Genomic DNA, 57,671 nt, shown 5'->3' with positions numbered 1-57,671 from the left:
GTTGACGTTGCTTATGTGGCAGGTTGTGGCGAATTTCAAAGAGCCTCTGCCATAAACGAGCCGGCAAGTGAGCCAGTTCAGGAGATGCTAATGCCGGATTATCCCCTTCAATGGGGCAAGCTCCCCAGAGTGTGAGTTGTGGATGTAAGGCTAAAGGAGCGACAATCACCGTATTAGGCAAACATAAGGGCGCAGTTGGATCAACTAAGGGTAAATCGAGAATAAAGGTACTACCTTCGCCCAAAGTGCTAAACATTGTGAGTTTGCCTTTCATTTTGCTGGCGAGTTTCGCTGAGATAGGTAAACCAAGCCCTGTGCCCGATTTATGATGGCAAGTTTGTGCAAAAGGTTCAAAAATACGCTGCTGATCTTGAATAGCAACCCCTCCCCCCGTGTCTTCCACACTAAAATACAGATGCTGCTTAACCACTTCGATACGTAATAAAATCTGGCCAGCTTCGGTAAATTTAGCCGAATTACCGAGCAAGTTAACCAGAATTTGCCTGACTCGCAGAGGATCCAGTAGTGCTTTCTCGGCGACATTAGCATTGACTAAGCATTTTAGGGTGATGGGTTTATTCACGATCCGAGATTGGATGGTGATCATTGCATCATCAGCCAACTTCAAAATGGGGTAAGACTGTAAGTTCATTTCAATTTGGTCGGCTTCTATACGGGAAAAATCCAACAAATTATTGATAATGGCGAGTAAAGAATTGGCACAATTATATGCGGTATCACGCAAATCCATTTGCTTAGGTGTCAGTTGGGTATTACGTAGTAATTCGAGCGACCCAGTAATACCATTCAATGGAGTTCGAATTTCGTGGCTGATAGTTGTTAGATGCTCGGTTTTACGTTCATTGGCCTTTTCTGCTTCTTGCTTAGCCAAGGCTAATTCATTGGTACGAAGGGTGACTTTTTGCTCTAACTCGTCATAGCTTTCTTTTACTGTATCGAGTAGATGATTATAGGCTTTCGCAATTTGTCCCAGCTCGTCATTACGATCCTGTGGTAGTCGGTGTTCGAAGGTCGACTGACTGGCATTATTGATGATATTTACGAAGTTTCTCATAGGTTTGCTAAGGTTAATCTTTAATATATTCAGTAGGATAGTTGCTGTCAAAACTAAGACCAACAGAGCGCATGGCAGTTCTTTAAAAAAAGGTATTAACGCCATATCTTTAAGATAGACATCTGAAATTAACGTGATGTGCTGCCAGCCTGGCCCATGAATATGCTCTTTTATGACATAGTAATCGCCTAATGGGTGTGCGGTGTTCTTAGCATGTGGGTGGTCATGACTAAATTCATCTTTGAGTTTAACGAGTATCGACGGAGTTAAGGTTAAGGTAGATTTAGAAAATAACTCCCCCTTTGGTGTCATGAAAAAGCTGATGTCCCCAGGTCCTAAGGCATTATTTAGTGACATTGCTGACGCTAAATTGATACTAAAACCGACTTGCGGGGCTAGTGGATCCTGTGGGTCACTCGAGTAACTGAAACTTAAGTGGTAGTCCTCAGAATTCTTGTCCTTGAGCGGTGTTCCCCAACGATAACCTGTAGTCGACGCTTGTACTGAGAGCTGTTTTATCTCGCGTAGACGAATTTGAAAATATTCATCATTGGCATCGGATGCTGCATAAATCGTAATACCTTCGTTAGGTTTCAAGATGAAAGTATCTAAATATCTGTGTTGTCCAGCACTGCCAAATGTTTGCGCGACCCACATGGTCAAAGTATCGTCATGGCTTTTCGCTTGGAATGGAAAATAATGAGACACAATTTCCTGGTCATTCACTTTGTCTATTGAAGCGAACTGTTTGAGCTGTTTATCGAGCTGGCGCACATCATAACTGGCATCGGTGAAAAGTGTATTACTCACCTCGGCCCGTAATCCGCTGAGCTCACTAAAGGCAACTAAGGAGCGTTCGAGTGTATGGCTGAACGTGTTGTTATAGGATAGATATTCCATCATCAGCCATAGAGCTACGAGCACTGACATAAAGGAGACAGTGAGCTTAGTAACTAAGGAAAACTTCCATTGGATCTTCATCTATGTTCTCTGCTCATCTTATTTCGGCCTTTGTCAGTTAAAAATACGCTATTCATCTTGTTCTTGCATGAACTTCGAAATCCATTCGAACCATTTTCTCATCTTAACCACATTAACGGCCAGTGCTATCAGGTGAATAACTGAGGCTTGGTATTTTTCATCTACCTACCTTAAGTAGTTAAGGTGTTCACCTGATGGGCGCTAGGCTTAGACACTTACATACTGATCCCATGAAAGTGAAACAGGGTGTGAAAATGCTGACGAGATTGATTGAAAGTGGCTTCTTGGCTAGCCAAAACGTCGAAGGAAACACGACTTGGACCTTAGCCGAAAGACAAGCCCTCGTTCTCGAAACTGACACCTCTGTATCTATTGCAATAGTGCTAGCGATTTCGACCGATATTGCTGTGGATTGGCTAACACAAGCAACGCTCGCATTAGCCGCTAGTGATCACGCCTTAGATTGTGGCCTTCAGCTTAGAGGTGAACTCTGGTTGTTATGGCGTTATTACGATGAAATTCAAGATGATGAAGCTTTATCTCAAGGGATTGTCATGCAACTTGCTATAGCGAGGTTTCTCGAAAAGAGCCTGCTTACACCTGTTGATAGCAATCGAGCTTCACTTATCGGGAGGACAGTATGAAAAAACTACTCAGTCTACTGTTACTTTGTCAGATTGGCCTAGTTCAGGCTGCACCACTGACAAACATTAAATGGCAAGGTGAACCCTTTGTAATGATCAGTCGAGGCACTGCGCTAGCCTCCGTCATCCAAGACTTTGCCAATAATTACGGCGTACCAGTCATTGTCAGTAACAAGGTCAACGACAACTATATCGGCCAAATCCAAGAACAAGATCCTAAATCCGTTATTCAAGATCTGACCCGTCGCTATGGCTTAGTTTGGTACTACAACAACGAAGTCTTATATGTTTACAAAGCCAGTGAAATTAATAGTGAAGTGCTACCGTTAACTAGCTTATCCGCGACTAAGGTCGACCATTACCTGCGCAGTGCAGGAGTGTTAGATAAGGGGGTCTGTAACATTAAATCTATGGCAGGGATCAGTGGCTTACAAGTCACTGGTGTACCCGAATGCATTAACAGTGTCACCAAACTTACGGCACAACTTGATGCCAATGCTAAACAAACCACAGAAAACCAAGAAACGGTTAAAGTCTATCCACTGAAATACGCATCTGCCACAGACTCTATTTATGAATATCGTAGCCAACCTGTGAGTATTCCAGGATTAGTCACGGTGCTAAAAGAAATGGATCAAGGTACACAAGTCGCCAATGCAGTGGCGGGTTCTGTGAGTAATATTAGCGGTCCAGTCTTTGCCGCTGATCCTCGTCAAAACGCCATCATAGTCCGTGGAAGTGCCCGTGATATGGCCACTTATGGCTCTTTGATAAGACAACTCGATACTAAGCCCACCATGATTGAAGTGTCTGTATCGATATTCGATGTGGATGCCTCTGACTTTAAACAGTTGGGCATAGATTGGTCGGCGTCAGCCAAATTAGGGGGTGGTTCAGTCAGTTTCAACAGTGGTGATAGCAGTGACAATTTTTCCACTGTCATAGGCAATACTGGCAACTTCATGATGCGCCTCAATGCACTAGAGAAGAACTCTAAGGCCAAAGTGCTCTCACGTCCCTCTGTGGTTACGTTAAACAATGTGCAAGCAGTACTCGATAAAAACGTGACATTTTACACTAAGTTGGAAGGGGATAAAGTCGCTAAATTAGAGTCAGTGACCACTGGTTCTCTATTACGAGTCACACCAAGATTGATTGATGAAGTAGGTCATCAGGCTGTGATGTTGGATCTCAATATTCAGGATGGTCAACAGAGCCAAGCAGTGAGCCGTAGTGAACCATTACCACAAGTGCAAAACTCCGAGATCTCGACTCAGGCGACGCTGAAATCGGGGGAGAGTCTGTTACTCGGCGGCTTCGTACAAGATAGAGATGAAACGACCCAGAACAAGATCCCGTTACTAGGCGATCTACCATTACTGGGCGGTTTGTTTAGAAGCACAGATCACCACACTCAAAGCGTGATGCGTCTGTTCCTGATCAAAGCGGAACCCGTTAACCAAGGAGATTGATATGTCTTCAGGATACAAGCTCTTATGGTTAAACGGTCCATTGCAAGGACGAGAGCTATCTTTGCCTCTTGGTAGCTTAAGCATCGGACCCGATGGTGATGTGTTAGCCACACTTGAACACGTAGAACAAGTGGATTTATTGATCGATGAAGCGGGGGTTCGGCTGCAGTCTTGGGTACCGACTTGGATAGCTGGACAGCCTATAAGCGAAGTCAATATGTTGCCATTGGGGCAAGTTATTGAACTCGCTGGTGTGGGTATCCTCTTAGGCCATTGCATCGATGAATTACAGCAACAGGCAATACCATCACATTTTCAAACAAAGGCAAAGAAGTCGTGGTGGTTACTGGCGATAGTTTCAATGCTCTCTATGGTGCTATTAGCGACAGTGTTATTAGCTCCTGCAAAGATGCCTATCGCCGAGTTGACACAAGCACAATGGTTATCGCAGCAGCTGCAGACCGACGGTTTAAACGGAGTTCAAGCCCATTGGTCAAAAGATGGCGTGGTGACACTGAGCGGCTTTTGCCAAGATTCACAACGTATGGCGCAGTTTCTCGGTGATATCAAAGGACAAGGTATTTTATTTATAGAGCAGACCACTTGTGGCGATCAGTTGATACGTAATGTCAAAGATGTCTTAGTCCAAAATGGATTTGCCAATGCCCTTGTGACCTTAGGTAGTGAGCCCAGCAATGTCATTATCTCAGGCGCCATTCAGTCAGGGGAGCGCTGGGATAAAGCGGTGTCTAGCTTGAATAACTTGCCCGGACTTGTTAATTGGCAAGTTAGCAATCAGGTTGACAGTCAGCTCAAACCGTTAATCTCCGCATTGCGAAACAAAAATTTACTGGTTGGTCTCATGATAGAGCGGATCAATGATGCCATCGTCATGACAGGTAAAGTCAGTGAACAACAACAGCAACAGATTATGACTGTTGCGCAAGGATTAGAACCAACGCATGCCAATGGATTGAAGTTAGTATTTCAAAATATTCCAGTACAAAACGAACTTAATCATTTATTAAATGCTTCTGTGGTGACCTATGGTGGTAATGCTCAGTCTCCATTCATAGAGTTATCGAGTGGTGTTCGGTTATCAACGGGTAGCAAATTAGATAATGGTTATGTCGTGGAGTATATGAACATTCATGGATTAGATCTCAGTAGAGCCGGTGAGTTAATTCATGTACCACTTATTTTTTAGGAGGCATTATGTCAAGAATTACACAGCTTGAGGATGATATTAAATCACATAATTACAAACAGGAGGCTTACCATAATAGACTAGCTAAAATGCGCAGTAATATCTTATCTGGTAATAGTGGAATAATTCCATTGTTAGATGAAGCTATCAATGCGGCAGAAATAGTTATAGACACACTTTTTTCACGTTATAAAAAATAGCTTTAAATTTTAATCTAGTGGTTTGACCAGTTTTGTTTTATTCCCATCGTTTTTAGGTATCTTCAATACATAATAGTATTAATATATAAGTCAAGGGGTTAGTTATGGATATGTTCAGTGATATAAAATCAGTTATGCAAGATCTTCAGCAACGTAAAGCAGCACTTGGAGAACATATTAAAGAATTTCAAGCGCTACAAGAAGAAATAAATCTTCTAGTTGAACGTTCTGATAGGGATCCTGAAGCATTAGCTAAGCTGATTAAGTTAAAGAATGCATTCCCTGGTGGATTTGAATCACAGCAAAATACTGTTATGAATAAAGTCAGTGAATTGGAACATCATTTCAAAAGTCTCGAAACACAATTTAATTTGTTAGGTAAAATAGAATCTGGTGAGGTTGATAATGATATTGACTCAACTTCTAAAGAAAAGGTGATTGACAAGGTTAAAAAAGTTAGAAGTTATATGTAAGTTCAATAAAAATCATGCTTAATTTAAATAATTAATGAGGTGTTATTATGGATATTTCAAATGTAGGTAATCAAGGCACTAGCATTATTAACTCTCAACAACCTGAAAGTGTCAAAAATCAAATTGCTTCACGCGGTGATTCAGTACTCTCAGGGGGAATTGCAGTCTTATATATGTTTATGAATCTGCTTTCTGAATTAGCCGATGCCAAATACAGTCAAATGCAGCAAAAAGCTGATGTTTCTCGTCAAGCGCAAGATATGGCAAATCAGGTTGATGAGGTCATTGCAAACGTCTCCAAAGATGGTGATAAAGCCGTAGGTAAACTTCCTGATGATGTCGTGAAATACATGCATGACAATGGTTTCACCATAGATGGTATGACCATCGATAAGTACCTAGCCAAGAATGACCCCGACGGTAAAGGGTTAGATAAAGGTAAGTTACAAGCGGTGAAAGCGGCGTTGGAATCTGTATCTAACCGTGCCTCTGACTTCGTTTCACAATCTCAGCTACAGCTGCAAAAAATTATGCAGACTTACAACGTTACCGTCAGTTTATTAAACAGTATGCAAACCATGCTAGCGGAGATGAACAAGTCGATTGCACAAAACATTCGTTAATTTAGTGCGATATCGTTTTTTGTTGGAGGTCATCATTGTGGAAATTACAAATGTAGCAACTCAAGGTACCAGTATTACCAACAGTCAAGCGTCGGATGAGGTGAAAGCTCAGATAGCGTCTCGCGGAGATTCAGTGCTCTCTGGAGGTATTGCAGTACTGTATATGTTTATGAATTTGTTGTCAGAACTGGCCGATGCTAAGTATGGCCAAATGCAGCAAAAGGCCGATGTGTCGCGCCAAGCTCAAGACATGGCGAATCGCGTCGATGAGGCGATAGCTCAAGTCGCGAAGCAAGGGGATAAAGCCACGGTAAATCTGCCTGCTGATGTCGTTAAGTATATGAGTGACAATGGCTTTGACGTTGATGGCATGAGTATCTCTGCTTATCTCAGTCACAATGATCCCTCCGCTGTTTATTTGAAAAAGTTACTAGACAAAATTGCCGCAGCTGGACCAGAAGGAATGCAATCGGCGAGTTGGCAAGATGTGATCAGTTATATGGATGAACACGGCATCAAGGTCGATGGTCAGCGTTGTTGTGATTATATCTGGGGTCTTCCCGAAGTCGGACAGCAATCATGGCAAAGCATCAGTAAGGTACATATGCAACAGATTGCCAATGCCCTTGGCGCTGCTGGAGGTCTAGATAAAGGTAAGTTGCAAGCGGTGAAATCGGCTTTGGAATCGGTCTCAAATCGTGCCTCTGACTTTGTCTCCCAGTCACAATTGCAACTGCAGAAAATTATGCAGACCTATAACGTGACCGTCAGTTTACTCAATAGCATGCAGACCATGTTGGCCGAGATGAATAAATCCATCGCCCAAAATGTCCGTTAGGGAGTCAGTTATGAAACAGGAAGAATTTGAAGTAATTGAACACTTTCTGCAACGGGGAGGCTCACTGCGTATGTTGGCTGACGTCGAGCAAAGTGACTTGAATGTGTTGTACCAATACGCGTTGCAGTTAATGGCTTGCCGTGATCAACAGGGGGCGAAGCGGATCTTTTACCTCTTAATGCGCATAGACCAATGGAATTACGACTACTGCTTTTCTCTAGGAATATGCTGCCAGCAGTTACACGAACATGAAGAGGCCATTTTCTGTTTGGGCCGGGCAGGGATGATCAAAGTCGATAATCCGTTACCCGCTTATCATGCTGGTTTGAGTTACTTGGCGTTAGGTAACCATGATTATGCCCAGAGAAGCTTTAACGCCAGTCTACGTTGGTGTGAAGGCCACCCCGAGAGCACAGGGATTGCCGCCAGTGCACAGCGCGGGCTAGCCACACTCGCGAAGGAGAATTCCCATGTCAATTAATAGTGTGACAGAAAGAGGCCCTGAGAATGTGTCGGCCAATTATGCTAGCGCCCAGGCGCATGCTATTAGCAAAGCAAGTTTGCCAGACTGGTCCATGCCTGTGACGCTCACTCAAACTGAGCATAAAGATCAGCATCAAGGTCCAGTCACAATGAAAGATGCACAAAGGGCATTGCAGCGTATTTTAACGCCCTTTTTTACCCCAGATCCTAAGACGGGCACTGTTGGTGGATTGGGATCATTGAATTCATTAGAAAAAGCGTCCATGGATTCCATGGTCATGATGGCTGCGAATCTCAGTATTTCGACCTTCGCAGACACAGCAAGCTCGGCCATGAAAGCTAGCAAGATAATGACCGATACTCAAGAGTTCCTGCGCGATAAAAAGGTGAAGGAATATCAAGAGCAACTGGCAAAAGCTATCGAGCAAGCTGATAAGGCCCATAAGGGTGGAATTTTCGGAGCCATTTTCGACTGGATTGTCGGAGCGGTTGAGGCCATTTACGGTGTAATTAAGTTGGTCGAAGGCGCCTTACGCTGTGCGGTTGGTGATGTTGCGGGGGGCGCATTAGAAATTGCCGGAGGTGCTGCCTATCTCGCTGCAGGGGTTGCTGGCATGGTTAAAGCCGCGGCAGAAACCGCCATCTTATGTGGGGCAGATAAAGATAAATGCCAGAGCGTAATTGATGTGGCAGGCAAAGTGCAATTAGGTTGCGAAATAGTGGGCATGGCACTGGATATCTTCCAAGCAGGGCGGGCAATTTCAGCGACACGTTCAATTGCCAAAGGTACAGAAACGGCGATGAAGGAAGCGGCTCCTAAACTCGTTGATGGTATTACTAAAGGTTCTACCGAAGCGGTCACTAATGTCGCGAAAGAAGTTGGTAAGCAAGTTGCCGAACAAGTTACTGACCAAGTTATGGCTAACTTAGGCAAGGGTTTAAAAGAAGCCGCTGAACAGGGGGGACGTAAACTTGCCAGCGGTCTGATGGATGCCTTCAGTAAAGAGGCGATTGAGCAACTCGTGACTCGATCTGTCGAAGAAGTCGGCAAACAGGCTATTAAGAAAGGCGTCCAGGTCACTGCCGAGGAAATCACTAAGCAAGTGGTGAAAGAGGTTAGCCATGAAGTGATTAAAACGGCAATCAAGGCATGTACTTTTACGACCTTAGATGTGATCCGTGCGACCGCTGGTGCAGGAAAAGCGATTACCGATGGCAGCATAGCCGTTGAGAAAGCCAAACTGCAAAAGCAAATTGAAGAACTGATTTTAAAACAGAATTTCTTAGAGTTTTGCTACGAGTGGTACGACAAAGCTAAAGAACAGCAAATGAAAACTGTAAAAGATCTGATTGAAAAACAAGGCGACAGCTTAGACGGTGCCAGTAAGGCGATCAGTCAGAGTGGCGCACTACAAGCTCGTATTGCAGGTTCAACAGTATAAGTGAGGTTTACCATGACAGATATCAACATTATTTCGGGCCAAGGCCACACTCCAGCGCCCGTTAACACAGACAAGACTGATCAACTGAATGACAACTGTGCCAGTGACGGTATGGATGCTATCTCGCAAATTAATGATCTTATGCTGAAATTGGCCGAGATGTTTAAAAAATTACGCAACGTATTACAGGACTACAACGTTAAGCAGCAACAACTCGGTTGGGACGTACAAATTGCCTCTATGGACGATAAACGTTCCGCCATTGATAAGGCCTGCGAAGCGAGTATCTGGACTGGTGTATTAGAGATCGCCGGAGGCGTGATAGGTATGGCAGGGGTTGGGTTATCAGGCAAGTTTGGCGATGCTGCGACTCACATGAGTGGGGCGTTTAGCAAAGGGATTGAAGGCACAGGCAAAGTGGTCGGTGCCAATATAAGCAAAGAGGCTGAGCTAGAGCGTACTATTGGTGATTTTAAGGCGAGTAACGCCCAGAGCTATATCAAGGGTGTTAATGATCTGAATGATAAAGCAAAGCAAATTTCAGAGCAGATGCGCTCCTTGATCAAAGAGCTCGTCGAATTGCATGGCCGCATTAGCTCGGCAGTACATAACTAGCAGTGCTTCTATTCAACATCATTAAGTGTTAGGTCGAACTGGCTTAACACTAAGGAGATCAATATGGATAGTGTAAGTCAATATCTTGCCCGTCAAGGGGTGACAGTCAGTCCTGCTTATTTTGAAAACAGCCAGTTTGAATGGGGAAAATGTTGGGATAGTCCCCATTGGTCGATGGTGTATCGCGTCGACGAAAACACACTGACCATTTGTGACTTTTGCAGTAAAGGCAATACCTCGGGGGTCAGCAGTGCGGTTTTACAGTTAGTGGAACAATTACGTGATTTAAGGCGAAGTCTGCCGGATATTCAGCAGATCCGCGGCATGGTAATCCATGATGCAGGTAGGCCTGCACAACGTCTCGCTCGTCAGGCACTGAGAGAGGTATTGCTCAAACAAGGCGCCAAGGAAGTTAATCAGAATGGCGAGACTTGGTTGGTGTACTAGGGCAAACAAAAGCCGTTCATGAGCATGGTCAATTAAGAGGTAAAGATTATGACTGTCGAAGTCGCATTAGGTAGGCAACATACCTATCACTTTAACGAGAGCCGCTTAGAGCGGGTTCTCACCGCCAACACTTTAGATGAAGCGGGGAAAATGGGCTTACTGGACAAAATTCTTGATTGGTTTCGTGGTGGCGTGAAACTCGAAGCGATACAAGCTCTATATCAGCAAGTAACCCAGCCTGGCGTGCTCACTCCTTCCCAAGTGGCACAAAGGTTTTGTGCATTACGTAATTTAGCGGTCGATCAACATCAAACCAAATTTAAATTAGCTCTAGGCGACAATGGTGAGCAATGGCGTATGTTGCTAAGTATTGGTGGCCGTACAATTTATCAAACGGATAACCGCGATATAGACACACATTTCTATCAAGTTGCCGCAGTGAAAACCACAATAACGGCCAGTGATGACTTACGAAAAATGGCCTCTTCACTCACGCTGGAAAAGTATATTGAAGGCAATATTCAATGTATGTCTGACAATCAAGTTGTACAACAAGCCTTGCGAAATAGCTTGACAGATCCTCGCTTTAGCAGTGAAAAGTTTACTGGAATTCTCCCTAATGATAGCGAAGCTGCGATCTTTGTCGCTCAATTTGGCGATCTTCAGTGGACCTTTTCTAATCGCGCTGAAACAAATGGTGAATTTCGCGGCGGTTTACTTAAAAATGCTTTATCTTCAAGTGATTATAAAAATATTGGCGACTTGGTGGCTAAAGGTTTTATGAGCTGTGAGGATAATTTTCTGCGTTATGCCGTCACACCATCTCGTTACGAATTACTTAATTACGTTACTGCTCATGGCATGGAGGATGAAGGGCTAATACGAGTGCTATATCAGGCCAAAGTCGGTAATACCAATTTAGGGGCTCTTTATGGTTTACCCGCCCCCAAAGATGCACCGCAACTAGACAATTTCGATGATTTTGTTTTATGCGATGAGGATATTAATCTTGGCGAATCCCAAGCGGATGTTTATGCAGATGAAGCTACATTCTACCAAGGTATAGGGCAGCACCAAACCACCACCACAGGTGATAACTGTTATAAATTACTTCAGTTGGATATCAATGAAGGCCTGCATTATCTCGCGACTAAAGCTAACCCGTATAAATTTCACGGAGGCATGCAGAACGCGTTCGACTACCTTGTTGGACGCAACTCAGGTGCGATTGCATTACGTAATTGTATAACATGCGCTAAGGCTATCGATGTCAATATGGGACTCATGTTGGCTCGACAAAATGATAGCGTCGTTCCGCTCAAGTTTTGGGAAGCGATAGACACGAGAGCAGGTGTTATCAGTCAAGTTACGGCTCAGAGCCAAACGATAGGGTTATCGCCTGAACAGTCTGTCTCATCATTACTATTTAGCGCCTTGCCTCAAGGAAAGCGGGCCATAGTCACTGTCCCTGTCAGTGGGGGGAAAGATTCCCATGCCATGAATTTTTTTCACTTCGATTCGGGTAAATGTTTTTTGGTCGATGGACAAAATGGTAAAAGCTATGATCTTCAGCACCCTGAGGATCGCACCGCGTTAGATAGCCAATATAATGCTCAGGGCCGAGACCTAGCACCTATCACACTCCATACCACAGGAGACTTGCCGAAATTTTAAGTAGATAAGGCATTCAATCGGATAGTTTACGATTTTCTCGTTATTCAGATACAGGATAGCAATCCGATTTAAGACACTTATTCGTGAACATTTACCTAGCCAAAAACGAATGAGCATCATCTTTTTTTCATACTAATGGATAGATTTTCGCATTGTCGAGTGGATCCCCGTAAATGCATTTAAATTGAACCGCTAAAGGCACCTCAAATGATAAATAAAGAGATTGAATTAGATTTTGAAAAGCTTGAAGCAGCCTGCAAGTTAGCCTTAGTCGAACAACAGACCTTAGCTGAGCAAGCTGGCTTAACGAGTCAAGATCTCGAGCTAATTTACCTATCAGGTACGAGTAAATATCAGGCAGGCTTACCTGCAGAAGCGATTGTCGATTTTACCTATTTGGTCATGCATCAGCCTTGGGATAGACGTTTTCATCTTGGACTGGGGTCTTGCCTACATTGGCTAGGTGAATACCAGCATGCCTTGACCTTCTATGGTTATGCACTCGTGATGGATGCTTGCTCTCCCGACGCGAGTTTCCGCATTGCGCAGTGCTTTCTGAGCTTAGATGATGACGCCTCGGCAATCGAAGCGTTACAGATGGCTATCTCACAGAGCTACAGTAAGCCAGAGCACCATTTTGTGGGAGAGCAAGCACAGCAATTGCTTAGTGCTCTCAATAATCAATAGACAATAGACAATAGGATTTGCAATCTTCATTTATATTATTGAAAGAGGTTTATTATGAATGAGTTAACACATGTTCCTTTATCATCCCCGACTTTAAGTAGTTTAGATTTAGTCAGTTCGGCCCGCGCCTTGTTAAAAACACAATTAGGCAGCTTTGATCCCAAACAAGTGCCCCTGAGCTCTGAAGTCGACGGTAAGGTCACTGATATTCAATCCAAGGCACAACTGACTCGGGATGAAGCTAAAGTGGCTGCCGATGAGGCTAAAAAAGTGGGGGTAGATCTGGCCAAGTCCGGCTTTTTTAGTAAGCTCGCTTCGGTGGCTTTTGCTGGTATTGCGCTTGGCGTGTCTATCGCTGCCACAATATTCACGGGGGGGGCAGGGGTTCCCTTATTGATAGCCTCTGGCGTTGCTTTTACCTTAGCGGTCGCCGACGCGGGTTGTGCTTTTGCTGACTGGCGTAGTAAAGCGGCTGGGGGAGAAGGACTCGCCATGGGCAGCGATTCCATTGCTAATGCGCTAAATATCTTGTTAAGCAAGATGGGGGTAAATGATGATAGAGCACAGTGGTGGGGCAAAGCCGTTTCCATTAGCTCAAGAGTTGCGCTAGCAGTAGGCACTTTATGGAGTGCGGTGGTATCTCCTCCCTCTCTTCCCGCGCATATTGCTGGCACCGTTAATATGGTGAATATGGCCCGTAGAAGCGCCGAACCTGTCGTAGAAGGGGTTATCGGTTTAGTGAACCATACCTCGACCAAGGTACTGGATAAGTTAAAAGGTACTTCTCAAAATAAATCATTCGAAGCAGAAGTGTCTAGCGTAAAAGCATACCAACTGCGTCAGTTACAAGCCTCTGCCCTTACACAGCAAGGTAATATGAAACTCAGTGAGGTGCAGTTAGCACTGAAAGAGAGCCAAGCCAATGAAAAAACGGCGCAATTTGATGCCGAAATCCGTATGAAACAGAGTGAGCGATTCAGAGGAACTAATCAAACATTACAGCAACAACTTGCAGAGAAAGAGGGATTGCTACTGCAGAGTCAAAATCAATTTGAGCAACTACAGTCACGCTTCGATAAATCCAACGTTCAACTATCAGGCGTGATGCAGCAGCTACAAATGCTACAGCAGCAATTGGCAGAATTACAGCCTGCGAGAGCTAGAAATAATAGCTTTAGCTAAATCAATAACAGTCCTTAAACAATATAGCGAGGAGACAATATGTTAAGCAGTAACGCCTTTAACGCTAGCATAGCGACTGGGTTAGGCCGTTTTTCTCCATCAGAGAACGCAAGGCAAGCAATTCGGTTATCGCCAGATCAAGCGATAACTCAAAGACAAGCGATTAAAGACCAACACATTACGCAATTATCTGATGCACTATGGCTTAGCAGAGACGGGGATACTGTGGTGGCAAAAGCATGTAAATCCGCGTTTAATGCCCTGGGAACGCAAGCTGATAAGCAAGATGCCGCTAAGCAGCACATCTTATGCTATGCAGCCCTAAAGTTAGACAAATTGATCCAGCATGGCAGTTATCTTGCGAGTCCTAAGGTGAACAAACAGGTACTGGCTGATATCGCTACTATGCTCGAAATCGATAGACACAGTGCAGGCAAGAGTGCCCTTGAGAGCGCTGCAAGGGTCCTAGTCGATAGAGTACATCTCGATCGAGTAGAACACGTAGATCCCGCAATAATGACCGCAGTTAGAGATAGATTAGTCTTAAAAACACTCCATTGTTTGACCGAGAAAATGAATCGGGTCGTCGATAAACATATTGAAAAAAAGGGGTTATACGGAAAAGAGGGCCATAGTTTCAGTTCTGCACAAATTGACCATAAAGTGTATGACCTCCTGCTAATTCATAAACAAGTTCAACGGGGTCAAGATCTTAATGCATTACGCAGTGGCTTAGTCTGAGTCATTACGGACCGTCAGCAAGGATGCTGGCTAGTGTATCAATCGTTTTCTTTTTCAGTCGTTCTTTCGATTCTTATCCCACGGGTTAGTTTCTCATAAGTCGTTGTTGACGCAGCTGCATTTAAGCGAATTCAGATCTCAGGTTAACACCTGATGTCAACCTATCCGCTCGCGTTTCACAATGAATCATAGTTTGCAGTAAGGGTTAATCCATATGAGTGCAATACAAATAATTTTGTTTCGACAGCCAGGGAAAATCCACTATCAGGGTGAAAACCTAGCGGTCGGCAGTAATCAGTTAGTTGTAACCACTGAGGAGGCAACAGCTTCTGCTTTGAGTCGTGATAATTGGATGAGCATCTTTTGTTATCCAGGTGAGCTACACGCATTATTTCACGAAATTGCCGATCTGATTGGCCCGAGTGCTGAGATGAATCGATTTCAACCTGAATCAACAAAAATACTCCCTGTATTTGATGAGTTAAGCAATGTCATTGAACAGTTGAAAGGTAATCATAATTTATTGATTAAGTTTATTTTTATGTACTGTCTTGGCATGGATAACCGTTACTTTTCCGGTTTAATGCGTTACTTCTTAGCCCATAACGACAAGATGCTGAGCTATCTTGAGGGCAATTTTATGCAACCTTGGCCAGTCACACGCTTTGCCGAAAATTTAGGCATTGAAGTACGCCGACTCAATTTCTTGTTTTATAAAAACTATGGTGTATCGGCAAAGCAATGGTTGTTAGAACGGCGCTTAAGTTATGCCCGTCAGCAACTGATAGTGACTGAGAAAAAAGTCGCCGATATTGCCTTAGATAGTGGTTTTAGTAATCACGCACATTTTACCGAATCGTTTAAGAAACGTTATTTATGCAGCCCAACCGTACTGCGTGCAACCTTTGTATAAGGAGGTCCCATGGACTTAAGTGCCATAGTTAATCAATTGTCTCAGCTATCGACGCGCTCAGCTCAAGAGGTACAGGCCAAGATGTCTGCAGGCGATTTGACCGATCCCGACAAGATGATCAAAGCCCAATTTGCCATGCAGCAATACTCTAACTTTGTCGGCTATGAAAGTGCCATGATAAAAGCGATTAAAGACATGATCCAAGGGATCATTTCTAAGATTTAACCCCCTTCGATTGCAAGGATAAATTATGTTAACCAGTGCCGATAAACAACTGTTAGTAGAGGCTGCCATTGCCGCCTCAAACCATGGTCTAACATCGCAAGCCTATGCTTTGCTAGCCATTTTTCCTCAACTTATTAGCGATGATGAAGACAGACATATTTGTGCCAGCCTTATTTACTTTGGTTTAAATGAAAATACTAAAGCATTAAGGGAATTAGCTTCTTGTCAGACTGAAGCAGCCCAAGGATTAAGATTTTTATTTTCAGGTTCAGGCCCAACAGCTGGGCGGAGTGAAATTATTTTACAGATGTTACGTGGAGGTTCCAATGGAAATTCATAGCCTAAGTCAGCTTGCTAAAGTCACCCAGCAAGCCAGCAAAACCACAGAAGCAGACCCTAACTTAGCAAGCCAGTTTTCACAATTAATGCAATTAGGGGGATCGGATATAAGTCAGGCGGTGAACATAGCAACTCAGCCACAGGCTTCGGGTTCATTACAAGGTGTGATACAGAGTGCAGAAAGTCACGGAGTCGGCCACTCCCCCTCTCCAGAGGCCATGTTAGGCGGACAGCTCTTGATGGGTAAAGCCATCGTTGAGGTCGATCTGGCGGCAAAAACTGCCGGCGCAGTATCCCAATCCATAAATAAATTGGTGAATATGCAATGAAACATTTTAAATGGTCAATATTGTTGCTCGTCTTCGCATTGACTGGATGCAAAGTCGATCTCTATCGAGATCTTCCACAAGATGAAGCGAATCAAATGGTCGCCCTGTTGATGCTTAATCACATAGATGCTAGTGCTGAAGCGGATCAAAAATCAGGTAATGTGTCCTTAAAAATAGATAAAGATCAATTTATCAATGCCGTTGAATTACTGAGACAAAATGGCTTTCCTAAACCTCATTATGCCAATATCGAGGATTTGTTCCCTTCGGGTCAGTTAGTGACTTCACCCGCCCAAGAGGAAGCGAAAATGGGTTATCTAAAAGAGCAACAACTTGAGCGTACCTTGTCGAGTATGGATGGGGTGATTAGCGCTAGGGTGTCTATTGCTGAACCTGCACCCGACTCAGGGCGTCAGATTGCACAGACTAAGTCGGCCTCCGTATACATTAAATATTCACCTCAGGCTAACTTAACAAATACGGAAAATCAGATTAAGAGCTTAGTGCAGAATGCCGTTCCAGGACTGAGTTACGACAATATCAGTGTCTTTTTGCAAGCTGCGAGTTATCGCTATCAAGCAATTACCCAGCCCACTAGCAGTAGTTCATCTCAATTTTTAGCCCAGGTCGAAGCGTACAAGTTACCATTAGTGATCAGCTTATCTGGAATAATGCTACTCAGCATAGGCGGTATGTGGTGGATGAGACGTAAGTAACCATAACAATTGTTGTTTCTGGAGGAACTATGGAGGACTTGACCCCTAATCTACCACTAATACGGGTCGAAGCTACTGGCCAAAACAAGTTAAATCGAGTTGTATCACCAGCATTATTGGCCTTCAATCGTCTCGTTTGGCAACCTGTTGCGACTATGCATCCGAGCTGGTGGCAAGAATTACAATTAACTCTTTGGCAGGCACAGTATCAAGCGGGTACCCGATTAGCGCAGCGAATCGAAGCAGTTGTGGTTTCCCGTTATGGTTTGGCAGGTCAAGATTTACCAAAGGAATTTAATGAGCTCGAGGCTAACCTGTTAGCCTGCCGGCATAAACTCAGTGCCATAGTGACGGCGTTGGGGCTCTTTCTCCTCAACCGCCCTGATTATGTGTCATTACGTGAATATCGTGATGCCTTGCATCAAGAGTTAAGCCAAGCACAAATTCAACAAATTTGGAATTTGTGGCCCCAGAGGCCCCAACTTACAACATATGTCTATCGAGACGAAGTGACTGCGACAGAGTTAGTTGGCGTAGCCCAGACCTGCGCTATTAACCTGATAGGACAATTATGGGGAAACAAACCGTTCTGGCGGGCATTAGCCTTGACCTTACCTGTGCAAGCAACATTGCCATGTAAAGCGGACTCCCTAGCACCTATTTCCTTAGATATTCCTCGCTGGTTAATGAGATTGGAGCGACTACTATGAACCCATTTTTAATTGAGGTACGCCCTTGCGAGCTCCGTCGTGAAGGCCATCATTTGATCAGCGCCACAGCGTTACATCGGGCGAGTGAGTTAGCGGATATGGAACACTTAGTTCGTACGCGAATTGCCAAAGCACTCAAAAAAGCCCGCCGTCAACGCGATGCCGCGCAAACTCGTAGTGAGCAGATACTAGAGCAAGCACAACAGGATGCCCAAGCGCTTAGCGCACAGTGGCAACAGCAAGCTAAAGCTGTGGCCATCGATGAGGCCATTAGCTGGCATTATAACGAAGCCCAGTTAATTCAATCGCTTACCGATAAATTACATGCCAATATTGCCGAGCAAATTAAAAAAGTGCTGACGACTTGGATGCAAGAACATGAGTTGTCTGCATTTCTAATCAAACGGTTATCCGATCAAGTCTGTGAACGAGTAGGGCAAGGTGCCTTAACACTGCTGGTTTCAAATGATGATTTTGCCGCGCTAGCCAAGGCATTCGATGGCCGTATGACAGTGCAAGTATCAGCGGAGTTAGTCTCTGGACAGGCCGAATTAAGTTCTTCGACTATGACAGCTAAAATTGATCTTAATGAACACTTACAGCAATTACTGGCGGCGTTTGTCCCCGAACCATTAAAGGGCGTTGGCTAAGGAGCTTATTATGGTGCGTATCGATGGTGCCAACGCAGTGGATTTTCATAACACAGCGAGTGTAAACGAAACCCATGGACAAGTGTTTCCGGCAAACAATGTAACAGACATGGCGGCCGCAGAATTAGCGGAAGTGCGTTCTGAAGCATTGGAAGAGACCATGGAAGGATTAAGTCTCGGATTAAGCAGCCATTTGAAAAAGTTAACCTCAGGTAAAGAGCCAACTGATCCCCGATTTACAGCACTCGAGCAGTTACTGCAACAACTGGGAGACACGCAAGCAAGCACAGTCAATAAACTGGCCGAACAGTTTGCGAGCTTAGGCGATGGTGATGAGATCCTCTCGCAACTTAAACAATTGGGTTTAGACAGCGGTAACATGATGCTATTAATGATGGCGCTAGTCATGTCAGGAAAATTAGGTCAATCCGCCCATAATAAGCTACGCAAATTACTGACAGAATTACTCTCGCAAGAAGGAGCTGAAATAGCATTATTTGCCGCCCTTGAAGGCGTTGCACTCGATCATGCTGGTCTGCAAGCCTTGCAACAACTTTATCAACAAGCGGTTCGAGGCGATGCCGGCCTAGCCAAATGGTTTGAATTACTTCAGCATCTTCCTGACCGCCGTAAGCGGATCCGTGTGTTGCTTAGAGCACTATCTGAACCTCTGAGCGATCAGCACAGCGGGAGAAACATGGTCAAGATAGCAGCAGCGGTAGATGACTTACGTCGATTGCTTATTTTTCTTACGATAGAGGAACATTGCTATATGCTCGCCCGTGCGACTCAGCTTGATGGTGAACAAGTGTTAAAAGTCACGTTACAACTGACAGAACAAGCTTGGGTGTATCCCCAATGGATAGATGAACAAATACGACTATTACCTTTAATGCCAGCAAGACGATTGGGATTTCTGCGGCGCTGGCGGGAACTGCTGAGTATTATTCCTCTGGCATGTTTTCGCGATCCAGAACAGAAAGAACATATTGAAGAGGCCATGTTGGGCTTACTTGATGACTGGTGTGATCAGGAATAATGAGCATCTGTTAATGTTAGCGTAACGCAGAACTCAGGCAACTATGATGATATTACAGGAAAGATCTACATTCAGACCATATGCAATACCTATACAGTCCAGTCGCTGACGCATGGTTGCTTGATTGACCTGCGAGATTTTTTTTGCCGCATAAGACTCGATATTGGCCCGTAATACAACAGGTATTTAAGTTAGAACTCGACTAGTCTCAGGTGTACACCTGATATTCATTCTTCCTGACTCAGGACAAACTTTCATCAAGGTCACACTTTCACCAATTGAGGGGGACGCTAGATGAATGTACATGACCAATTATTAGCTCAGCTCGGCCAAGCACTCGGCTTACCATTAGTGTTTGATGCTAATGGACAATGTCTGCTAATGCTAGATCAAAAATTAATGATCTCTATACGTTACGGCGATGCGCAATGGACCTTTTATTGCATGCTCGCTCAGAAGCCGCAGCTGACTGAAAACCACTATTGGCAAGCTTGTTTGCAATTGAATCTCAAACTTGCCGAACAAGGTAAGGGCTGCATCTGCTATGAGCCTCAGTCCGATGCTTTGTTATATTTAACATTTGTTCCTATGCCAGCCAGTTCCCCCCTGCTCAGCGAATTTCTCGGTGACTTAGTCGACACGTATCAAGCTCTGCAGAGCCATGTTGAAACCGAAATGACTGGGACAACCTCATCAATAAATACCATAAATCTTAGTGCGGGGGGACAATAATATGGCCTTAGATATCAGTGCATTTAGTCATGCGGCTAAGCTTGACGGCCGTCTTTCCTTAGTCGATACCCCGGAGGGTATACCGACGATTATAGTTGCCAAAGAAGGCTTTAAAGAAAAATTACTTAGCATGCTGAGCCATATTCCTTTACTCAAAAATACCCAAGCGGTCCAAGATTATGTCAATGGCTTGTCACTCGATAATAAGCAAGTGTTGGGTGTGTTCTTGCAGGCATTGGCGGTAAGATTTGGTCATGATATTGCACTGGATATGGTAGATGCTGTCGATTTGTCCGGTCATACTCCATTAACTCGGCGTACGATCGAGCAACTCACCGAACGGTGTGAAGCATTTATGCCGCTCCCTCCTTTAAACATATGCGAGACTAATGAAGATACGCTTAAAGTTCTTGCTTTGCCTTCCCAGAGCGGGATTGAGTCCAAATCGTCGGAGAAGCAAACGCTCAGCCCATCAGTGCTTAAACCTTCAGCAGAACCTATATCCGTTGAGAAAGACATTAGGGGAACGGCTTTCCATATTTTAAGCCAACAGCTTATTACGCCACAGGATATTTTACACACGCAGAATCAATGCCTTAAGCAGTTGTTAACTACACCAGTACCTCAAAAATTAACTATGCCGACCACTCAAACTTGGCTGGCGTCTTGGGTGTATTCAGAACCTGAACCCATTAAAACCTTACAACAAGCTATTAAAAATTATAATCAAGTACTTAGCGACACTCAGCTAGCGACATGTATACAGAACTTAAATCAGAGCCGAGATCCCTTGATTAGCAGCGATGAACTGACTGCAATGCGTGATCATGTCAAATTTGGGCTAGTGCAAATTAAGCAGGCTTTAACCCTAGTCGCTGAATTGAAAGCTAATTTGTCGGTGGAGCAGAGCAGTGTTCTGTCGCCGCTACTGGCCGAAGTCAATCTGGGATTATCGCAATATGATGTGTTAACGGCGGCGATGCAGACATTTGAGCAAGCCTTATTAGCATCGACCCCGATGCGCCTAGCCTTATCTGAGTTTCATGCCCAGCTTCCCCATTCACTACAAAACAAACTGACTGCGGATACTTTAGTGAGTAGTTATCAACTGTTTTCCCCTTTAATGCAAAATGAACTCAGTCAGACAGAGAGAGTTGAATATATAGCGGCAAGCTTAGTTTCTATGCTCAATGAGGAGAACATCAGCGAAGTCTCAGGGCAAAAAAAAATAATGCCAGAGATCAAAAGCTTAGTATTGCTTATTAACCAGTTTGTGCTAAACCCCATACAAGAACCTCTAGCCATGAGTTCGTCATTTAAGACTCCATTTGAAGCGCAACAGGCCGAAGCCGAGCAACATCTAATCCAGCTAGAACAAGCACAAACCTTACTGGCCGACTGCCTTACTCGGGCCAGTAATCTTAGCGAACAAGCGCTAATCGCTGTCGGCAAGCAAGTGAAAATCGAAGATCATTTAGCTGCAGTGAAACAGGCTGGAACCCAACTCAGTACTATATTGTATAAGGCTATCAACCCTTCTGGGGAAGAGGTTCATTTCGAAGATCTCACCGCAACATTACTGTATCTTGGCGGACAAGAATATGTCGAGAAAGGCAGTCGTTTACAGTTCGATGAGCCTGTTAACTTTGATGATCTCGACCTTGAGCAGACACTAAGAAATGAGCTCGATAGCTATACTTTAACACCTCAAGTGGCAAGTTTAGCGCAGCAAGTTCTACAAACTCAGCATCATCTTAATTGGTTCGAGGGAGTGAGCTCCATCAGCTTTAGCCCAAATAATTCGCAAGATATTTCGTTGTTTGATGATGTTAACAACCTGCAACTAGTCTCACAGATTGAGCAAGATCAAGCTCGTTATCACAGTTTTCTGACCGAACGTCTTGCCTTGTGTAATGATTATCACCGAGCCGTGACCGAGTTGCTGTCGGCTGTTCCCTCTGAGACGGTGCGCAATCAGCTAACCCAAGAGCTAGTGCAAATTAGTGCGGATCAAGATGCGACCCGAACTTTAGTTGAGCGACTCAATCGACTGCAGAGTGCACAAGATGTGCTAGTGATAGCGGGAAATAATGTCGCTAAATTGTCGGCGTTAACCCAGCAACTCGCGCAAGTTAGGAGGGAAACAAATGCTGAACGTGCCGAGGTCAATTTAAGTTATTTTCTTAGCCATCTCCCTGAATTACAAACTAATAATGAAAAAGTGCGCGCCTTAACTCAAGAGCAGCATCTTTTATCGGCTAAACTGGAAAAATTGACCGCACATTTACAGCAGTTATATGGTGAAGGGCTAGTACTAACTTTAGCCGAACCTGAGGCAAGTTCCCCTGAACTGCGAGCTTTTCACACTGTGACTCGCCAGTTAGCCGAAGTCAATCGCTCTATTGAAGATCTCGATGATGCCTACCAACATGGTTTGTTACAGCTGAAAAAGGCCACAATTGCAGCAAAAAATAATGGCGGCTATCCAGATCAAGGGGGGATGGCGAGTGGACATGCATGGCAAAGTTGGTTAGTGCAAAAGTTTGTCGGCAATTGGTCTTCCCAATATCGTCCAAGTTTAGAAGAACTTATTTTATCTAGACAGTTGGCCAAAAATAACATGAGCAGTGTCGCGGAGGCTTATCTCGCTTTAGCATCAAGTGTTAAAGCCTCGAAAGCTAGCGTAGCAAATGTGTCAGCTTTAACCTCGCCTCAAAACATGATGGCTGCACTGGGCGACCTGCATAATTGGTCGATGGCACATCCGATCGAGGCACGTGAGCTCGCAGGCAATTTAACTCAAGCCTACAATATTATTTTGGCCAACCCAGGGACCTTTGGAATGGAACTGGTTAACACTGTCACCACAGTGTGGCAAACCGGGACGGTACAAAACCAAGTGCACGATATTCTGCAAGGTAAGAGAGAAGAGCTGCCGGATAAAACGAATTTCGCTATGACACCGCAAATGATTGCGTTATTACACATGGCACAGTTAGCGCCGTATATTGCGGGTGGGGCGAAAGGGGCTGCTAATACAGGCATAGGTGGGCCTTTAGTAAGCGGTGTATTTGGGATGATGTTTCCTGGCGCAGGGATGGCTACACCTGTCGTCGGCTTAGTTGGCGGCGTCCTGCAAACTTGGTCAGAACGTCAGCTTGCCAATAACATGCGTGCGTATCGTAGCAGTGAAGTTATGGTGAATGCTTTAATTAAAGGCATGCAGGCAGAAGGCGGGCTTAGTGCTCGTGGTGAGGCCATCGCTGGCTATATGCTACAGCGGCAGGCCCTGCAAGATGTTGGTACAGTCTCCCGTGATTGTTTTGAAGTCGGTAAAGTCGGTGCAGTTAAGCGTGCACTCACAGATATCGTTAATTGGTGGAAACATGCTTCAACGGGAGCCAAAGTCTTTGCTGTGGTGACGACACTTGTGGTTGCCTCTGTGGTATCGGCGGGAGCGATCGCGGCGGCATTGTTTACCTTAGGGACTGGTGGCGTCGGAATAGTGGCAGCTGTGGGGCTTGGATTGGGAGGATTAATGGCAGGCGCCTATTTTTCCAAGGCTGTGGTGTCGACATTGCAAGGGGCTAATTTTTTAGGCATGGCCGATACTGCCCGCGCGGCCGAGGCTGAAATGACAGAAAAACGAATCGAGCAAGCGTTCGCGCAATTGGCTCATACTCCCGTATCTCAAACTTCAATAATTAAGACAATTGCCCACAGCGTATCAGGCACCCCAGAAATCCCCAAATCGATGGCGGATGTATTGGGGCTTGAACAACACCAAGCCGCGCTAAAAGCACATTTACTGCCGCAATTAGTCGGCCTCGATAGTGATGCGCAGCAGGCGATCTTTGTTCAGATCATGCAACAATATGCTAATGATAAAAGTCACGAAATAGAAATTAATCAAGCAATAGACAGGGAGACAACAGTCGAGCGGGCTATGAAATGGGTTGCTGAACTTGACATAGTACCAGCACAATTACAGCAATGTATGGAAGAAATCGATGCGGCCTTATTGATGGAGAACTCTTCTCGATAATCCATAGTGGTTGAATCGCTGTTGACTTAGTACTTGCGGGTATTCAGGTGTTCACCTGATACCCGCTTTTTATTGTCTGGGAGATGATAAGACCGAGAGTTAATGCTGGAGAAGCGATATGGATTTACTACTAATGCGCAACCTCGAACAATTTTTTCGGTTAGTGAATCGCTGGCCTGTGAAGCTTGAGGAACGCATTGAATGCCATTGGCCTCCACACGGAGTGTTACTCGAGTGCCATCAAGGACGATTATTGATGACGACTTGGTTGCTTAACACTCCCGCCGGTGATCTCAAATCTTATTTATCACGTTGGCATCCAGAAGCTTTTGCGGGCAGAGTTCAGCGATTGTTCATCGTCAAAAACCGTTTAATGATCAGTTGCCTCTGTCCATCGACACACCAGGGTCATGATTGGTACCACTTGTACCAACTGCAACAAAAATTCCTAAATCGTATGCTCATAGGAGGTCAATGATGAACCTCATCAGTCGTTGGTTAAGTAAAGCCGCAGGGCGTCACGATATCATCTTAAGTGCCATGTTAATGGTAGCTGTATTTATGATGATCTTGCCTCTACCGACACCTTTGATCGACGTATTAATTGCCTTAAACCTTGGCTTGTCCATAGTGTTATTGATGATCGCCATATACATCCGTGACCCTTTAGAGTTCTCAGTATTTCCATCCCTACTATTGATCACAACCTTATACCGTCTGGCACTTACTATCAGTACCAGTCGTTTAATTTTACTGCAGCATGATGCTGGAGATATTGTATACACCTTCGGTAACTTCGTGGTTGGCGGCAACTTAGCGGTCGGAATTATTATCTTTGCCATCATCACCATAGTGCAGTTTATCGTTATCACTAAGGGGTCTGAGCGGGTGGCGGAAGTGAGTGCACGTTTTTCCCTCGATGGTATGCCTGGTAAGCAAATGAGTATCGATGGCGACATGCGTGCTGGCATCATTGACGCTAAAGAGGCAAAGCGTCAACGGGCACAAGTTCAGAAAGAAAGTCAGCTTTATGGCGCGATGGACGGTGCAATGAAGTTTGTAAAAGGCGATGCCATAGCCAGTATTATTGTCATTTTAACTAACATCATTGGTGGTATCGCTGTCGGTGTCATGCAGCACAATATGTCGGCTGCCGAAGCATTAAATACCTATGCAGTCTTGTCTGTCGGGGATGGTTTGATAGCCCAAATACCTTCGTTACTGATTTCAGTCACTGCAGGCTTAATTGTGACCCGAGTTCCTGGAGAGCAGAGACAGAATTTAGCCAACGAATTAGTGATGCAAGTAGGACGTCAACCCGCATCATTGCAAATGGCCGGGATAGTCATGTTCATCTTTGCTTTAATCCCTGGCTTCCCAATTTTAGTCTTCGGCACACTCGGTTCGGTCGTTTTAGGGGCTTCATTGTGGTTGAAGCGTCAGCAAAAACGAGCAAGTGCTCAAGGAGAGGAGAGCCATTTCACTGAAGCTGGCAAAAGTGACACGGCCAATGTCGACAATATGGCACCAGGGGCTGTACCACTGATTTTATATCTTGGAGCCGATGTGCCTATCCATGGGGTTAAAGAGGCACTGCAAAAACTGCGTTGGCAATGGTTTGAACAATTAGGCGTGCCATTACCGGAAATCCAATTACAAATAGCGAAGAAAGGCAGCCTAGGTTGTTGTGATGTGCTCTTGTACCAAGAATCTGTATTGCAATTGCAGCTAGTACCACAGGAAGCCCTTTTGATTGACTCCATCGCAACGATTCCATGTCGTGTCGAGTCCATCCCTTTTAGTAATCAAAGATTGCATTGGATCAAAGGTAATGCGCTTGAACAGGCGGAAGCCCAAGGTTTAGCTGTTTGTCGTGATGAGCAAATTCCCGCTTATGTGATGGGTAAAGTGATCGACCGCTATGCAGGGGAGTTTATTGGTGTACAAGAAACCCGGTATTTAATGGATGCTATGGAGGCTCGCTACGGTGAGCTCGTCAAGGAACTTCAACGCCTCTTGTCAGTAGGAAAGGTCGCCGAGATCCTACAACGCTTAGTTGAAGAGGGGATTTCGGTGCGCGATTTACGAACTATTTTTGAAACCTTAGTCGAATGGGTGCCAAAGGAGAAAGACATCATCATGTTAACTGAGTATGTACGGATTGCGCTTCGCCGTCATATTCGCCGCAAGTTTGCTACCCCACAAGGTTGGATCGCTGTGCTCATGGTTGGAGAAGGAATTGAAAATGTGATCCGTGAATCGATACGACAATCGACTGCTGGCTCTTATTCGGCCTTGGACATGGCACAAACTCAGCAAATATTAACCTGCATTCAAGAACAGCTGCCACCGGAACAAACCTGTGTACTGTTGACCTCACTTGATGTGCGTCGTTACCTGCGAAAAATTGTAGAACGCGAGTTATTTAGCACACCCGTTTTGTCGTTTCAGGAATTAGGCGACGATGCAGAAATAAAAGTCATAGGCCAAGTGGACTTAGTGGGTGAGGTACTCGATGCCGCACTGGCGAGCTAATGGAGGCGATAGATGAAATTACCCAGTAAAGAAACACTTTATGCACAACTCGAACCTAGTTTATTCGCCACTCAGAGTCTGTTGCCTGTTCCATCGGTTCGCTATTTCGGCAAAGTTCAAGAAGTGGGGGCCACACTCGTGCGTGCAACTTTGCCCGGTGCGCATCAAGGAGAGCTTTGTCTCATTGGTAATCGCCTCAGCGCCGAAGTCGTTGCGGTAAAAGGCGATGAAGCCCTGTTATCGCCCTTCGACGTTACGGCGGGACTATGCAGTGGAGAATTAGTTGAAACCTTAGGCCATGGGCATCAAGTCCCCTTAGGTCAAGGCTTGCTTGGTCGAGTGGTCGATGGCCTTGGTGCTCCTATGGATGGCTATGGACTGACTGCAACGTCATTAAGGCCTAACCAAGGTTCTGCACCTAATCCATTATCACGACAACTTATTGATACTGTCATGCCCATGGGGATCCGCGCTATTGACAGCGCCCTCGCCTGTGGCATCGGCCAAAGGATTGGTATTTTTGCCGCAGCAGGAGGGGGAAAGAGTACCTTACTTGGCATGATCGCCGCGCACTGCCAAGCGGATGTGATTGTACTGACCTTAGTCGGCGAGCGTGGCCGTGAAGTCCGTGAGTTTATCGAATATAACCTCACGCCAGAGGCAAGAGCGCGCACTGTGATGGTGGTTGCTACATCGGATCGTCCTCCGCTTGAGCGAATGAAAGCCACACTAACGGCAACGACCATTGCTGAGTACTTTCGCGATCAAGGTAAAAATGTGCTGTTGATGGTGGATTCACTGACCCGATTTGCCCGCAGTGCGAGGGAAATTGCGTTGGCGGCTGGCGAGAGCCCAGTGTCTAGCGGTTATCCTCCAAGTGTCTTTGTCAATTTATCGGCCTTAGTCGAACGAGCTGGCCCTGCAGCCAAAGGTAGTATCACAGGCATATATACCGTACTGGTTGAAGGGGATGATATGAATGAACCTATCGCCGATGAAGTTCGTTCCTTACTTGATGGACACATAGTGCTATCCCGTCGACTCGCGGGAGCGGGCCATTACCCTGCAATTGATATCAATGCCAGTGTCAGCAGGGTAATGGATCAGATTGTTAGCCCTGAGCAGCGGTGTCATGCCGCCAAGATGCGCCAGTTACTGGCATTGTATCAAGAGGTTCAATTACTCATCCGAGTGGGTGAATACGTGCAAGGTGAAGATCAAGAAACTGATGAAGCAGTGGCTCGCCATCAGGATATTCAGCAGTTTTTGTGTCAATCAGTCAATGAATTCAGTCCCTATGAAGAGACACTACAAAAATTGAAATTATTGCTTTTAAGCCATTAATGGGAGGAACTCAATAATGAACCCATCCCAACTTACAGCGAAAGACGAGCAATTATTACAGCGATTACTCGCAATTCGTAGTGACAAAGAAGCTAAATTGCGCCGAGAGCTAGCCTTACATAGGCAAAAATTCAGGGAGCTACTTGACAGGCAAATCCTCATCAATCTCGAGCGGCAAGCGCAAACTAATCGGCTGCGTCTGCAGCAGATGCCAGAACAAATATTAACTCCAACTGAGCTAATCACTTTTAAATTGACCTTAATGAAGGAATACCAAAAAGAAAGGACATTAGCCGAAACTGCTGAGATGTTGGTAATAGAAAAAGAGCAGTTGGAGTCCACTATGGTGCATATGCAGCAGGCGATTCTTCAGTTAGTTAAATCCCAACAAAAACTGCAGGAGGTTGTCGATGAATAATCCTATGGCGATAGTGCGAACATTGAAAATATCTTTCCCCAGCGTCGAAACCAGACAAGAGTCGGATCCAGAAATGCGTCGCTTGTTTAACCGTTATTTCTGCGGTCAACAGGAAGATGACAACACTATATCTACCAAAGATCGGCTTACCGCTAAGGCACTACTCAGCCGCGATGGTGGTGTGTACCGACAAGGAGCGGCCGAAGTAATCCGGCAAGGTGAGCAACTATGCTATCGCTTGCTCAATGGCCCTATGATGGGATTAGTGATCCAAGCCTGTTACCAACCTCGAGGAATTCAATTGCAGTTGTTTCCTAAGACAGCGCGTCAATCGGAACTGCTCGCAAGACTCTTACCTCAACTCAGCGAGCAACTACAAGGGCGACGCTTTGCTATTCATTTAGATCTTATGCCAACCAACACAGCAGTGACGAGGTAGATGAATGAACATCAATAAACTGATCAATGCTAGCCAAGTCATAGGCCGTGGCCTAGCACAGCAAGCTTGTCAAATCGAACTGACGCGTATCGGGGGCGATGGAGTATTCTGGCAAAGACGCAATGCTCCATCAGGATCGGGTCTGTGGTGTTCTAAACAGGATTGGCAACTGTGGGTAACCGCAGTGACTGGCGTAACTTCCTCGGCTGAGATTGCTTGTGATTTATTGCCCTGTGTTAGTGCGGCGGCATTTGATGTAGCGGGTGAATGGTTGGTCGATTGCCTTGAAGAAGTCCCTAAGCCATTCGGATTGGTGCCAGATATTTATCCCGTGCTAACGCTTCAAACTACGCAATTGGAACAAGGCGACGAGGAGAGTGCCAGTCAATTGGCTTGTGTCTTAGTTGATTGGCCGCAAGAGGACTGGCAGAGCCAAGTTGAGTCATGGTCAGCATTCTCAGGTAAAACGGTGGATGTTAGTTTGAGTTTAGTGGCCGGTTTTGTGCCCCAAATAACGCCTACACCTGACTTACCCGAAATAGGCGGGGGTTTATGGCTCGATGGTGATGTGCAAATCGAGCAGGGGGAAGCGCTGTTATGGGCGGATGGACCGTTGGCTAAGATCAAGTTCATCACCCCTATTGATGGTCCTCAAGCACAACTCGAAATTGTGTCTTTATTGCCTAAGATAGACGCTATTCAGCCCCCTTTGATCGCCGATATTGGTCGAGTGAGTCTGCCTCTGGCTAAGCTCGGCGCTATGATGACGGGTGACAAGTTAACGCTGGAGGTTACGCTGAATAATCAAGTGCGTTTAGGACGGTTCAGTCATCAGTACGGTCAAGAGCTGTACCAAACTCTGGCAAGTATTAATCTCCTGCGTGGAGAGTCGGGATTACTCGCACAAATCGAGGCTCTAGTATAAGGGGAATGGTGTTGCTTTACGGATATGTCAGCGGTTTTTAGTTAGCTAAGGTCTTCACCTGATACAGGTCAATCACAAAGCGCGCCATGATGGAACCCTAGCCACAAAGGAGGTTTCCATGACCTTACTCGACCATCCAATCCAATTGATCATTATGTTGTTTTGCTTGTCACTGCTGCCGCTGTTCGCCGTGATGGGCACTTCATTCTTGAAATTGGCAATTGTGTTCTCTATGTTACGTAACGCCTTAGGGATCCAGCAGATCCCACCCAATATGGCAATTTACGGCCTCGCATTAATTCTTACTCTGTTCACCATGGCACCCGTGGGGATGGCAATCAATGACAATCTAAAAGCCACCCCTATAGTGTTCGATGCACCCAATGTATTTGAGCAAATCAACACTGGAGCCATAGCACCCTACCGCGCATTTCTCGAAAAAAATACCAGCAATACTCAGATTGAATTTTTCGCCAATATTGGCCATAAGGTCTGGCCCGAAAAGTATCAGCAAGTGCTGACCAAAGACTCACTGTTAGTGATGGTGCCAGCCTTTACTATGAGTCAGCTCATAGAGGCATTTAAGATAGGTTTACTCATTTATCTTCCCTTTGTCGCAATTGACCTTATCGTCTCCAATATTTTACTGGCAATGGGCATGATGATGGTGTCCCCCATGACGATAGCCCTACCGTTCAAATTGTTGATTTTTATCTTGATGGGTGGATGGGAAAAACTGATCAGTCAACTAATGATGTCATTCTCATGAGTGAAACTATCATAGTACATTTCACCTCTGAACTACTGTGGATGGTGTTACTGCTGTCGCTACCTGTTGTTATCGTGGCCTCAGTTGTCGGAGTTTTGGTTAGCCTTATTCAAGCCCTGACCCAAATCCAAGATCAAACATTGCAGTTTCTGATCAAACTCATCGCCGTGTGCGTGACACTTGTGGTCTGTTATCACTGGATGGGTAGTTCACTGTTGAATTACGCCAGCATGGCTTTCGATCAAATTAGCCAAATGGGGGGGTAGTGATGACAACTCTGCTACCCAACCTATTAACAGCACAGCTTCCGGTGTTGGCACTCTGTATGATGCGCCCTTTAGGCATGATGCTGCTATTACCCTTATTTAAAGGGGGGGCAATGGGGAGCGCATTAATCCGTAATAGTCTGATTTTAATGTTTGCTTTACCTACTGTGCTGGCAATGGATGAAATGCAGCCGATACTGCAGCAGGCCGACACTTGGATGCTCATCAGCCTATTTGGCAAAGAAATTATTGTAGGCATGTTACTCGGTTTCTGTGCCGCCATTCCCTTTTGGGCCATAGATATGGCGGGATTTGTAATTGACACAATGCGGGGGGCATCCATGTCGACTGTACTTAACCCATTGATGGGACTGCAATCATCTATTTATGGCATGCTGTTTACTCAAGTTCTTACCGTGCTGTTTTTAGTCTCGGGTGGTTTTAATTTCCTGCTAACTGCACTTTATCAGTCATATCAACAATTACCCCCAGGATTTAATTTAACGCTAAGCCAGCCCTTGATGGTGTTTATAGCCCATGAGTGGCAATTGATGTGCCAACTATGTCTCAGTTTTGCCATGCCCGCCATGGTTATTATGATCTTAGTCGACGTAGCCTTAGGGCTAGTAAACCGCTCGGCGCAGCAGTTAAACGTCTTCTTTTTGTCTATGCCCATTAAAAGCGCTTTGGTCTTACTGTTATTGATCTACAGCTTACAGTTTGCTTTGTCCCATTACCTGCAGACCATTTCTGGGGTAGAGCAGCACGTAGATATTTTGTTTGGACTCTTAGCAGGGCACTAGTGCCCTGGTGGATATGACCTATGGCCGAGAAAACAGAAAAACCCACAGAAAAACGTTTACGAGAAGCGAGAAATCGCGGTCAGGTCATTAAAAGTGCTGAAATTGTCACAGGGTTACAGATGGCGATCATTCTCGGGTACTTTCTCTACGAAGGGCCTGCACTCGTCCAAGCCATTATGGCGTTAATCGACTTAACCATTCACGCCATCAATCTTCCCCTTGAAACTGCGGCCGAGCAAATCGTTGGTACCTTCGCCATGCTGGCATTACGTTTTTTAGGTGGGCTGACATTAGTACTCGTGTTTACCATTGTGGTGGGGAACTTAGTCCAAACAGGTCCCGTTTGGGCGGCTGAGTCTATAATGCCGAGCATGGATAAACTCAATGTCATGAATAATGCTAAGCAACTTATTTCACTGAAAAGTTTGTTTGAGCTTGCTAAAAATCTCGTTAAAGTCACAGTGCTGAGTTTAGTGTTTTACTATCTGCTCCATCGTTACGTTAACGCCTTTCAATACTTGCCTTTATGCGGAGAAGCCTGCGGTATCAGTGTGATTTCGACCATGATCACTTGGCTCTGGGGCAGCTTTTTAGGATGTTACTTAATATTTGGGATCGCTGATTATGCATTTCAACGCTATAGCCTAATGAAAGAACTCAAAATGTCTAAAGATGACACCAAACAAGAATACAAAGATTCTGAAGGTAACCCCGAAATGAAACAAAAACGCCGCGAAACCCAGCGAGAAGTGGCGTCTGGTAGTCTTGCCAGTAACGTTCGCAAAGCCACAGTGGTTGTGCGTAATCCAACCCACATTGCCGTGTGTTTGTATTATAGTGAAGGTGAGACACCGTTGCCTAAAGTGCTTGAAAAAGCCGAAGATCACATGGCCTTACACATAGTGGCATTAGCTGAGAAAGCTGGGGTGCCAATTGTCGAGAACATTCCATTGGCCCGCGCCTTATTTAAACACGTTGAGGCAGGAGACGTGATTCCAGAGAGCCTATTTGAACCCGTAGCAGAGCTTTTACGTCTAGTGATGACAATATCCTATGATAATATGGAGTAACAGGTCTTACTGTAATCAAATAGAATCCTTGATGATAATTGTCTCTTACGAATCTCATAATGAATCTATGAAATTCAAATAAGTAGCCATGCATAATATTGTTTGAAGTAATCAATTTTACCAAAATATTACTCTGAATTTGCACTAAGTTAGGTTTACGCACGCCGCAGAGATATGGTATCTGCAAGTGTGGGGTGAAGCACCACGACGTTGATTTTTCTTGAAAAAGAATCAAATGAAGTCTGCATCTAGATTCGTTTGAATGGCTGAACTACCACAAGTGGCACAGTCATAGAATGTAGACCCCAACAATTTATCACCTGACGATTTGGTATCGCACTAAATTGGCATGGCAGTCTAAGCACCACTCAATCGTGCTTTCCTTGTCAATTTCTACACAGATATTTGCAAATCTTTACCTGTTAACGACACTTCCTTCGTCTACTGTCTTTGGCTAACTCTATATACTGTTGGAACAATTTCAGTTCCTTAGCAAGATGAATGCTTGCTGTCTTTAGCATTGATGGACACGACAATACCGATGAAAAAATCCTCAAAGCGTAAATTGCTGCTCGCGTTAAGCGGCTTAATCCTCCTGAGTGGCGGTGCTTATTTTATGTGGCATAAGCCTGAAATGGCACCAACCTATGTGACTGAAGCTGTGCGCCGTGGCGATATCGAAAACTCAGTACTTGCCAATGGCATGTTGCAGGCATCCAAACTGGTGAGTGTGGGCGCACAGGTATCGGGGCAAATCTTAAGTTTGCCGCTGGCACTGGGTGATGAAGTAAAGAAAGGCGATTTGATTGCTCAGATTGATAGCCTAGCGCAACAGAATAATTTGAAGGATGCCCTCGCATCACTCAAGAGTATCAATGCTCAGTTCCGTGCTAAACAGGCGCAGATCCGCCAAGCTAAATTGGAATTTAGCCGCCAGCAGCAAATGCTTGCCGATAAGGCCAGTTCTCGTGCCGATTATGAAGTGGCCGATGCTAATCTAACGGTTTATCAAGCCGAACTTGAGCAATTAGAAGCGCAAAAACAACAGGCTGAGATTAACGTCGACAGTGCCAGAATCGATTTAGGTTATACCAAAATTACCGCGCCGATGGATGGCACTGTGGTGTATTCCGCGGTGGAAGTGGGGCAAACCGTTAACGCTAATCAAACAACACCGACCATAGTTGAAATGGCGCAGCTGGATACCATGACAGTTAAAGCGCAGATTTCCGAAGCCGATGTTGTCAATGTCCATCCGGGTCAAGCCGTGTATTTCACCGTCCTTGGAAAACCGAATCATCCCTACCGTGGCGTTTTGAGGGCGATTGAGCCTGGGCCGATTTCGATGGATGGCGACGATAGCAATATGAGCTCTAGCGACTCAGACGCTATTTATTACCATGGTCTGTTTGATGTAGAAAACCCTGACCGCACCTTGCGTATCGGCATGACGGCGCAGGTGTCTATAGTGTTAGCTAAGGCCGATGATGCGCTATTAGTGCCTGCACAGATATTGCGTATAAAGCCGAGGGAGAAATCCGCGGTGCCAGAGGCTAAGTCTGTCGAGCGTAAAGCCCGCAGCGGCCCGCAATATCAAGTGCCTGTATTAGTTGATAACCAAGTGCAATATGTGGATGTCACTGTTGGGATTAACAATAAAATCAATGCTGAAATCACCGCGGGTTTGAAGGAAGGCGATCAGGTTGTGCTTGGCATGCCGTCTTCCGATGATGGCAGCAGTAAATTACGTCGTCCACCTAGCGTGAGGTTTTAACAGTGACAACGGCATTACTTGAAATTTCAGGTTGTTATCGCACTTTTCAGGCGGGTGAGCAGCAACTCACTGTGCTGAAAGATGTGAACTTGTCGATTGGCCGTGGCGAGATGGTGGCGATAGTAGGTGCTTCTGGCTCGGGTAAATCGACCCTAATGAACATTCTTGGTTGTTTAGATAAGCCGTCAAAGGGCGCGTATTTTATCAACGGCCAAGATACCTCGACTATGGACGTTGATGAGTTAGCGCAGCTGCGCCGCGAGCACTTTGGTTTTATCTTTCAGCGTTATCATTTACTGGGTGATTTGACCGCCATAGGCAACGTCGAAGTGCCTGCTGTGTATGCGGGTAAAGAACGCACGGTTCGTAAAGACAGGGCCGAGCATTTGTTAACGCGTTTAGGCCTTGGCGACAGGCTTGACCATAAACCCAATCAGCTCAGTGGCGGACAGCAGCAGCGGGTCAGTGTGGCGCGCGCTTTGATGAATGGCGGCGATGTGATCCTTGCCGATGAGCCGACGGGTGCATTGGATAGTCACAGCGGCGAAGAAATGATGCAGTTGTTGCAGGAGCTTCACAGCGACGGTCATACCATCATTATCGTGACCCATGATATGCATGTGGCCCAATATGCTGACCGCATTATTGAAATCAAAGACGGCGTGATCATCAGCGATGAGCGCAGTCAGGATAAACAGACGGCTAAGCCGCAAAGCTCGATGTCACAAACTTCGACGTCGCAAAGCTCAACGTTACAAAATATGGCGCCACAAAAGCCTAGCGGTGCAGTGGCAGCAAAAGATGGCTCGCGTGCGCGGGTGGCTTCGTGGGACAGATATGTCGAAGCGCTTAAAATGGCGCTGGTGGCAATGTCGACCCACAGGTTACGTACTTTCTTGACTATGCTCGGCATTATCATAGGTATCGCCTCTGTGGTTTCTGTGGTGGCCTTAGGTGAAGGTTCGCAGCAGGCCATTCTCAAAAGTATCAGTTCGATGGGGACTAACACGATTGATATTCGCCCCGGTTCTGGTTTTGGCGATAGACGCTCGGCGCGGGTGCGCACCTTAACCGCAACGGACGCCAATGCCCTTAAAAATCTACCCTATGTTGATAGCGTGACGCCAAGCATTGGCTCTACTGCAACGGTTCGTTTTGGTAATAAAGCGGTATCGGCATCGGTGAATGGTGTGGGGCCTGAGTTTTTCCGTGTAAGAGGGTACGAGTTAGCGCAGGGCCAATTTTGGGATGATGCAAGTGTCGCATCGCTCGCCCAAGATGCGGTGATTGATGACAACACCCGTAAGGAGCTTTTTCCTAACAGCGCTGCCGACAATAACTCGGCGATAGGGCAAGTGATTTTCCTTGGAGATTTACCCGTACGTATCATAGGTGTGACTCAACCTAAAGAAAGTGCTTTTGGTAACAGCGATGCGCTTAATGTGTGGGTGCCTTACACCACAGTTTCTGGCCGTATGGTGGGTAAAAATTATTTGGATGGTATTACCGTTCGACTCGATGAAACTGTGCCGAGTAACGCGGCGGAGCAGGGCATTATCGCGCTGCTTAAAATGCGCCACGGCACGCAAGATTTCTTCACCATTAATACCGATACCATTAGGCAGAACATTGAAAAAACCACGGCAACCATGACCTTACTGATCTCTGCTATCGCGGTGATTTCCCTTGTCGTTGGCGGAATTGGGGTGATGAATATTATGTTAGTGTCTGTGACTGAGCGAACCCGTGAAATCGGTGTTCGTATGGCCGTGGGTGCGCGCCAGAACGATATTTTGCGCCAGTTCCTTATCGAAGCCATTTTAGTGTGTTTGTGTGGTGGCACCTTAGGCATCGCTTTGTCCTACTTAATTGGCGTAGTGTTTGCTCAAACGGGGGGCAGTTTCCAAATGATTTATTCCACCACCTCCATCGTTGCCGCCTTTGCCTGTTCGACCTTAATTGGTGTGCTATTTGGTTTCTTACCCGCCCGCAATGCGGCGCAGTTAGATCCCGTTGACGCATTGGCCAGAGAGTAATAACACCATGAATAATAAACTATTTAATCGACCATTTTCGCCTCGTAGCTGTGCTATTGCTGTTTGCACGGCTTTGGGACCAGCTCTGTGCATAGCCCTGTTGAGTGGTTGTGGCAGTGTTATGCGTTCAGACTTTGAACCACCCGCACTGGCTATTCCCGAACAGTGGCAAAACACCACAGTGAATGAGCAAGTGAGAGTTGATCCTTGGTGGCAGCAGTTTCATCAGCCCGAGCTCGATAAGCTGGTCAGTCAAGTGTTGAGCACTAACAATGACTTAACCCTAGCGACCTTAACGCTGCGTAAGGCACGCTTGCAGGCAGGACTAACGCGGGATGATCTATACCCACAGTTATCGGCAAACCTTGACGCTTCCCGTAATCAGCCACTTGAGGGTGGCGATGCGACTAAGAGTTATCAAGCGAAATTGTCCGTGAGTTATGAAGTGGATTTGTGGGGCAAAGTGTCGGCCAATATCGACCAAGCTCAATGGGCTGCGCTGGCGAGCGCCGAAGATAGGGAAAGTACCACCCAAAGCCTAGTGGCGACCACCGCATCCTTGTATTGGCAGATAGGTTATTTAAATCAACGGATTGATTTAAGCCAAAAGAGTATCGAGTACAGTCAGCAAACGCTGGCATTAACCCAAAGGCAGTATGATTCTGGGGCCGTGACGCAAGTGAATGTGCTTGAAGCTCAGCGCAGTATGGCGGGACAAGAGGCTGCTCATAGCCAGCTTATCCAGCAATTAACTGTGGCTAAAAATGCCCTCGCGATATTACTGAATCAGGCACCTGCAGCTGTTCCTGCGCAGAGTTTAGCCTCAGGCGAAACTTGGGTTGAGATTAAGCAACTCCCCGACGTAGCAGTACCTGATGTTAGCGTGGGTGTACCTGCAGATTTGTTAGTGAGACGCCCAGATGTGAAGGCCTCCTTGTATCAACTGCGCTCCGCCTTGGCGAGTAAAGATGCGACCTATGCGAGTTATTTCCCAAGCCTGAGTTTAACCGGCGGTGTTGGGGAGTCGACCTCTGAGTTAAAAGAGTTGTTACGTAATCCCGTTAGCAGTTTAGGCGCTGGGCTAGTCTTACCCTTTTTGCAGTGGAATCAAATGCAAATCAATAATGACATTGCCGATATCGATTATCAAACCGCAGTGGTGAATTATCGCAAGACGCTTTATTCCGCCTTTGGAGATGTCGATAACGCGATTTCGGCTAAGCAGCAATATCGCTATCAAGGGGAGAAATTGGCGCAGCAATTCAGTGCCGCGGCAGCCGTTGAAGCCATTTATGAGAGCCAGTACCGCAATGGCGCTATCGGTATTCAGAATTGGATTGATGCCCAAGAGAATCGTCGCAGCGCCGAGGCGGCTTTACTCGAGAATCGCTATAACCAACTCACCGCCCAAGCGACGCTTTATCAAGCCCTTGGCGGCAGCGATATCGCTCCGCCTTTGGCAAAGGAATAGTGCATTTTTGTAAAAGCATCACAGCGCGACAGAAAAATAAAAAACCGCTATTAATAGCGGTTTTTTGTATTGCATCACTCTGGGCAAGTGCAAGTGCAAGCACTCGTGCTAGTGCCTTTGCGCTGCGGTTAGCCGTTAAGCCACATTAGCTGCGTAATATTTGCAGCGGCAAGCTGAGCATATCATCGCCCGTTCCCGCTAAGTGCCAGATGATGCCGACTAAGGCGCCAACCGTGAGCAAGTACCAAATAACCGAGAAGATTTGCCCATATCTGTCTAATGGCAGCAGGTGGCTTTGATGACGAGTTCGCCACTCGAAAATAATTTCTAAGCTGCCGATCAACAACAAGAAGCCCAATAGCGCTAAGCCTAAGGTGTAGCTGATATACACTCCGAAAGCGGCACCAGCGGCGCAGGCGACCAGCCCCATGATGCTGTTCATCGAAAAACTGATGCTCTTTAAAATATGCCCGCCATCGAGTGGCAAAATAGGCAATAAATTAAATAGGTTAAGCAGCGCATTAAAGGCAGCAAGGCCAGCAAAAAACACATTGCCTGTTGCGTGGTAAGCAATCAAGGAAGCGATGGACATCAAGAGCCCAAAGGTCGGTCCCATGATAGAAATCACCACATCTTGCCAACGTGTATTAATTTTCTCATCGGAAAGCGCGAGTCCGCCCATAAAGGGAATAAGGTAAATCCCTTTGGTTTTCATCCCAAAATATTTCATTGCGCGAATATGGCCATACTCGTGAAATACCAAACAGGCGATAAGTGCGAGGGCGAATTGGAAGGAGAATAGCCAAGAGTAAGCGGCAACACTGGCGCCCGCTAACACCACCTTTATGACTTTAGCGCTTTTTAACAGCTTAAAGCCGAGGGAGGCGAGTCCTATCATGCTGATTTTTTGCTGCTTAACGATGGGCGTTTCTGGTGTTTGGCGTTCGATATCTTTCTCTGTCCGTCGCCCTTGGTCGATAATCTTGTCATCCATCAGCAAGCAGTAATCGAGGCGGAAAGGCTGCCAAACGAGATCGGTTTCGAGGCGAACTTGGATTTTAGCTTCTGTTATGGCGATGGCTTGCTCACCATTTTCTGTCACCAATGGGCTGCTGTGGTGGGTGAGTTCAAAGACATGGACTTTGAGGCCGCCATTATCGACGGAAGCTTCTTTTTGTGAGACTAAGGTGTTGTCCCAGTAGAGTTGTTGCCAGCCCGCGAGCGAGCCTTCTAAGCGCAGTTGTTTGCCTAAGCAGTCAATCTTAAGTAGTTCCAATTTCGGTTCCATCTGTTTGTATATTTAGTGCCAACTTAAACGTCATCTCTTGAGTCGACGCAGAAAACGGTTATTTTGGAGTGGATCTTAAGCGCTTTACCGTCTGGCTTAGCGCTGTTACACCGCGGCAAATTATGCCTGTGAATTGATTATGAGGATATTAGCTTTTAAGGTCATATTGTTTTTTATTGATTAACTGAGTTATTCATAGCCATTTATTATGGCTTATCATGTGCTTGCTGTTTATTCATCGAGGGTACGAACAATTTCAATGCCTTGGGCAATTGTCGTGAAAGCCAGTTTAGCGACACAACATTGTCCTAGTGCTTGGGCATGATTTTGAACCCATTTGATAAATTCATTGAGTGGCAAATCCTGTTTTTGGCGCAGTAATCGAGGTAATTCGCCAACAGGATCTTCATGGATTTTTTGTGGACAGGCACTGATAAGGTATCGCTGCCCTTTGGAGTCTAATAATTGATCGGTTTCGATGAAGTGATGCTGATAGAGACAGGCCAGTTCGAGCCAATCTCTTTGATGTTCTAGGTAAAGTAATTCGTCATTTTGAGTCAGTTTTACAATCGCTGGCCATTCAATACTCGACATCTTAACGCTAGTCATTTCAGATCCTTAGGAAGTTTAAAATGGGCTCTGAGGTATTCTCTGAGATCAATCGGCGGCAGTAAACAAGGATTAGGATTTAGCAAGAAGGTGACTTGGCATACTGCTGCGTGCGTTTATCTGTGAGCAGTATGCCACGCTTGGAGAAGATAGATAGAGGCCAGAACGAGTTCAGAGGTTTGGCTACCGAGCGAAAGCCGCCTCAGCACTGGCTGAGCGGGCAATAAGTTAAGAACCCTAGTGAACCTTATGTGCTCGGTACAGCTTTTGCCTTGGCGTTATAGTCAAAGTTAATCTCTTGATTAACATTGGCAATACAACAAGTGCCGTGTTCACGTGCCGTACGGTGATTTGCTGGACCTATATGCAGCTCAACGTTAAGGAATACGTGTTTAAGCACTTCGATGCGGTATTTTTCGTAGTAGCCTTCGACTTCTTGTTTAAAGGTATCGAATTCAAGCTCTTCACGGGTACGTTCGTCCATGATGCGATTCTTCTCATCAAGCATCATCTTGATTTGCTCAATCATAACCGCGTCAGCTTGCCATTCTGACTTGGGGGGCAGTTTATTGAGGCGAGCCTCGATATCTAAACTGGCGACGACCATAGCTTTAACGCTCTCATCGAGTAGCTTGAGATCTTGCTTGAGTTCAGCCTGTCCCATTGCGCAGTAAACGTCAGTTTTAGTCCCTGCCGTTGCACCTATGACAACCGCCGTGATGCCTTTTTCAGCGTGTGCGACTCCGCCAACCAGATCACCACGACGACCACTAGGATCGCTGACCGTTAAACTGCCGGCGGTTTTGGTATTACTGTGCAGCAACTGTTTAGTGACTAAGATATTTCCTTTGGCAACTAATTGAGAATATTGCACAAATTGGGCGCTGATCTGCCCTTGAGAATAGATATTGGTAGAGTATTCATTGGCTTTAATCTGGCGGCCAATGATGCCTTTACTCACAGTGACATCGCCTTCCGCTTCAAGGGTGGCGGAGTCTACAAACCCCATCACGGTAATATCGCCTGAGCTTTTAACTATCATGCCCTCGTGGACATCACCTGTGATTAAAATACTGCCCTTGAAGGTAACATGGCCTGTGCTGATGTCGACGTCTTTAAGTTGCAGTACATCATCGACATTCATACCTGTACGGGTTTCGACGGGTTGCCCCGGCACTGTGGCGATCAGCTTATTGGGATCTTTGGGATGAAAAGCTGTGCCTGTACCCGCTTGAAGCACGGCATCCTTCCCTGGTTTTTGTTTAAGGACTTCGCCCTTGATGTTGTAGCCCGGAGTGCCTTCGGTGGCTAAATGTTTAACCATCAAGAGATCATTGGCTTTAACAACGATCATTGCGCCTAAATTACGCATATCGACACTGCCATCTTCGCGCTCTTGTGGCTGAAGCAAGCGCTCCCGCGCAAGGAATACTTTGCGTTCTAATACCGCATTGAGTCCATTAACAGGGGCTTTGCCTTGGGCTATTTCGCTTTGGCAGATTTCCCCTGGCTTGAGTGTGCTGAGTTGCTTTAGTAGAGCTTGAATTTTGAGTTTGCTTAGCCCCATGCAGACGTTGTTTTTTTTGAGATGAGTGAGGATCTCTGGCAAATCTATCTGTTTACCACCCCATGCTGCGGTAAGTTTAAGGCTGGCTTGCATTTTATCGGGACTAATCTCGATAGCTATGCTGCCATCGCGACGTTCGGCCAAAGTAGTATAGAGCTCAAATTTTCCATCGTCTTGATTACAAAGAGAGTTGATTTTAGCGACGGTTTTAGTAATGGCTGGCTCTAGCGGAAACAGGGCGGCGAATTCAGGTAAAGACAACAGGCGCATTATGTCTTCATGGGTGACTGGACCATGGACATTAGGGATCAGGCGCAATTCAGCTTTTGTCTTATCGCTGTTTAGCTCTATGAGTTCAGGGTCCAGCATAGGGGCATTCCTAGTAATTGCGTTTTATTCTTGTTAAGAAGCTGTTTTGAGTATAACAGTAGAAACTTAGGGTAAAGAAGCCTTTTTGGCTGCAAAATCAGCAAATGTTGTCATTTTGTTGTTAATGGTCTATGAGTGAATTTTAAAATAGTTTTTTATAAAAAATTGAGTCCTATAATCAGTGTTATCTCTGGTTTTATAGCAAAAATTACTGAATAAACCACAACTTATATTGATTTTAGGTTTAACCATTATTTTGATGTTTTAAATCGAATCCCTATGTTAGGAACGGCTGTTGAGTGACTATAAGTGAGGACTTGTCAGAATCGCTGGCATGCGGCAGACCACAATATTGAATTTTGTAACACGATGAAAGGGAGGTTTTATCTGAAAACAAACAGGGATTGGGATAAGAGTGAGTGGCTGAGTTGCCAATAACGCGCTTCAGCGAAAGCATCTGCGCGTTATTAATCAAACAGCTATTTGTGCTGGAAGTAATACAACTTGTACTTGTTGTTGTCGGCAACCACTTTCAATTGGCCAAATTCGGCAGCGATAATATCGGAATAGGGCAGGTGGCGATTGGCGACTATTTGCCAAATACCATTATGTTGTAATTGCTTAGCGCTATCGGTAACAAAGTTCTGCGCTATGCTGGTGGTGCTGGCGAGGCCATCATGAAACGGCGGATTAGAGATAATGCCGTTAAATTTTCCTGTGGTTTGCGTGAGCCCATCGGATGGATACACTTTGGCTGTCATGCCATTGGCCGCGAGGGTGAGTTCGCAAGAAGCTAACGCCATGGCATTAATATCAACGCATTCTAGGGATAGGCTCGGTTGTGCTTTTAGTAGAGCGGCGGTGATTACGCCAGCGCCGCAACCAAAATCGAGCACTCGGCCCGAGAGTGTTGGTAGGTGTGACAATAATAATTCAGTGCCGAGATCTAACCGTTTTTCGCTAAATACCCCGACTAAATTACAGATACTGATCTCGCCTTGCGGCGTTGTGAGTTGATACTGACTGACCCAGTCGCTAAGTTTCATTGCCGGGGCGCAGCCCTCTAAATTACTACCAAACAGCAGGCAGTGGCGTGCGTTATCGAGTTTCATCCCCGTCGCAAAATACTCAGGCAAGAGTTTAACTAAAGACTTAATCCCGCCTTTGTTTTCCCCAACCACTAACAGTTGGCCGTTAGGCACAAGATGGTTGGCGGCGAGGTTAAATAGATAAGGTGCGAGGGGTTTAGCCTTGGGGAAATAAACGATAACCGTATCGTACTTTTCTGGTTTAATTGGGTCTTGATGTGGCAGTTCGTGGCCGAAGTAGCAACGCAGTTTTGAATTCGCGTGCGGCGCTAAGTGTAAATAATGGTGATAATCCAAGGCGAGGGCATCGACCGAGGCCGCGACATCGAGCAGGGCTTTTGGCAGTAGATCGGCTTCATGATTGAGCACTAACACCTTATGTTGGCTTAGGCTGTCTTGATTACGAATAATGACTTGCGATGGATTAGTTAACACAGTTACAGGCACCTATAAACTTAAGTGTGGGCATTATACCCGTTATTCACGCCCGAGCCAGTTTGCATCGAATCACTGCGCTAAGACCTAATAAAATCCCTAATAAAAAGACCCAATAAAAAAGGCAACTGCATTATGCGGTTGCCTTATGTGATTGCCTTTAATGAAAGGAATCGATTAACGCTTAGCTCTTAGGTTTCTTCGGTTTTGGCAATAAGCTGAAAATCTTATTGGCGATATCAGTATTGTCTTGATGGCCGTTAAACAGCTCAGATGCGGGACCTGCGGCAAACACTTGTACGTCTGTGCCTGTATGGCCGTCGGTTGTCCAACCCGTATCAGTTCGCTTATCAATAACATTGCGAATTGCAACCGCGATGGTTTCTAACCCCTGCATTCTGGCGACCGTTAATGTTGCGATTTCTTCTTCGTTGAGCTCAAAACCTAAACCGCGGGCAAGATCGGCCTGCCATTGTTCACCGCTGATGGCGGCTAAGGCTAATGTGTCGGTACTGGCTGAAATGTTACGTAGGATTTCAGGGTTCCAGTTGTAGTTTCCATCGACGCCAATCGATAGGCCACCGGTGTTATGGTCGGCGGTGATCACCATCAGGGTATCAGGATGTTCACGCACGAATTGCTCAACCACTTCAATGGCATTGGAGAATTCATCCATTTCACCCATGGCTGTGGCAATGTCGTTATTGTGACCCGCCCAGTCGATGAGGCTTCCTTCGACTAACAGTACAAAACCTTGGTCATTCTGCGACAGTAAACTGAGCGCTTTTTGGGTTAAAGTGCTGAGTTTTTTCGCATCTTTTTCATCAATCGCCCAAGGTAATTGGACTTCGGCAAACAAGCCTAGCACTTTAGGTTGGGTGATGCTGGCGAGGTCTTCAAAACGAGTAATATGTTGATAACCCTTGGCTTTAAATTGCGCTAATAGTTCAGGGGTAAAGTATTTTTGACCACCGCCTAAGAATACATCGGCGTTGGTTTCTAGATAGCTGAGTGCTAAGGCGTCGTAGTTTTTACGGCTCTCATTGTGGGCTAAAAAGGCTGCAGGCGTGGCGTGGTTTATCTGGGATGTAACAGCCACACCTGTGCTGAGGCCAAGGGATTTGGCTTTTTCGAGTATCGTCGGCAGCGGTTGCTTTTGGGTATCGACCGAGATCGCCCCATTGTAAGATTTAACGCCAGTGGCGAGCGCTGTTGCTGCCGCGGCAGAGTCGGTAACATAACCACTGACACTGGCGGGATAAGTGCTCGCCATCCCTACAAGTAAACGGTCGAATACGGTTTGTTCGACTTCCTCTGTGTCAGGATTATCTTTGTAGTAACGGTAAGCGCTAGTGTAAGACGGTCCCATACCATCACCTATCATGATGACAATGTTTTTGGGACGCGACGGTGCTTTCGTTGGACCTGTTTCTATGTTGGCCCAAGTCGGAGTCGATAGTAATAAACCTATGCCGAGTAACAAGAATGGCGCTTTGGTGAAACTCATATCACATCCCTAGAAAGTGGCTAGGCGCTTGTGATGTCAAAGCGCCTTAAATCAACAAACTCGTTGGTAAATTTTTATGCTTTGGTGTTAATGCGTGCTTCAATAGCATCCATTAACATGCCGGTGATGTCGACATTAAATGCTGCTTGGATCTCACGGATACAAGTTGGACTAGTTACGTTGATCTCAGTCAGCTTGTCACCAATGACATCGAGGCCGACAAAAATCAGTCCACGCTTTTTAAGTTCTGGACCAATGGCGCGGGCAATTGCCCAATCGCTGTCGGATAAAGGTTGAGCCACACCGCTTCCGCCTGCCGCTAAGTTACCACGGGTTTCGCCTTTCATTGGGATACGCGCCAAGGCGTAGGGCACAGGCTCACCATCGACCACTAAAATGCGTTTATCGCCTTTGGTTATCTCAGGGATAAAGGCTTGCGCCATGGCATATTGTTGGCCATAGCTGGTCAAGGTTTCTATGATGACCCCAAGGTTTGGGTCGTCCTGCTTCACGCGGAAAATCGAGGTGCCGCCCATACCATCAAGTGGCTTAAGAATAATATCGCCCTTCGCTTGGTGGAAAGCGCGGATACGTTTGGCATCACGGGTTACGATCGTTTCTGGCGTGAATTCGCTAAACCATGCGGTAAACAGTTTCTCGTTAGCATCACGTAAGCTTTGCGGCTTGTTAACGATCAACACGCCTTGTTCTTCGGCGCGTTCAAGCATGTAAGTTGCGTAGATAAACTCAGTATCGAATGGCGGGTCCTTACGCATTAAGATCACGTCGAGTTCGCTCATCGGCGTGTCTGTAGCTTCGCCGAGTTCAAACCATTTGCTCGCATCATTGAAAACAGTTAACGGACGCATATTGGCCATAGCCACACCGTTGACCATAGCAAGATCGGCCATTTCCATATAAAACAGCTGATAACCTCTTTCCTGCGCGGCCATTAACATGGCAAAACTGGAGTCTTTCTTAATGTTGATCTCACTGATGGGGTCCATCACTATGCCGAGTTTTATCATTAATCTGTTCCTTATTTGTCGCCGTTTGCAGGCAAAAAAGCATTTATTGGATAATGGGGTGCCATACCACCGCTGTGTGCGGTTGTGGACGGTCTAGCCTAAATCACCAAATCTGAGTTGCAGTGCCGTAATGGCGGTGAGCGAGGCGGTTTCGGTGCGTAGCACTCTGGGGCCAAGCAACACATCGGTAAACTGATAGGTTTCTGTCATGGCGATTTCTTCCGCCGACAAACCGCCTTCTGGGCCAATTAATAGTCGCACGCGGGTATGGGCTAAATCTAAGCCATTGATACCGTGTGCGGCACGTGGATGCAAATTGAGTTTAAGCGCCGAGGTCGGCTCACTGCACCAATCGTGTAAGTCCATCGCTGGGCGAACCACGGGCACTTGGCTGCGTCCCGATTGCTCACAGGCGCTCACGACGATCTTCTGCCATTGCTGAATTTTCTTTTCTAGGCGTTCACCGTTAAGTTTCACACCGCAGCGATCTGAAAACAGCGGCGTAATCGTATTCACGCCAAGCTCGACTGATTTTTGAATGGTGAACTCCATTCTATCGCCACGGGAAATCACTTGGCCTAAGTGTAAGTTGAGTGGCGACTCAGATAAATTGGCCTCACAGGAGAGCAGCTTTACTGTGACATGCTTCTTACCTGCGTCAACAATTTCAGCAAGATAATCATTGCCATCGCCATTAAATAGACTGATATGTTCGCCGTTGCCCATGCGTAGCACCTTGCCGATATGGGCCGCGCCATCTTCGTCTAAGTTCAACTGTTGATTGATGGCTAATGGCTGAGGTTGATAAATTCTTGGGACTCTCATTGTCGACCTTATTCGGCTAATTGTTGACGCTGTGGTGGCGCATTACAGGCATTCTGCACAAAGGGGTTATGGTTACCTTGGGTTTGCGCTATGGCGTTATCACGTTTGCACTCAATAGTATCAACTGGATAGGTTTTATCCCATGCCTTAAATAATTTTAATTGGCTAGAGGCGATTTTAAGACCATAGGTCTGCTGCATATAGAGGTAGGTTCTGGCTATCTTACCGCGGGTATTCGCAGGAGGTTGTGCTTGACGATTCTTAAAGTCGACTACCATAGCACATTGGCCATATTGGTCGGCCTTACCGTTCCATTGGCTAAATCGGAAGTTGCTGCGATCGCCATTGACCTCACCAATTGCGGGCACCAAATTATGCATGTCCGATTCCATCTTATTAAATTCATTACTGTTATCGGCACAGTTTTTACGGCCACCCTTTTGCCAGCATTGGAGTTGATGGCCAAATTCCCAGGCGGGGACTATGTGTTCCCACTCGATACGGTTGGCGCGGGTTTCCTGTTTACGGACTTGATAACCACAGCTGGCGAGATCGGGTTTCCACGATTTGCCTTTGATCTGAATTTCACAGCCACAGTAAAAGCTGACTGCGGGCAGAGTACCTTGGCGACTGCCTGCGTAGAGCGCCTGTGACTTGGTTTTCGCTTGGCTGAAACTGCTGGGATGTGACACTGAGGCACTTGCGGGCACAGATAAGGTCGCCGCCCAAGTGATTAGGCACAACAAAAGTCGCCGTGAATTAACGGTTAAAGAAGCTATGTTCAAAATTTATCCCAAAATAACAAACACTACGCGAGCCTTTGGCTCGTCTTTTATGGCGTGATGGTAAGGGAAATATCGCTGTTTATGCAAATTGAGTCGTACTTAGGTGGGAGTTTTGTTTGCTGAAAGTCGCTAGATCGCAGTTAAATGGGTCTTACAGCGTTTACAGATATAACGACTTTCACCGCGCAGCACCTTGTTATGGCGGCGAATACTCAGTCGAATTGGTCCACAGGCGCAGCGATACTCAACATCGCGACTCGTAACTGAAGTGGTATTAAAGCTATGTGTGGTACTCGGATTGACCTTAAATACCGTTAACATCAAAGATTGCCATTCTTTACCGTGGGGCTTGGTTTTGCCAAAAAGCTGAAAACACAGTAAATGACAAATTTCGTGGGGGACGACCTCAGTCAGAAATGCCTCGCTGTTTTCGCGTAGCAATACAGGATTGAATCGCAAGCGATTCTGTTGCAGATGAGCCGTACCCGCACTCTTACCCCTTAGACTAAATTGAGTGACTGGGCGTGGAAAAGTGCGCTTAAGCGATATCTCGGCCTCTTGATAACAGGCTTCAATTCGCTCTAGTACTTGAATTTGTAGTGACGAGAGTGGGCGTGATGAACCGGTGAAAATATGTGCTTGAGCCGGATTTTGTAATGGTGGACTCGTTATCACCTGCGACTTATCTTGGCTTTGGCCCAAGGCTGCGTACGTCGATTTTGTCAGCGGGGCAAGTGCTTCACTGCTGCGACGGCGTAAGGCATTGAGTAAGTCAGCGGGTTTCAGCATAGGGTTAGCGTTGGATCTCGTCGGTTAAAGATAAAATTGAGTGCTTAAAACTTATCGGTGATTAAGCCTGCCTAAGCGTTCACATCAGAAGCGTTCGCATCATAGCGAACGCTATTTGACAATGCCAGTTTCGGCCAGTTTCAGCCAGTGTGACTTGGCTATAAACTCGCTGCCGCCTGCATCACCATAGTGCGTACTTGTTCGACTATGGCTTGCTCAGTATCGGCATCATAGCCTTTGACTCTTGGTGTGTGAATGTGGCCGACCTTGGCATGGCTATTAAACTTTTGCTGCAAGACTATGGCGCGATAGGAGATTTCATTAGAGAGATAACCGCCGCCAGAACCTTCGACTGAGGTTTCGTTTTGCAGTTCGCTTAATGACGTCGCGCTAAATTCACCGCGGGCAAGGGTAGTGACAGTATGGTTATCATTGACTTTCCATTGACCATCTTTGACTTGCATAGCCGAAACAGGCAGTGAAAACTCCACAAATTCGGGGCCGATAAAATCTTTACCATTAAGCTTTGGGGCAACGGGTGCGGTTTTCGTGCCGCCAGTGAGTACGTTTTGGTTATCGGGCGCCGCTGCGCTGCGATTTCGCCCTGGGAAACGTTCGATATCAAAATCAGTTCGGCCCATGCTAACGGTGAATACAAATTGGGTTTTGGGATCGCGATAAATCGGGCTCAATAGCGACTCGATAAGTCCTTGATCAAAATCTGCAAAACGTACTGGCACCATAGCGGCTTCTATTTGCGCCGTTTTACCATTAATATCAAAGCGAAAACCATCCAAGGCGAGGGCGACTAAACCTGAAGGATTACTCTGGGTGATATCTTTGTCGAGGAAGAAAGGATCGAAACCAGTGAGAAATATTTTGATTTGGACATCATCACCATATTGAATATCGCTAAAACCCCGTGAGGCCTTTTCAACCGCACTCATTAATATGTCTTGTTGCCAATCGGCCATTTTAAAGTTGGCGCTGGTGGTTTCTAGACTATTAAGCATGGCAAGGCGAGCCCAGTATAAAGGTCGGTCGTCAAAATGCCCTGACTGTACATCGCGGACAGCTTGTTGCCACAATCTGTGTCCTTGGCGCGCCGCTAATTGGGTGGCGTCAACTTCGTTTTTCTTTGAGCTCAGTTGAGCCAGACCATCGTCAAGTGCTTGATAGCGAGTGACTACGTCGCCTATGGTTTTTTCGGCTGTTGGTAGGCGGGAAACTTCAACATCACCCAATAGCTGCACAGCACTGGCTGTAGTCATTAAGCTGGTGGTGAGGATGAGTGTTAACACTGGCTTCAACATGTTTGGCTTCCCTGTAGTGATTAGACGTTATTCATTGGAAATAATGATTATTTTTTTCGTGCGGATAGTCTCTTATGCCAAAAAGTATGCACTACAAGCTGAGGGTAATAAAGTTAAGCTCAGTGATCTTTGTCATCTTATGCCAATATCTTCTATCACAAATCATATGGCGCTGGCATTAACCCATCTGTAACAGTGCAATAGGGTCTAGTTTGCCTCTTTTTTGCCACAATTGGTCAGCAGTTTGCTAGGGCATGCCAAAACCCTAAGTGATAGCCTTAATCACTTTTTTAGTTCATTGGATTGTGTGTTTTTCTACAAGGAGACTTTATGCGTTTGTTCACCATATCAGCTGTGCTGGTGATGTCCTCTATTTTAGTGTCGTCAAGCTTAGTGGCGCCGACTTTTGCATCTACTACAGCTAAGGAGTGGCAAGAAACCCGCAGTTGGGATGCTAGTTTTACTCAGCATCAAACTAAAGGCGTAGTGGTGTTATGGAATGAAAACAAGCAACAGGGATTCACTAATAATCTTAAACGTGCCAATCAAGGTTTTTTACCTGCATCGACGTTTAAAATTCCTAACAGTTTGATCGCGCTAGAGCTTGGCGTGGTAAAGGATGAGCATCAAGTCTTTAAGTGGGATGGTAAAAGTCGAGATATCGCAACTTGGAATCGTGATCATAACCTTATTACTGCAATGAAGTATTCGGTTGTGCCTGTCTACCAAGAGTTTGCTCGCCAAATTGGTGAGGCGCGTATGTCGAAGATGATCGCCTCGTTTGATTATGGTAATGAGGATATTTCGGGAAATTTGGATAGCTTTTGGTTAGATGGTGGCATACGAATTTCGGCTACGGAGCAAATCGATTTCCTACGTAAGCTTTATCACAACAAGATACACGCTTCTGAGCGCAGTTTACGTATTGTTAAGCAAGCCATGCTGACTGAAGCGAATTCTGACTATATTATCCGTGCGAAAACCGGTTATGCAGTCAGAGCGGAGCCAAGCATTGGCTGGTGGGTAGGTTGGGTTGAACTCGATGATAATGTATGGTTTTTTGCGATGAATATGGATATTCCCGACGCCGCAGGTTTACCATTGCGTCAAGCCATTACTAAGGAAATCTTAAAACGGGAACGCGTTATTCCTTAGCCCATGCTAGGTAGCGTAAGCATAGCGTATCCAAACCTTGCGAGAATTGCGTATGACGCTGCCTACTTAGCTGACATCAATCGTGATACTGAAAGCCTAGACTCAGATCTAGGCTTTTTTATTGGGCTTTCTTGAAACAGGTTTCTTTGATGCGACGGGAAACGTTAACCCATTAGGGATTGCAGGCTTTCTTGGCTGCTGAAGCGTTTTACAAAGAAGTCTAAGAAGACACTGATGTTGGTGGCCAGTTGGCGTCGGCTCGAATAAACCCCGTAAACCTTAAAAGGTTCAATCGGCCATTCCTGTAAAATCGGTACTAGCTGTCCATTAGCAAGTTCGGTCTTACAGGCTGAATTGGATAACATGGCGATGCCAAAATCATCTATGGCTAATTGCTTCACCATTATCGGGCTGTTGACCCTCACTTTACGCTGAAAGTTCGCCATGGTTTTACGTGAACCTTTACCCAGTGGCCAAATTGGTGCTGAGCGAGAAGTCCCCAATAAAATCCCACTGTGCAGGCTGAGTTCCTTTGGAGTCGCGGGTGTGCCTTTGAGTTTTAAGTATGCAGGGCTTGCCACTAAAATTGGCTGGCGTTCAAACAGTAATCTTGCGACTAAGTCCGACGATTGAAGTGGGCCATATTTGATGGCTATGTCATATCCTTCACCGACTAAACCAATATCGTTGTCGGTAAACTGGACATCCAATTCAACATTGGGATATAAACGCATGAATCCGCTACAGAGGTTAGCGATAAGTTCTTGGCTAAATGACACTGGGATTGCAATGCGTAATGATCCTGACACATCATCGTGAGTATTCTCGATAACTGCCTTGGCCGCTTCTACCTCATTGCGAATCGAATCACAGTGCTGATAAAAGAGTGCCCCGATTTGGGTCAAACTCAAATTACGGGTGTCGCGCTGTAGTAATCGCACGCCAAGTTGTTCTTCTAGCTGCGCGATTTTGCGACTTATGGTGGATTTTGGGTGGCCGGTTTCACGTGCAGCTTGGGAGAATCCCTTCGCTCTAACTACGGCTGCAAATAGCATCATACCGTTTAAATCTGGCATGTTATTCCCACTGTCTCATATTTGGAACAAAGCGTCCTATGCAGTTTAATGGCATTTGACGGGATAACAAAGTTATATTTATTGGCTAAAAATTTTCAGAGGCTAAGCAGAGGATCTTTTGATGACCAGCAATAATCAGCCCAAACACATGACTCAAGCCCAAACGCCCGATCCGCTTTTTTTACAGGCCGAGCATTTGGCAAAAGATTTTTCTCTGTTTCCTAAGCACAGTAAACAGAGTTTATCGGAAGAAATTAAAGGTCTTTTAAATGAGGATGCTATTCAAGCAAACTTAAAAGACTTGGCATCTTTAGATGTCGACGGTTACGTTGCTAAAGTGATCCAGCCGACCCAAGATAAAGGTCGTCCTGGTGCAAAACGTATTATTGCCGATCTTAAAGGTCGTTTGATTACGGAAACTCACTTGGGCTCTTTTTACAGTGCTGAGGTCGAGCTGAACTTTGGTTCACGCACTCGTCGTATTGGCTTTATTGCCCAAGAACGCACTACCGCTAACGGTGCTTGGATGCCTGAGCATCATTACGCCGCTTGTAAAGCAATTCGTCATTTCGCCGAATTGTCTATGCCGATTATCTATTTAATTGATACCCCAGGGGCGGATGCTGGCGAAATCGCTAACAGCCAAAACCAAGCGCATTCAATTTCTAAAGCTATCGCAGAAAGTGCCAACGTTGACGTACCGACAGTCGGTATCGTAATTGGTGCTGGTTATTCTGGTGGCGCAATTCCATTAGCGGCTGCGAACATTCTGTTGTCGTTGCGTGACGGTATTTTCAACACGATCCAGCCACAAGGTCTGCAAAGTATTGCCCGTAAGTACAACTTATCTTGGCAAGAATGTGCGAAATCTGTCGGTGTATCACCAGAAGAGCTTTATACCTCAGGTTGTATCGACGGTATTATCGACTTTTCACCGGGCGATCGCGACGAGCGTCAGCACAATCTGCGCCGCGCTATTATTAGCAGCGTAGAAGCGGTTGAGCGTGCAGCGATGAATTTTGTGCGTGAATCTAAAGATTTACGTGAGCATTATGATCGCAGTTTAACTCGTTTCCTTAATCCATCTAAAAACTTGATGGCTTTGGAACTGAACGCAGAATTGGCTGTGGCAACGAGCCCGACCAGTCACCATAACTTGTTCGGTAGCGCCTATCGCTATTTGCGTTATTTAACGTTACGTAGCCGTATCCATTCTATTTCTCAAGAGCAATATGGCCGTCTATCACGTGCTAGCGTGCCAGAAGGTGATCTGTTGGCACGTATTCAACAGGAACAAGACCGTGTGTTCCAAGCTTGGTTGTCTAACCCTGACAAGCTAGTTTATGACGAAGATTTGAATAAATTGTGGACTAACTTTGTCGCTAAACGTGACGAAGTCTCTACCGAGCGTAACATGCTGACACGTTTGATTTTGGGTGAGCCAAAAGAGAACTATAAAAAAGCACGTAAGGCGTTGTTATTCAACATCAGCTGGTCTTTATATCACCGCTGGAAGAGCAATGCGGCTAACAACTTTAAAGGGCTGATTCAGCACTTAGAAAGTTTGCCAAAGTCTGTGACTCAAGCTAAATGGCCTGAGCTGAATCAGCTGACTGTGCTTGATGTGGTGGTAAATGAAGAACTGCGTGAAGACTTTATTTGGCAATGCCATAACATTCTGATCTTCAATGCCTTGTATGACAACGTTGTGGGCAGCTTAGCGTCAATCGCGAAAGAAGCCATGATGTCGAAGAGTTTGTCACGTAACTCAGTGAACAACCTGTTGCACAAGTCAATTGACCATGCATTGTCGACGCAAGATACCTCGAACGACAAAGCTAAGTTCTATAAGTGGCTCAAATATTTTATGGGTCAATCGAACCGCGCCGATTTGCTGGTGCGAGTAGAGCAGTGGAAGAGTGTGGGTTTCCCACAACTTAACGACAGTCTATTCGTGGTACTGACTTACTTCTTCGAGCGTTTACTGCCTGAGTATTTCGATAGTGAAAGCGATACCAGCAAGTACACTGGCGCGATCAACCCTGTGCGTATCGGTCGTCGTAAGGACTTCTGGAACCGCTTGACCATGGGTTATCAGGATCTATTGATCCAAAAAGTGCTGCGTGACGAAAAACGTAAAGGCAACATGACTTGGGAAAATGTGGTGAAGCAGTTCTTTACCCATTTCGAAGAGATCAACGGCGACAAAATGTCGGCTAACTTGCTCAACTTCCCAGGCTTCCGTTTATCGATTGAAGACGCATTAGATAAAGGCATTCGCCCATGTGGTTTGATCACAGGTATTGCTGACTTTAAAGAAAAAGGTCAAAAAGTGCGTGTGGGTGTGGCAGTGTCTAACACCGCATTCCAAGCGGGTGCATTCGATATGGCCAGTGCTGAGAAATTCTCTGCACTATTAATCGAGTGTGCTAAGCGTAAATTACCCGTTGTGTGCTTTATCAGTTCAGGCGGTATGCAGACTAAAGAAGGCGCCGCGGCGCTATTCTCTATGGCTGTGGTGAACGATCGTATCACGCGCTTTATTCGTGATAACGAATTGCCAGTACTGATGTTTGGTTTTGGTGACTGTACTGGTGGTGCGCAGGCGAGTTTTGTGACTCACCCATTGGTGCAAACTTACTATCTGTCTGGTACTAACATGCCGTTCGCAGGTCAAATGGTGGTGCCAGCTTACTTACCATCAACGGCAACGCTGTCTAACTACTTGTCAAAAGTACCTGGCGCAATGGCGGGCTTAGTACATAACCCATTCAGCGACAATTTAGACTCTCAGTTAGCGGGTATCGATCCTCTGATGCCAATGCCTTCGGCAAAAATTAACGATGTGATCATCAATGCACTGTCGACCTTAGTGGTTGAAGCTACTGTTGAAGAAGAAGTGATCGTGCAGAACGATCCACGTAAGTTAATGAAGCCAATTAACAAAGTATTGGTTCACGCCCGTGGTTGTACTGCGGTGAAACTGATCCGTAAGGCGCATGACAATAATATCAATGTGGTATTAGTAGCGTCGGATCCTGATATGACGTCAGTCCCCGCGGACATGCTCAAAGAAACCGACAAGTTAGTTTGTCTCGGTGGTAATACATCGGACGAAAGTTACTTGAACGCATACTCAGTGCTGAAAGTGGCCGAATATGAACAGGTTGATGCATTGCATCCTGGTATTGGTTTCCTATCAGAAAGCCCGCAGTTTGCTGCATTGTGTGTGAATAACGGTGTTAACTTCGTCGGTCCTAGCGTGCATTCAATGACGACTATGGGTAACAAGTCGAACGCAATTAAGACATCGCAAGCGCAAAACGTACCTGTCGTGCCTGGTTCGCACGGTATTCTGACCAATGCTGAACAAGCCGTAAACGTGGCGAGCGAAATCGGCTATCCAGTATTGCTTAAAGCGGTACAAGGTGGTGGCGGTAAAGGTATTCAGGTTGTAAAACGTCCTGAAGACATGATTGGTTTATTCCAAAAAACCGCAACTGAAGCGGCCGCCGCCTTTGGTAACGGTGACTTGTACCTAGAGAAATATGTGACATCACTACGTCACATCGAAGTTCAGTTACTGCGTGATAAGTTTGGCAACGCGAAAGTATTAGGTTTGCGTGACTGTTCGGTTCAACGTAACAACCAAAAAGTGGTCGAAGAATCTGGCTCTACTATGCTGCCGGATGAGCTGAAGCGACAAGTGCTGGCCTATACCCGTGCCTTAGGCGACGCGACCGATTACATGGGCGCAGGTACCGTAGAGTTTATCTATAACTTAGATGCTAACGAAGTCTACTTCATGGAGATGAACACGCGTCTGCAGGTTGAGCATCCAGTCACGGAAGCGACTTCAGGTATTGATATCGTTAGTGCGCAGTTTGATATTGCCGCTGGCCGTTCAATTGCAGCGTTAGAGCCTAAAGAAATTGGTTATGCGATGGAAGTACGTGTGACGGCTGAGAAAGCGGCGCTCGATAGCCATGGCATACTGCAGCTGATCCCAAATCCGGGCAAGATCACTGAGTGTGTGTTCCCAGATCATCCAGATGTGGAAATCATTTCGATTGCTGCTCCAGGTAAAGAAGTATCGCCATACTACGATAGCTTGATTGCGCAAATCATCATGCGCGGTGAAAATCGTGAGGATGTAATTGCCAAACTGTATGAATACTTAGACAGTGTAGTGCTGAAAGGCATCGCGACTAACATTCCGTTACTCAAGCTGATCCTGAAAGATGGTACCTTTAACGAAGGTGTTTACGATACTAACTATCTGCCACGTTTAATGGCTGAGCTCGATATTCCTGCGTTGATCGCAGAAATGGAAGCTGCCGCTGAAACTGTGGAAGTGGACACTGAGTCACTGCGTGTTGGCGAAAGTAACGAACTGAAAGTGTTAGCCCAAGGCGCAGGTATCTTCTATACCTCTTCTGCACCGGGTGAAGCGGATTTTGTGAAAGAAGGTGACATAGTCACAGTCGATCAAACGCTAGCACTAACAGAAGCGATGAAGATGTTCTCGCAAGTGACCTTAGCCGGCTTTAACCGTCAGAGTGCGATTCTGTACCCTGAAGATAAGAAGTATCGTATAGAGCGCATCCTGAACAGCAATGGTCAGCAAGTGTCTCAAGGCGATTTACTGTTCGTGGTCTCGCCTGTTGAAGAATAAGCTCAGCGTTTAACGCCATAGCTGAATAAGAAAATACCCGTCATTGGCGGGTATTTTTTTGCTTCTAAATTATTGCTTCTAAATTATTGCCACTAAATTATCTGTCACTAAATATAGGTAAGCGAACATGCCACTCTTAATGTGCATGACGTCTTTGACAAATCAACTTAGCTTTAATAGATAAGCTCATAACTAACAAGTGGCCAATCTCAGCTTTGTGCAATACGACCTGTATTTCTGATTAAGTCGGCAAAGAGTTTCTTTAATCTGTCGTTCGCCCATTTATCAGAACAAGTAGCATCAAGAGCCCACCTCTGGCCTCGAGAATTAACGGAATCTCCATGCTTTATTCGTAGTAATAGAGGCTCATCAAATCTCATTTTAAGTTGAAACTGAGTCTAAAACGAGCAGGGTGTGGATAACTTTGGGGGTAAGTGGTGGGTATGGTGTGGCTAGATTAGATAATTAGAATTAACTGCAAATTTCCTGAAAATAGGGGTTGCACAAAAAGTTTCACTGCCTATAATGCGCATCCACTGACACGGCAGACAGCGTTAAGCAGCCTGATGTGACAGTTCATCGATGAGTTTACTAATTGATGAGTGTTGAGAAAGTTTGCAAAAACTCCTTGACGCGAAACGGGAAATGCGTAGAATACGCAGCCCTAGCCAACTGGAAGCGTTCGGCGCTCAGTGTGGTACTCACCTTCTCTTACGAGGTTGAGTTGCTCTTTAACAAGATAAAACAAGAAATCTGTGTGGACACTCACAGGTGTTGAGTTAATCGAAACTGCTTAACCTTCGGGTTGGCAGTCAAAAATTTAAATCAAT

At 45.8% G+C, this 57,671-nt stretch carries 52 protein-coding genes (1 of these 52 running past the window's edge); 40 read left to right on the top strand and 12 right to left on the bottom strand.

The genetic code is table 11. The features are described from left to right. Nucleotides 1–2,056: the 5' portion of a two component system sensor kinase gene (locus KO531_RS20870; RefSeq protein WP_131525040.1), read on the bottom strand. Its footprint begins 719 nt before the window's first position; the window shows 2,056 of its 2,775 coding nt (coding positions 1–2,056); it begins with the start codon at nt 2,054–2,056; its stop codon lies beyond the left edge, outside the window. 254 nt (nt 2,057–2,310) lie between these two features. On the opposite strand from KO531_RS20870, the gene KO531_RS20865 reads away from it, so the two are divergent. The 38 genes from KO531_RS20865 (at nt 2,311) to KO531_RS20680 (ending at nt 38,332) form a co-directional block, all read left to right on the top strand. Next, nucleotides 2,311–2,700, top strand: a complete 390-nt coding sequence (locus KO531_RS20865; RefSeq protein ID WP_251069031.1) for a hypothetical protein — start codon at nt 2,311–2,313, stop codon at nt 2,698–2,700. Further along, nucleotides 2,697–4,172 carry an EscC/YscC/HrcC family type III secretion system outer membrane ring protein gene (locus KO531_RS20860; protein WP_131525041.1) on the top strand — a complete coding sequence of 492 codons (1,476 nt, stop codon included), beginning with the start codon at nt 2,697–2,699 and terminating at the stop codon, nt 4,170–4,172. The genes KO531_RS20865 and KO531_RS20860 overlap by 4 nt, the downstream gene beginning before the upstream one ends. Before the next feature lies 1 nt (nt 4,173). Beyond that, complete coding sequence (sctD, locus tag KO531_RS20855; protein ID WP_219252143.1) at nt 4,174–5,379, top strand: type III secretion system inner membrane ring subunit SctD; 1,206 nt, start codon at nt 4,174–4,176, stop codon at nt 5,377–5,379. A gap of 8 nt (nt 5,380–5,387) precedes the next feature. Continuing rightward, complete coding sequence (locus KO531_RS20850) at nt 5,388–5,579, top strand: hypothetical protein (RefSeq protein WP_219252142.1); 192 nt, start codon at nt 5,388–5,390, stop codon at nt 5,577–5,579. Nucleotides 5,580–5,683: 104 nt separating this feature from the next. Then, the gene (locus tag KO531_RS20845; protein ID WP_131525044.1) at nt 5,684–6,052 is read left to right on the top strand and encodes a hypothetical protein; all 369 of its coding nucleotides are present in this window, start codon (nt 5,684–5,686) and stop codon (nt 6,050–6,052) included. Between the two features lie 47 nt (nt 6,053–6,099). Then, nucleotides 6,100–6,675 carry a secretion protein EspA gene (locus tag KO531_RS20840; RefSeq protein ID WP_006081435.1) on the top strand — a complete coding sequence of 192 codons (576 nt, stop codon included), beginning with the start codon at nt 6,100–6,102 and terminating at the stop codon, nt 6,673–6,675. A 37-nt stretch (nt 6,676–6,712) separates the two neighbouring features. Then, a complete protein-coding gene (locus tag KO531_RS20835; protein ID WP_219252141.1) occupies nt 6,713–7,513 on the top strand; it encodes a secretion protein EspA in 801 nt (266 codons plus the stop codon). A 10-nt stretch (nt 7,514–7,523) separates the two neighbouring features. Continuing rightward, a complete protein-coding gene (locus tag KO531_RS20830; protein ID WP_028759293.1) occupies nt 7,524–7,994 on the top strand; it encodes a SycD/LcrH family type III secretion system chaperone in 471 nt (156 codons plus the stop codon). After that, on the top strand, nt 7,984–9,438 hold the full coding sequence (locus KO531_RS20825) for a type III secretion system translocon protein (RefSeq protein WP_131525046.1): 1,455 nt from the start codon (nt 7,984–7,986) through the stop codon (nt 9,436–9,438). The genes KO531_RS20830 and KO531_RS20825 overlap by 11 nt, the downstream gene beginning before the upstream one ends. A 12-nt stretch (nt 9,439–9,450) precedes the next feature. Next, nucleotides 9,451–10,053 carry a pathogenicity island effector protein gene (locus KO531_RS20820; RefSeq protein ID WP_028759295.1) on the top strand — a complete coding sequence of 201 codons (603 nt, stop codon included), beginning with the start codon at nt 9,451–9,453 and terminating at the stop codon, nt 10,051–10,053. Nucleotides 10,054–10,116: 63 nt separating this feature from the next. Beyond that, the gene (locus KO531_RS20815) at nt 10,117–10,500 is read left to right on the top strand and encodes a secretion protein (RefSeq protein ID WP_173246826.1); all 384 of its coding nucleotides are present in this window, start codon (nt 10,117–10,119) and stop codon (nt 10,498–10,500) included. Nucleotides 10,501–10,548: 48 nt separating this feature from the next. Beyond that, nucleotides 10,549–12,174: a hypothetical protein gene (locus tag KO531_RS20810; protein ID WP_219252140.1), complete on the top strand. Its 1,626-nt coding sequence runs from the start codon at nt 10,549–10,551 to the stop codon at nt 12,172–12,174. Nucleotides 12,175–12,381: 207 nt separating this feature from the next. Then, on the top strand, nt 12,382–12,861 hold the full coding sequence (locus KO531_RS20805; RefSeq protein WP_173246820.1) for a SycD/LcrH family type III secretion system chaperone: 480 nt from the start codon (nt 12,382–12,384) through the stop codon (nt 12,859–12,861). Nucleotides 12,862–12,915: 54 nt separating this feature from the next. Further along, nucleotides 12,916–14,043: a hypothetical protein gene (locus KO531_RS20800; protein WP_131525051.1), complete on the top strand. Its 1,128-nt coding sequence runs from the start codon at nt 12,916–12,918 to the stop codon at nt 14,041–14,043. 39 nt (nt 14,044–14,082) lie between these two features. Continuing rightward, on the top strand, nt 14,083–14,784 hold the full coding sequence (locus tag KO531_RS20795; RefSeq protein ID WP_131525052.1) for a hypothetical protein: 702 nt from the start codon (nt 14,083–14,085) through the stop codon (nt 14,782–14,784). Between the two features lie 214 nt (nt 14,785–14,998). Beyond that, the gene (locus KO531_RS20790; RefSeq protein WP_012197144.1) at nt 14,999–15,697 is read left to right on the top strand and encodes a helix-turn-helix domain-containing protein; all 699 of its coding nucleotides are present in this window, start codon (nt 14,999–15,001) and stop codon (nt 15,695–15,697) included. A 9-nt stretch (nt 15,698–15,706) separates the two neighbouring features. Then, nucleotides 15,707–15,922: a type III secretion system needle filament subunit SctF gene (gene sctF / locus KO531_RS20785; RefSeq protein ID WP_012197145.1), complete on the top strand. Its 216-nt coding sequence runs from the start codon at nt 15,707–15,709 to the stop codon at nt 15,920–15,922. A 25-nt stretch (nt 15,923–15,947) separates the two neighbouring features. After that, entirely contained in the window at nt 15,948–16,262 is a 315-nt protein-coding gene (locus KO531_RS20780; protein ID WP_131525053.1) for an EscG/YscG/SsaH family type III secretion system needle protein co-chaperone, read from the top strand. Continuing rightward, nucleotides 16,249–16,590 carry a type III secretion system inner rod subunit SctI gene (gene sctI / locus KO531_RS20775; RefSeq protein ID WP_131525054.1) on the top strand — a complete coding sequence of 114 codons (342 nt, stop codon included), beginning with the start codon at nt 16,249–16,251 and terminating at the stop codon, nt 16,588–16,590. The genes KO531_RS20780 and sctI overlap by 14 nt, the downstream gene beginning before the upstream one ends. Beyond that, the gene (sctJ, locus tag KO531_RS20770) at nt 16,587–17,306 is read left to right on the top strand and encodes a type III secretion inner membrane ring lipoprotein SctJ (RefSeq protein WP_131525055.1); all 720 of its coding nucleotides are present in this window, start codon (nt 16,587–16,589) and stop codon (nt 17,304–17,306) included. The genes sctI and sctJ overlap by 4 nt, the downstream gene beginning before the upstream one ends. A 29-nt stretch (nt 17,307–17,335) precedes the next feature. Beyond that, a complete protein-coding gene (locus KO531_RS20765) occupies nt 17,336–18,016 on the top strand; it encodes a type III secretion system domain-containing protein (protein WP_168826773.1) in 681 nt (226 codons plus the stop codon). Then, nucleotides 18,013–18,666, top strand: coding sequence for a type III secretion protein (locus KO531_RS20760; RefSeq protein WP_012197150.1), 654 nt, complete (start codon nt 18,013–18,015; stop codon nt 18,664–18,666). The genes KO531_RS20765 and KO531_RS20760 overlap by 4 nt, the downstream gene beginning before the upstream one ends. A gap of 10 nt (nt 18,667–18,676) precedes the next feature. After that, a complete protein-coding gene (locus KO531_RS20755) occupies nt 18,677–19,705 on the top strand; it encodes a TyeA family type III secretion system gatekeeper subunit (RefSeq protein WP_028761714.1) in 1,029 nt (342 codons plus the stop codon). Between the two features lie 294 nt (nt 19,706–19,999). Next, the gene (gene sicP, locus KO531_RS20750) at nt 20,000–20,437 is read left to right on the top strand and encodes a chaperone SicP (protein ID WP_219252139.1); all 438 of its coding nucleotides are present in this window, start codon (nt 20,000–20,002) and stop codon (nt 20,435–20,437) included. Between the two features lies 1 nt (nt 20,438). After that, nucleotides 20,439–24,482 (top strand): type III secretion system effector BopA family protein, encoded by a 4,044-nt coding sequence (locus KO531_RS20745; RefSeq protein WP_219252138.1) that lies wholly within the window; start codon nt 20,439–20,441, stop codon nt 24,480–24,482. 118 nt (nt 24,483–24,600) lie between these two features. After that, entirely contained in the window at nt 24,601–24,960 is a 360-nt protein-coding gene (locus tag KO531_RS20740; RefSeq protein ID WP_219252137.1) for a type III secretion apparatus, read from the top strand. Next, nucleotides 24,957–27,017, top strand: a complete 2,061-nt coding sequence (locus KO531_RS20735) for an EscV/YscV/HrcV family type III secretion system export apparatus protein (RefSeq protein WP_269319663.1) — start codon at nt 24,957–24,959, stop codon at nt 27,015–27,017. The genes KO531_RS20740 and KO531_RS20735 overlap by 4 nt, the downstream gene beginning before the upstream one ends. A 12-nt stretch (nt 27,018–27,029) precedes the next feature. Next, nucleotides 27,030–28,361, top strand: a complete 1,332-nt coding sequence (locus KO531_RS20730; protein WP_028761718.1) for an EscN/YscN/HrcN family type III secretion system ATPase — start codon at nt 27,030–27,032, stop codon at nt 28,359–28,361. Nucleotides 28,362–28,377: 16 nt separating this feature from the next. Beyond that, entirely contained in the window at nt 28,378–28,779 is a 402-nt protein-coding gene (locus KO531_RS20725) for a hypothetical protein (RefSeq protein WP_012197157.1), read from the top strand. After that, nucleotides 28,772–29,218, top strand: coding sequence for a hypothetical protein (locus tag KO531_RS20720; RefSeq protein ID WP_219252136.1), 447 nt, complete (start codon nt 28,772–28,774; stop codon nt 29,216–29,218). The genes KO531_RS20725 and KO531_RS20720 overlap by 8 nt, the downstream gene beginning before the upstream one ends. 4 nt (nt 29,219–29,222) lie before the next feature. Then, entirely contained in the window at nt 29,223–30,143 is a 921-nt protein-coding gene (locus tag KO531_RS20715; protein ID WP_219252135.1) for a hypothetical protein, read from the top strand. A gap of 118 nt (nt 30,144–30,261) precedes the next feature. After that, the gene (gene sctR / locus KO531_RS20710; protein WP_219252134.1) at nt 30,262–30,912 is read left to right on the top strand and encodes a type III secretion system export apparatus subunit SctR; all 651 of its coding nucleotides are present in this window, start codon (nt 30,262–30,264) and stop codon (nt 30,910–30,912) included. Beyond that, nucleotides 30,909–31,178, top strand: coding sequence for a type III secretion system export apparatus subunit SctS (gene sctS, locus KO531_RS20705; RefSeq protein WP_012197161.1), 270 nt, complete (start codon nt 30,909–30,911; stop codon nt 31,176–31,178). The genes sctR and sctS overlap by 4 nt, the downstream gene beginning before the upstream one ends. Before the next feature lie 2 nt (nt 31,179–31,180). Then, nucleotides 31,181–31,981, top strand: coding sequence for a type III secretion system export apparatus subunit SctT (gene sctT / locus KO531_RS20700; protein WP_028761721.1), 801 nt, complete (start codon nt 31,181–31,183; stop codon nt 31,979–31,981). A 20-nt stretch (nt 31,982–32,001) separates the two neighbouring features. Next, complete coding sequence (locus tag KO531_RS20695; protein WP_131525061.1) at nt 32,002–33,051, top strand: EscU/YscU/HrcU family type III secretion system export apparatus switch protein; 1,050 nt, start codon at nt 32,002–32,004, stop codon at nt 33,049–33,051. A gap of 541 nt (nt 33,052–33,592) precedes the next feature. Next, nucleotides 33,593–34,825 carry an efflux RND transporter periplasmic adaptor subunit gene (locus tag KO531_RS20690; protein WP_212601354.1) on the top strand — a complete coding sequence of 411 codons (1,233 nt, stop codon included), beginning with the start codon at nt 33,593–33,595 and terminating at the stop codon, nt 34,823–34,825. A gap of 2 nt (nt 34,826–34,827) precedes the next feature. Then, nucleotides 34,828–36,861, top strand: a complete 2,034-nt coding sequence (locus KO531_RS20685) for a MacB family efflux pump subunit (RefSeq protein WP_219252133.1) — start codon at nt 34,828–34,830, stop codon at nt 36,859–36,861. 7 nt (nt 36,862–36,868) lie between these two features. Then, nucleotides 36,869–38,332, top strand: a complete 1,464-nt coding sequence (locus tag KO531_RS20680) for a TolC family protein (protein WP_219252132.1) — start codon at nt 36,869–36,871, stop codon at nt 38,330–38,332. 145 nt (nt 38,333–38,477) lie between these two features. Here the strand turns inward: KO531_RS20680 and KO531_RS20675 are convergent, their stop codons facing one another. The 10 genes from KO531_RS20675 to KO531_RS20630 all read right to left on the bottom strand — a co-directional run bounded on the left by KO531_RS20675 (nt 38,478) and on the right by KO531_RS20630 (nt 49,935). Continuing rightward, entirely contained in the window at nt 38,478–39,620 is a 1,143-nt protein-coding gene (locus tag KO531_RS20675) for a site-2 protease family protein (protein WP_219252131.1), read from the bottom strand. Between the two features lie 231 nt (nt 39,621–39,851). Further along, complete coding sequence (locus KO531_RS20670; RefSeq protein WP_028759298.1) at nt 39,852–40,229, bottom strand: DUF4144 family protein; 378 nt, start codon at nt 40,227–40,229, stop codon at nt 39,852–39,854. A 247-nt stretch (nt 40,230–40,476) separates the two neighbouring features. Beyond that, complete coding sequence (locus KO531_RS20665) at nt 40,477–42,165, bottom strand: FapA family protein (protein WP_168826796.1); 1,689 nt, start codon at nt 42,163–42,165, stop codon at nt 40,477–40,479. 479 nt (nt 42,166–42,644) lie between these two features. Beyond that, nucleotides 42,645–43,688, bottom strand: a complete 1,044-nt coding sequence (locus KO531_RS20660) for a methyltransferase (RefSeq protein WP_219252130.1) — start codon at nt 43,686–43,688, stop codon at nt 42,645–42,647. Nucleotides 43,689–43,872: 184 nt separating this feature from the next. Next, a complete protein-coding gene (locus KO531_RS20655) occupies nt 43,873–45,195 on the bottom strand; it encodes an alkaline phosphatase (protein WP_131525066.1) in 1,323 nt (440 codons plus the stop codon). A gap of 74 nt (nt 45,196–45,269) precedes the next feature. Beyond that, nucleotides 45,270–46,223, bottom strand: a complete 954-nt coding sequence (gene gshB, locus KO531_RS20650; RefSeq protein ID WP_219252129.1) for a glutathione synthase — start codon at nt 46,221–46,223, stop codon at nt 45,270–45,272. 93 nt (nt 46,224–46,316) lie between these two features. Next, the gene (rsmE, locus tag KO531_RS20645) at nt 46,317–47,048 is read right to left on the bottom strand and encodes a 16S rRNA (uracil(1498)-N(3))-methyltransferase (RefSeq protein ID WP_105251496.1); all 732 of its coding nucleotides are present in this window, start codon (nt 47,046–47,048) and stop codon (nt 46,317–46,319) included. Nucleotides 47,049–47,056: 8 nt separating this feature from the next. Then, entirely contained in the window at nt 47,057–47,836 is a 780-nt protein-coding gene (gene endA, locus KO531_RS20640) for an endonuclease EndA (protein ID WP_105251497.1), read from the bottom strand. 126 nt (nt 47,837–47,962) lie between these two features. Beyond that, a complete protein-coding gene (locus KO531_RS20635; RefSeq protein WP_219252128.1) occupies nt 47,963–48,622 on the bottom strand; it encodes a SprT family zinc-dependent metalloprotease in 660 nt (219 codons plus the stop codon). A gap of 158 nt (nt 48,623–48,780) precedes the next feature. After that, nucleotides 48,781–49,935, bottom strand: a complete 1,155-nt coding sequence (locus tag KO531_RS20630) for a hypothetical protein (RefSeq protein WP_219252127.1) — start codon at nt 49,933–49,935, stop codon at nt 48,781–48,783. A gap of 330 nt (nt 49,936–50,265) precedes the next feature. On the opposite strand from KO531_RS20630, the gene blaOXA reads away from it, so the two are divergent. Beyond that, the gene (blaOXA, locus tag KO531_RS20625; RefSeq protein ID WP_105251500.1) at nt 50,266–51,090 is read left to right on the top strand and encodes a class D beta-lactamase; all 825 of its coding nucleotides are present in this window, start codon (nt 50,266–50,268) and stop codon (nt 51,088–51,090) included. 164 nt (nt 51,091–51,254) lie between these two features. On the opposite strand, the gene KO531_RS20620 is transcribed toward blaOXA, so the two are convergent. After that, complete coding sequence (locus KO531_RS20620; RefSeq protein ID WP_105251501.1) at nt 51,255–52,166, bottom strand: LysR family transcriptional regulator; 912 nt, start codon at nt 52,164–52,166, stop codon at nt 51,255–51,257. Between the two features lie 121 nt (nt 52,167–52,287). Between KO531_RS20620 and KO531_RS20615 the strand changes: the two genes are divergently transcribed. After that, nucleotides 52,288–56,841, top strand: coding sequence for a biotin carboxylase N-terminal domain-containing protein (locus KO531_RS20615; protein ID WP_105251502.1), 4,554 nt, complete (start codon nt 52,288–52,290; stop codon nt 56,839–56,841). Nucleotides 56,842–57,671: the final 830 nt, after the last annotated feature.

It is taken from the genome of Shewanella sp. NKUCC06_TVS, from assembly GCF_019345515.1.
In the GTDB taxonomy this organism is placed as follows: Bacteria; Pseudomonadota; Gammaproteobacteria; order Enterobacterales; family Shewanellaceae; genus Shewanella; species Shewanella oncorhynchi.
The sequence above is the reverse complement of the archived record's forward strand: the minus strand, read 5'-3'. Positions and strand labels throughout refer to the sequence as shown.

Coding starts and splice junctions, on each gene's coding strand:
- KO531_RS20865 (WP_251069031.1), top strand. CDS start 2,311: ATGCTGACGAGATTGATTGAAAGTGGCTTCTTGGCTAGCCAAAACGTC.
- KO531_RS20860 (WP_131525041.1), top strand. CDS start 2,697: ATGAAAAAACTACTCAGTCTACTGTTACTTTGTCAGATTGGCCTAGTT.
- sctD (WP_219252143.1), top strand. CDS start 4,174: ATGTCTTCAGGATACAAGCTCTTATGGTTAAACGGTCCATTGCAAGGA.
- KO531_RS20850 (WP_219252142.1), top strand. CDS start 5,388: ATGTCAAGAATTACACAGCTTGAGGATGATATTAAATCACATAATTAC.
- KO531_RS20845 (WP_131525044.1), top strand. CDS start 5,684: ATGGATATGTTCAGTGATATAAAATCAGTTATGCAAGATCTTCAGCAA.
- KO531_RS20840 (WP_006081435.1), top strand. CDS start 6,100: ATGGATATTTCAAATGTAGGTAATCAAGGCACTAGCATTATTAACTCT.
- KO531_RS20830 (WP_028759293.1), top strand. CDS start 7,524: ATGAAACAGGAAGAATTTGAAGTAATTGAACACTTTCTGCAACGGGGA.
- KO531_RS20825 (WP_131525046.1), top strand. CDS start 7,984: ATGTCAATTAATAGTGTGACAGAAAGAGGCCCTGAGAATGTGTCGGCC.
- KO531_RS20820 (WP_028759295.1), top strand. CDS start 9,451: ATGACAGATATCAACATTATTTCGGGCCAAGGCCACACTCCAGCGCCC.
- KO531_RS20815 (WP_173246826.1), top strand. CDS start 10,117: ATGGATAGTGTAAGTCAATATCTTGCCCGTCAAGGGGTGACAGTCAGT.
- KO531_RS20810 (WP_219252140.1), top strand. CDS start 10,549: ATGACTGTCGAAGTCGCATTAGGTAGGCAACATACCTATCACTTTAAC.
- KO531_RS20805 (WP_173246820.1), top strand. CDS start 12,382: ATGATAAATAAAGAGATTGAATTAGATTTTGAAAAGCTTGAAGCAGCC.
- KO531_RS20800 (WP_131525051.1), top strand. CDS start 12,916: ATGAATGAGTTAACACATGTTCCTTTATCATCCCCGACTTTAAGTAGT.
- KO531_RS20795 (WP_131525052.1), top strand. CDS start 14,083: ATGTTAAGCAGTAACGCCTTTAACGCTAGCATAGCGACTGGGTTAGGC.
- KO531_RS20790 (WP_012197144.1), top strand. CDS start 14,999: ATGAGTGCAATACAAATAATTTTGTTTCGACAGCCAGGGAAAATCCAC.
- sctF (WP_012197145.1), top strand. CDS start 15,707: ATGGACTTAAGTGCCATAGTTAATCAATTGTCTCAGCTATCGACGCGC.
- KO531_RS20780 (WP_131525053.1), top strand. CDS start 15,948: ATGTTAACCAGTGCCGATAAACAACTGTTAGTAGAGGCTGCCATTGCC.
- sctI (WP_131525054.1), top strand. CDS start 16,249: ATGGAAATTCATAGCCTAAGTCAGCTTGCTAAAGTCACCCAGCAAGCC.
- sctJ (WP_131525055.1), top strand. CDS start 16,587: ATGAAACATTTTAAATGGTCAATATTGTTGCTCGTCTTCGCATTGACT.
- KO531_RS20765 (WP_168826773.1), top strand. CDS start 17,336: ATGGAGGACTTGACCCCTAATCTACCACTAATACGGGTCGAAGCTACT.
- KO531_RS20760 (WP_012197150.1), top strand. CDS start 18,013: ATGAACCCATTTTTAATTGAGGTACGCCCTTGCGAGCTCCGTCGTGAA.
- KO531_RS20755 (WP_028761714.1), top strand. CDS start 18,677: ATGGTGCGTATCGATGGTGCCAACGCAGTGGATTTTCATAACACAGCG.
- sicP (WP_219252139.1), top strand. CDS start 20,000: ATGAATGTACATGACCAATTATTAGCTCAGCTCGGCCAAGCACTCGGC.
- KO531_RS20745 (WP_219252138.1), top strand. CDS start 20,439: ATGGCCTTAGATATCAGTGCATTTAGTCATGCGGCTAAGCTTGACGGC.
- KO531_RS20740 (WP_219252137.1), top strand. CDS start 24,601: ATGGATTTACTACTAATGCGCAACCTCGAACAATTTTTTCGGTTAGTG.
- KO531_RS20735 (WP_269319663.1), top strand. CDS start 24,957: ATGATGAACCTCATCAGTCGTTGGTTAAGTAAAGCCGCAGGGCGTCAC.
- KO531_RS20730 (WP_028761718.1), top strand. CDS start 27,030: ATGAAATTACCCAGTAAAGAAACACTTTATGCACAACTCGAACCTAGT.
- KO531_RS20725 (WP_012197157.1), top strand. CDS start 28,378: ATGAACCCATCCCAACTTACAGCGAAAGACGAGCAATTATTACAGCGA.
- KO531_RS20720 (WP_219252136.1), top strand. CDS start 28,772: ATGAATAATCCTATGGCGATAGTGCGAACATTGAAAATATCTTTCCCC.
- KO531_RS20715 (WP_219252135.1), top strand. CDS start 29,223: ATGAACATCAATAAACTGATCAATGCTAGCCAAGTCATAGGCCGTGGC.
- sctR (WP_219252134.1), top strand. CDS start 30,262: ATGACCTTACTCGACCATCCAATCCAATTGATCATTATGTTGTTTTGC.
- sctS (WP_012197161.1), top strand. CDS start 30,909: ATGAGTGAAACTATCATAGTACATTTCACCTCTGAACTACTGTGGATG.
- sctT (WP_028761721.1), top strand. CDS start 31,181: ATGACAACTCTGCTACCCAACCTATTAACAGCACAGCTTCCGGTGTTG.
- KO531_RS20695 (WP_131525061.1), top strand. CDS start 32,002: ATGGCCGAGAAAACAGAAAAACCCACAGAAAAACGTTTACGAGAAGCG.
- KO531_RS20690 (WP_212601354.1), top strand. CDS start 33,593: ATGAAAAAATCCTCAAAGCGTAAATTGCTGCTCGCGTTAAGCGGCTTA.
- KO531_RS20680 (WP_219252132.1), top strand. CDS start 36,869: ATGAATAATAAACTATTTAATCGACCATTTTCGCCTCGTAGCTGTGCT.
- KO531_RS20675 (WP_219252131.1), bottom strand. CDS start 39,620: ATGGAACCGAAATTGGAACTACTTAAGATTGACTGCTTAGGCAAACAA.
- KO531_RS20670 (WP_028759298.1), bottom strand. CDS start 40,229: ATGACTAGCGTTAAGATGTCGAGTATTGAATGGCCAGCGATTGTAAAA.
- KO531_RS20665 (WP_168826796.1), bottom strand. CDS start 42,165: ATGCTGGACCCTGAACTCATAGAGCTAAACAGCGATAAGACAAAAGCT.
- KO531_RS20655 (WP_131525066.1), bottom strand. CDS start 45,195: ATGAGTTTCACCAAAGCGCCATTCTTGTTACTCGGCATAGGTTTATTA.
- gshB (WP_219252129.1), bottom strand. CDS start 46,223: ATGATAAAACTCGGCATAGTGATGGACCCCATCAGTGAGATCAACATT.
- rsmE (WP_105251496.1), bottom strand. CDS start 47,048: ATGAGAGTCCCAAGAATTTATCAACCTCAGCCATTAGCCATCAATCAA.
- KO531_RS20635 (WP_219252128.1), bottom strand. CDS start 48,622: ATGCTGAAACCCGCTGACTTACTCAATGCCTTACGCCGTCGCAGCAGT.
- KO531_RS20630 (WP_219252127.1), bottom strand. CDS start 49,935: ATGTTGAAGCCAGTGTTAACACTCATCCTCACCACCAGCTTAATGACT.
- blaOXA (WP_105251500.1), top strand. CDS start 50,266: ATGCGTTTGTTCACCATATCAGCTGTGCTGGTGATGTCCTCTATTTTA.
- KO531_RS20620 (WP_105251501.1), bottom strand. CDS start 52,166: ATGCCAGATTTAAACGGTATGATGCTATTTGCAGCCGTAGTTAGAGCG.
- KO531_RS20615 (WP_105251502.1), top strand. CDS start 52,288: ATGACCAGCAATAATCAGCCCAAACACATGACTCAAGCCCAAACGCCC.